The organism is Gordonia asplenii (assembly GCF_012933505.1).
In the GTDB taxonomy this organism is placed as follows: Bacteria; Actinomycetota; Actinomycetes; order Mycobacteriales; family Mycobacteriaceae; genus Gordonia; species Gordonia asplenii.
In genome coordinates, this window is record NZ_JABBNB010000004.1 from 57,672 (window position 1) to 114,407 (window position 56,736).

At 66.2% G+C, this 56,736-nt stretch carries 55 protein-coding genes and 1 tRNA gene (2 of these 56 running past the window's edge); 38 read left to right on the forward strand and 18 right to left on the reverse strand.

All coding sequences use genetic code 11. The annotated features are described in order from the left end of the window. From HH308_RS04750 to HH308_RS04790, 9 genes are all read left to right on the forward strand, one after another. On the forward strand, window positions 1-1,589 hold the 3' portion of the coding sequence (locus HH308_RS04750) for an acetoacetate--CoA ligase (RefSeq protein WP_170193037.1). 358 nt of this gene lie to the left of the window's left edge; the window shows 1,589 of its 1,947 coding nt (coding positions 359-1,947); the start codon falls outside the window, past its left edge; its stop codon occupies window positions 1,587-1,589. Window positions 1,590-1,715: 126 nt separating this feature from the next. Then, window positions 1,716-2,807 (forward strand): hypothetical protein, encoded by a 1,092-nt coding sequence (locus HH308_RS04755; RefSeq protein WP_246284236.1) that lies wholly within the window; start codon window positions 1,716-1,718, stop codon window positions 2,805-2,807. A gap of 164 nt (window positions 2,808-2,971) precedes the next feature. Then, window positions 2,972-4,561: a cell division protein PerM gene (locus HH308_RS04760; protein WP_170193039.1), complete on the forward strand. Its 1,590-nt coding sequence runs from the start codon at window positions 2,972-2,974 to the stop codon at window positions 4,559-4,561. 78 nt (window positions 4,562-4,639) lie between these two features. Then, window positions 4,640-5,221 (forward strand): phosphoribosylglycinamide formyltransferase, encoded by a 582-nt coding sequence (gene purN / locus HH308_RS04765; protein WP_246284254.1) that lies wholly within the window; start codon window positions 4,640-4,642, stop codon window positions 5,219-5,221. Continuing rightward, on the forward strand, window positions 5,218-6,792 hold the full coding sequence (gene purH, locus HH308_RS04770) for a bifunctional phosphoribosylaminoimidazolecarboxamide formyltransferase/IMP cyclohydrolase (protein WP_170193041.1): 1,575 nt from the start codon (window positions 5,218-5,220) through the stop codon (window positions 6,790-6,792). The genes purN and purH overlap by 4 nt, the downstream gene beginning before the upstream one ends. A gap of 179 nt (window positions 6,793-6,971) precedes the next feature. Continuing rightward, on the forward strand, window positions 6,972-7,832 hold the full coding sequence (locus tag HH308_RS04775) for an ABC transporter permease (protein WP_170193042.1): 861 nt from the start codon (window positions 6,972-6,974) through the stop codon (window positions 7,830-7,832). Window positions 7,833-7,839: 7 nt separating this feature from the next. After that, on the forward strand, window positions 7,840-8,874 hold the full coding sequence (locus HH308_RS04780) for a taurine ABC transporter substrate-binding protein (protein WP_170193043.1): 1,035 nt from the start codon (window positions 7,840-7,842) through the stop codon (window positions 8,872-8,874). Next, a complete protein-coding gene (locus HH308_RS04785) occupies window positions 8,858-9,682 on the forward strand; it encodes an ABC transporter ATP-binding protein (protein ID WP_170193044.1) in 825 nt (274 codons plus the stop codon). The genes HH308_RS04780 and HH308_RS04785 overlap by 17 nt, the downstream gene beginning before the upstream one ends. Next, window positions 9,679-10,587, forward strand: coding sequence for a TauD/TfdA dioxygenase family protein (locus tag HH308_RS04790; RefSeq protein ID WP_170193045.1), 909 nt, complete (start codon window positions 9,679-9,681; stop codon window positions 10,585-10,587). The genes HH308_RS04785 and HH308_RS04790 overlap by 4 nt, the downstream gene beginning before the upstream one ends. Window positions 10,588-10,779: 192 nt before the next feature. Here the strand turns inward: HH308_RS04790 and HH308_RS04795 are convergent, their stop codons facing one another. The 3 genes from HH308_RS04795 to HH308_RS04805 are packed head-to-tail and all read right to left on the reverse strand — an operon-like array spanning window position 10,780 to window position 13,152. Then, on the reverse strand, window positions 10,780-11,430 hold the full coding sequence (locus HH308_RS04795) for a response regulator transcription factor (protein WP_170193046.1): 651 nt from the start codon (window positions 11,428-11,430) through the stop codon (window positions 10,780-10,782). Beyond that, window positions 11,427-12,605 (reverse strand): sensor histidine kinase, encoded by a 1,179-nt coding sequence (locus HH308_RS04800; RefSeq protein ID WP_211188186.1) that lies wholly within the window; start codon window positions 12,603-12,605, stop codon window positions 11,427-11,429. Before HH308_RS04800 ends, HH308_RS04795 begins: the two co-directional genes overlap by 4 nt. 7 nt (window positions 12,606-12,612) lie before the next feature. Beyond that, on the reverse strand, window positions 12,613-13,152 hold the full coding sequence (locus HH308_RS04805; RefSeq protein ID WP_170193048.1) for a hypothetical protein: 540 nt from the start codon (window positions 13,150-13,152) through the stop codon (window positions 12,613-12,615). A 221-nt stretch (window positions 13,153-13,373) separates the two neighbouring features. On the opposite strand from HH308_RS04805, the gene HH308_RS04810 reads away from it, so the two are divergent. The 5 genes from HH308_RS04810 to HH308_RS04830 all read left to right on the forward strand — a co-directional run bounded on the left by HH308_RS04810 (window position 13,374) and on the right by HH308_RS04830 (window position 18,355). Continuing rightward, a complete protein-coding gene (locus HH308_RS04810; RefSeq protein WP_170193049.1) occupies window positions 13,374-13,745 on the forward strand; it encodes an ArsR/SmtB family transcription factor in 372 nt (123 codons plus the stop codon). Continuing rightward, window positions 13,742-14,254, forward strand: coding sequence for an SRPBCC domain-containing protein (locus HH308_RS04815; protein WP_170193050.1), 513 nt, complete (start codon window positions 13,742-13,744; stop codon window positions 14,252-14,254). Before HH308_RS04810 ends, HH308_RS04815 begins: the two co-directional genes overlap by 4 nt. Beyond that, window positions 14,251-14,814: a maleylpyruvate isomerase family mycothiol-dependent enzyme gene (locus tag HH308_RS04820; protein ID WP_170193051.1), complete on the forward strand. Its 564-nt coding sequence runs from the start codon at window positions 14,251-14,253 to the stop codon at window positions 14,812-14,814. The genes HH308_RS04815 and HH308_RS04820 overlap by 4 nt, the downstream gene beginning before the upstream one ends. 104 nt (window positions 14,815-14,918) lie before the next feature. After that, a complete protein-coding gene (locus tag HH308_RS04825; protein ID WP_170193052.1) occupies window positions 14,919-16,370 on the forward strand; it encodes a sigma 54-interacting transcriptional regulator in 1,452 nt (483 codons plus the stop codon). Between the two features lie 17 nt (window positions 16,371-16,387). Beyond that, window positions 16,388-18,355, forward strand: coding sequence for a vWA domain-containing protein (locus HH308_RS04830; RefSeq protein ID WP_170193053.1), 1,968 nt, complete (start codon window positions 16,388-16,390; stop codon window positions 18,353-18,355). Between the two features lie 90 nt (window positions 18,356-18,445). Here HH308_RS04830 and HH308_RS04835 read toward each other — a convergent pair whose 3' ends face one another. Continuing rightward, a complete protein-coding gene (locus tag HH308_RS04835; protein WP_170193054.1) occupies window positions 18,446-19,381 on the reverse strand; it encodes an AEC family transporter in 936 nt (311 codons plus the stop codon). A gap of 134 nt (window positions 19,382-19,515) precedes the next feature. On the opposite strand from HH308_RS04835, the gene HH308_RS30355 reads away from it, so the two are divergent. The 5 genes from HH308_RS30355 (at window position 19,516) to HH308_RS04860 (ending at window position 23,223) form a co-directional block, all read left to right on the forward strand. After that, window positions 19,516-20,211, forward strand: coding sequence for a DUF4190 domain-containing protein (locus tag HH308_RS30355; RefSeq protein ID WP_170193055.1), 696 nt, complete (start codon window positions 19,516-19,518; stop codon window positions 20,209-20,211). Between the two features lie 36 nt (window positions 20,212-20,247). Next, complete coding sequence (locus HH308_RS04845; RefSeq protein ID WP_170193056.1) at window positions 20,248-20,985, forward strand: DUF4190 domain-containing protein; 738 nt, start codon at window positions 20,248-20,250, stop codon at window positions 20,983-20,985. A gap of 144 nt (window positions 20,986-21,129) precedes the next feature. Then, entirely contained in the window at window positions 21,130-21,303 is a 174-nt protein-coding gene (gene rpmF / locus HH308_RS04850; RefSeq protein WP_007316437.1) for a 50S ribosomal protein L32, read from the forward strand. Window positions 21,304-21,431: 128 nt separating this feature from the next. Then, complete coding sequence (locus tag HH308_RS04855; protein WP_170193057.1) at window positions 21,432-22,808, forward strand: MFS transporter; 1,377 nt, start codon at window positions 21,432-21,434, stop codon at window positions 22,806-22,808. Then, window positions 22,801-23,223: a MarR family winged helix-turn-helix transcriptional regulator gene (locus tag HH308_RS04860; protein ID WP_170193058.1), complete on the forward strand. Its 423-nt coding sequence runs from the start codon at window positions 22,801-22,803 to the stop codon at window positions 23,221-23,223. Before HH308_RS04855 ends, HH308_RS04860 begins: the two co-directional genes overlap by 8 nt. A 111-nt stretch (window positions 23,224-23,334) precedes the next feature. Here the strand turns inward: HH308_RS04860 and HH308_RS04865 are convergent, their stop codons facing one another. The 5 genes from HH308_RS04865 to HH308_RS04885 are packed head-to-tail and all read right to left on the reverse strand — an operon-like array spanning window position 23,335 to window position 27,417. Continuing rightward, window positions 23,335-24,138 carry an alpha/beta fold hydrolase gene (locus tag HH308_RS04865; RefSeq protein WP_170193059.1) on the reverse strand — a complete coding sequence of 268 codons (804 nt, stop codon included), beginning with the start codon at window positions 24,136-24,138 and terminating at the stop codon, window positions 23,335-23,337. Continuing rightward, window positions 24,135-25,418 carry an LLM class flavin-dependent oxidoreductase gene (locus HH308_RS04870; RefSeq protein ID WP_170193060.1) on the reverse strand — a complete coding sequence of 428 codons (1,284 nt, stop codon included), beginning with the start codon at window positions 25,416-25,418 and terminating at the stop codon, window positions 24,135-24,137. The genes HH308_RS04865 and HH308_RS04870 overlap by 4 nt, the downstream gene beginning before the upstream one ends. A gap of 34 nt (window positions 25,419-25,452) precedes the next feature. Beyond that, window positions 25,453-26,094: a flavin reductase family protein gene (locus HH308_RS04875; RefSeq protein WP_170193061.1), complete on the reverse strand. Its 642-nt coding sequence runs from the start codon at window positions 26,092-26,094 to the stop codon at window positions 25,453-25,455. Between the two features lie 19 nt (window positions 26,095-26,113). Next, entirely contained in the window at window positions 26,114-27,028 is a 915-nt protein-coding gene (locus HH308_RS04880; protein WP_170193062.1) for a catechol 2,3-dioxygenase, read from the reverse strand. Further along, complete coding sequence (locus HH308_RS04885) at window positions 27,025-27,417, reverse strand: 2Fe-2S iron-sulfur cluster-binding protein (protein ID WP_170193063.1); 393 nt, start codon at window positions 27,415-27,417, stop codon at window positions 27,025-27,027. Before HH308_RS04885 ends, HH308_RS04880 begins: the two co-directional genes overlap by 4 nt. A 246-nt stretch (window positions 27,418-27,663) precedes the next feature. Between HH308_RS04885 and HH308_RS04890 the strand changes: the two genes are divergently transcribed. After that, on the forward strand, window positions 27,664-28,497 hold the full coding sequence (locus HH308_RS04890) for an alpha/beta fold hydrolase (RefSeq protein ID WP_170193064.1): 834 nt from the start codon (window positions 27,664-27,666) through the stop codon (window positions 28,495-28,497). Window positions 28,498-28,519: 22 nt separating this feature from the next. Continuing rightward, a complete protein-coding gene (locus HH308_RS04895) occupies window positions 28,520-29,497 on the forward strand; it encodes an AraC family transcriptional regulator (RefSeq protein ID WP_170193065.1) in 978 nt (325 codons plus the stop codon). Between the two features lie 5 nt (window positions 29,498-29,502). Here HH308_RS04895 and HH308_RS04900 read toward each other — a convergent pair whose 3' ends face one another. Then, window positions 29,503-30,273, reverse strand: a complete 771-nt coding sequence (locus tag HH308_RS04900; protein ID WP_170193066.1) for an SDR family oxidoreductase — start codon at window positions 30,271-30,273, stop codon at window positions 29,503-29,505. A gap of 168 nt (window positions 30,274-30,441) precedes the next feature. Here HH308_RS04900 and HH308_RS04905 point away from each other — a divergent pair, with 168 nt between their 5' ends. The 10 genes from HH308_RS04905 to HH308_RS04950 all read left to right on the forward strand — a co-directional run bounded on the left by HH308_RS04905 (window position 30,442) and on the right by HH308_RS04950 (window position 43,277). Next, window positions 30,442-31,386 (forward strand): AurF N-oxygenase family protein, encoded by a 945-nt coding sequence (locus HH308_RS04905; protein WP_170193067.1) that lies wholly within the window; start codon window positions 30,442-30,444, stop codon window positions 31,384-31,386. Beyond that, complete coding sequence (locus HH308_RS04910; protein ID WP_170193068.1) at window positions 31,386-33,101, forward strand: FAD-dependent oxidoreductase; 1,716 nt, start codon at window positions 31,386-31,388, stop codon at window positions 33,099-33,101. Before HH308_RS04905 ends, HH308_RS04910 begins: the two co-directional genes overlap by 1 nt. Before the next feature lie 153 nt (window positions 33,102-33,254). Next, the gene (locus HH308_RS04915; protein ID WP_170193069.1) at window positions 33,255-34,352 is read left to right on the forward strand and encodes a proline-rich domain-containing protein; all 1,098 of its coding nucleotides are present in this window, start codon (window positions 33,255-33,257) and stop codon (window positions 34,350-34,352) included. A gap of 136 nt (window positions 34,353-34,488) precedes the next feature. Then, window positions 34,489-35,175, forward strand: a complete 687-nt coding sequence (locus tag HH308_RS04920) for a response regulator transcription factor (protein ID WP_170193070.1) — start codon at window positions 34,489-34,491, stop codon at window positions 35,173-35,175. 133 nt (window positions 35,176-35,308) lie between these two features. Continuing rightward, on the forward strand, window positions 35,309-36,727 hold the full coding sequence (locus HH308_RS04925) for a HAMP domain-containing sensor histidine kinase (protein WP_170193204.1): 1,419 nt from the start codon (window positions 35,309-35,311) through the stop codon (window positions 36,725-36,727). Window positions 36,728-36,833: 106 nt separating this feature from the next. After that, window positions 36,834-38,480, forward strand: a complete 1,647-nt coding sequence (locus tag HH308_RS04930) for a trypsin-like peptidase domain-containing protein (RefSeq protein WP_170193071.1) — start codon at window positions 36,834-36,836, stop codon at window positions 38,478-38,480. Between the two features lie 35 nt (window positions 38,481-38,515). Continuing rightward, entirely contained in the window at window positions 38,516-39,103 is a 588-nt protein-coding gene (locus HH308_RS04935; RefSeq protein ID WP_170193072.1) for a MogA/MoaB family molybdenum cofactor biosynthesis protein, read from the forward strand. A gap of 531 nt (window positions 39,104-39,634) precedes the next feature. After that, window positions 39,635-40,273: an MspA family porin gene (locus HH308_RS04940; protein WP_170193073.1), complete on the forward strand. Its 639-nt coding sequence runs from the start codon at window positions 39,635-39,637 to the stop codon at window positions 40,271-40,273. Between the two features lie 49 nt (window positions 40,274-40,322). Continuing rightward, window positions 40,323-40,979, forward strand: a complete 657-nt coding sequence (locus tag HH308_RS04945) for an MspA family porin (protein WP_170193074.1) — start codon at window positions 40,323-40,325, stop codon at window positions 40,977-40,979. Window positions 40,980-41,504: 525 nt separating this feature from the next. After that, window positions 41,505-43,277: an ABC transporter ATP-binding protein gene (locus HH308_RS04950; RefSeq protein ID WP_170193075.1), complete on the forward strand. Its 1,773-nt coding sequence runs from the start codon at window positions 41,505-41,507 to the stop codon at window positions 43,275-43,277. Window positions 43,278-43,336: 59 nt separating this feature from the next. On the opposite strand, the gene mscL is transcribed toward HH308_RS04950, so the two are convergent. After that, window positions 43,337-44,290, reverse strand: a complete 954-nt coding sequence (gene mscL, locus HH308_RS04955; protein ID WP_170193076.1) for a large conductance mechanosensitive channel protein MscL — start codon at window positions 44,288-44,290, stop codon at window positions 43,337-43,339. 163 nt (window positions 44,291-44,453) lie between these two features. Beyond that, the gene (locus HH308_RS04960; RefSeq protein WP_170193077.1) at window positions 44,454-45,113 is read right to left on the reverse strand and encodes an SAF domain-containing protein; all 660 of its coding nucleotides are present in this window, start codon (window positions 45,111-45,113) and stop codon (window positions 44,454-44,456) included. 286 nt (window positions 45,114-45,399) lie between these two features. On the opposite strand from HH308_RS04960, the gene HH308_RS04965 reads away from it, so the two are divergent. Continuing rightward, on the forward strand, window positions 45,400-45,711 hold the full coding sequence (locus tag HH308_RS04965; RefSeq protein ID WP_170193078.1) for an FmdB family zinc ribbon protein: 312 nt from the start codon (window positions 45,400-45,402) through the stop codon (window positions 45,709-45,711). A gap of 6 nt (window positions 45,712-45,717) precedes the next feature. Here the strand turns inward: HH308_RS04965 and HH308_RS04970 are convergent, their stop codons facing one another. After that, window positions 45,718-46,341, reverse strand: a complete 624-nt coding sequence (locus HH308_RS04970; protein WP_170193079.1) for a 5-formyltetrahydrofolate cyclo-ligase — start codon at window positions 46,339-46,341, stop codon at window positions 45,718-45,720. 13 nt (window positions 46,342-46,354) lie between these two features. On the opposite strand from HH308_RS04970, the gene HH308_RS04975 reads away from it, so the two are divergent. The 4 genes from HH308_RS04975 to HH308_RS04990 all read left to right on the forward strand — a co-directional run bounded on the left by HH308_RS04975 (window position 46,355) and on the right by HH308_RS04990 (window position 51,434). After that, a complete protein-coding gene (locus tag HH308_RS04975; protein ID WP_170193080.1) occupies window positions 46,355-47,287 on the forward strand; it encodes a UTP--glucose-1-phosphate uridylyltransferase in 933 nt (310 codons plus the stop codon). Between the two features lie 105 nt (window positions 47,288-47,392). After that, complete coding sequence (gene glp / locus HH308_RS04980; protein WP_170193081.1) at window positions 47,393-48,697, forward strand: molybdotransferase-like divisome protein Glp; 1,305 nt, start codon at window positions 47,393-47,395, stop codon at window positions 48,695-48,697. 1,406 nt (window positions 48,698-50,103) lie between these two features. Beyond that, window positions 50,104-50,757 carry a GNAT family N-acetyltransferase gene (locus tag HH308_RS04985; protein WP_170193082.1) on the forward strand — a complete coding sequence of 218 codons (654 nt, stop codon included), beginning with the start codon at window positions 50,104-50,106 and terminating at the stop codon, window positions 50,755-50,757. A gap of 20 nt (window positions 50,758-50,777) precedes the next feature. After that, window positions 50,778-51,434 carry an SIMPL domain-containing protein gene (locus HH308_RS04990; protein WP_170193083.1) on the forward strand — a complete coding sequence of 219 codons (657 nt, stop codon included), beginning with the start codon at window positions 50,778-50,780 and terminating at the stop codon, window positions 51,432-51,434. Window positions 51,435-51,501: 67 nt separating this feature from the next. On the opposite strand, the gene HH308_RS04995 is transcribed toward HH308_RS04990, so the two are convergent. Genes HH308_RS04995 through HH308_RS05005 form a run of 3 tightly spaced genes read right to left on the reverse strand, consistent with a single transcriptional unit; the run spans window position 51,502 to window position 53,612 of the window. Further along, on the reverse strand, window positions 51,502-52,083 hold the full coding sequence (locus HH308_RS04995; protein WP_170193084.1) for a TetR/AcrR family transcriptional regulator: 582 nt from the start codon (window positions 52,081-52,083) through the stop codon (window positions 51,502-51,504). 15 nt (window positions 52,084-52,098) lie between these two features. After that, window positions 52,099-52,896, reverse strand: coding sequence for an ABC transporter permease (locus HH308_RS05000; RefSeq protein ID WP_170193085.1), 798 nt, complete (start codon window positions 52,894-52,896; stop codon window positions 52,099-52,101). Continuing rightward, window positions 52,893-53,612, reverse strand: a complete 720-nt coding sequence (locus HH308_RS05005; protein WP_170193086.1) for an ABC transporter ATP-binding protein — start codon at window positions 53,610-53,612, stop codon at window positions 52,893-52,895. The genes HH308_RS05000 and HH308_RS05005 overlap by 4 nt, the downstream gene beginning before the upstream one ends. Before the next feature lie 201 nt (window positions 53,613-53,813). Between HH308_RS05005 and sepX the strand changes: the two genes are divergently transcribed. Continuing rightward, the gene (gene sepX / locus HH308_RS05010; RefSeq protein ID WP_170193087.1) at window positions 53,814-54,896 is read left to right on the forward strand and encodes a divisome protein SepX/GlpR; all 1,083 of its coding nucleotides are present in this window, start codon (window positions 53,814-53,816) and stop codon (window positions 54,894-54,896) included. Between the two features lie 70 nt (window positions 54,897-54,966). On the opposite strand, the gene HH308_RS05015 is transcribed toward sepX, so the two are convergent. Continuing rightward, window positions 54,967-55,698: a hypothetical protein gene (locus HH308_RS05015; protein WP_170193088.1), complete on the reverse strand. Its 732-nt coding sequence runs from the start codon at window positions 55,696-55,698 to the stop codon at window positions 54,967-54,969. Window positions 55,699-55,780: 82 nt separating this feature from the next. On the opposite strand from HH308_RS05015, the gene HH308_RS05020 reads away from it, so the two are divergent. Next, window positions 55,781-55,856: transfer RNA gene (locus HH308_RS05020), tRNA-Ala, on the forward strand. 31 nt (window positions 55,857-55,887) lie between these two features. Here HH308_RS05020 and HH308_RS05025 read toward each other — a convergent pair. Beyond that, on the reverse strand, window positions 55,888-56,736 hold the 3' portion of the coding sequence (locus tag HH308_RS05025) for a tyrosine-type recombinase/integrase (protein WP_312870385.1). The gene runs 231 nt beyond the window's last position; only the last 849 of its 1,080 coding nucleotides appear in the window; its start codon lies beyond the right edge, outside the window — the gene reads right to left on this strand; its stop codon occupies window positions 55,888-55,890.

The window sequence follows — 56,736 nt, forward strand, 5'->3', positions numbered from 1 at the left end:
CCGCGGCGCTGCGGGCGATGGGGGTCGGCGCCGCGGACGTGGTCGCGGCATATCTGCCCGACGTCCCCGAAGCGGTGATCTGCTTTCTCGCCGCGGCGTCGATCGGGGCGATCTTCTCCGGATGCGGCGCCGACTACGCGCCCGACGGTGCGGCCGGGCGGATGGCCCAGCTCGCCCCCAAAGTCCTCGTCACCGCCGACGGCTACCGATACAACGGCAAGCCGATCGACAAGGTCGCCGACAACTCAGCCCTCGCCGAGCTGCTGGACACGGTGACCACGGTGATCAACGTCGGTGCGGCACATGATGATTGGCGAGTTCCAGCACTTTCGTACCAGTCGTTGCTCGAGGCGAATGCCGGTGCGGAACTCGCTGTCGAGAAGGTCGCCTTCGATCATCCGCTGTGGGTGCTGTTCAGTTCTGGCACCACCGGCAAACCCAAGGGCATCGTGCACGGCCACGGCGGCGTCGTCGTCGAACATCTGAAATCGGCTGGGCTGCACAGTGATCTGGCACCGGGGGACGTGTTCTTCTGGCAGACCGCACTGAGCTGGATGATGTGGAACTTCCAAGTCGCCGGGTTGCTGTGCGGCGCGCGGATCATCACATACAGCGGCTCACCGCTGTATCCCGACGCCGACCGCATGTGGTCGCTCGTCGCCGACGAACACGTCACCTACTTCGGTACCAGCCCCGGGCAGTTGCAGGCATCGCGCAAAGCGGGTCTGCACCCCGGCGTCGAGCATGACCTCTCCGCGCTGCGGTGTCTGGGCAGTACCGGATCGACGTTGGCCGCAGACCTCTTCGAGTGGGTCGATGAACGCGTCCGGCCCGGTCTTCCGGTGTCGTCGATCAGCGGCGGTACCGATGTGGTGAGTGCGTTCGCCGGTGGGTCCACCGGTGTACCGGTCGTCGCCGGCGAGTTGTCGGTGCGGTATCTCGGTGTGGCACTTGACAGTTGGGCTCCCGATACCAGCAGCCTGCGCGGCGGGGTGGGAGAGATGGTGATCACGGCGCCGATGCCGTCGATGCCCGTGTTCTTCTGGAACGACCCCGACGGCGAGCGGTACCGCAACGCCTATTTCGCCCACGAGTGGGACAGTCCACCGCCGAATCCGGTCTGGCGCCACGGTGACTGGGTCACCGTCACCGACCACGGGTCGCTGATCATCCACGGCCGCAGCGATGCGACGCTCAACCGACACGGAATTCGGATGGGATCGGCCGACATCTACGAGGTTGTCGAGGGAATCGAGCAGATCGCCGAGGCATTCGTGCTCGGTGTCGACGGCCCGGACAGCAAGTACTGGATGCCGCTGTTCGTCACCTTGGTTCCCGGTGCCGAACTCGACGACGCGCTGCGGTCGACGATCGCGTCGGCGGTCGCGAGCAAACTGTCTCGGCGGCACGTGCCCGACGAGGTGATCGAGGCCCCCGGAATTCCGCACACCAAGACCGGCAAGAAACTCGAAGTGCCGGTTACCGCGGTTCTCGCCGGACGCGACGCGGTGAACATCGACCCGCGTGCCGTCGACGACTACTCGCTGATCGACTGGTACACGCAGGTCGGCGCTGCTCACCGGTGGTAGTCGCCCGGTCATTCGATCGCACGACGGCGTCGATTCGGCGAAGGCAACCGAAGATGTATTAGCGTGGTCAACGATGTCCCGACAGTAGGTCGGCAAGCAACTGTCTACAGGAAGATGTCTTCAATCATGAGTTACCAGCAGGGTGGGGCGGGCTACGGCCAGCAGCAGTACGGGCAGCAAGGCTACGGCCAGCAGCCCCAGCAGGGCTACGGTCAGCCTCAGCAGGGCTATGGTCAGCAGGGATACGGACAGCAGCAGGGACAGCCGAGTTACGGCCAGGGCTACGGCCAGCAGCCGCAGCAGGGATACGGACAGCAGGGCTACGGTCAGCAGCAGTACGGACAGCAGGGCTATGGGCCGGGCTACAACCCGCCGAAGCCGCCGAGCCAGGGGCTTCCGGCCAACATCGGTCAGATCCTCGCCATCACGATCGCCGGCGTCAGCGCACTGACCCTGCTGCTCGGACTCTTCCACTACGGATTCTTCATCTTCTGGGGTGTAGCCCTGGTAGTTCTCGCGGGCGTCACCCTGATCAGCGACAAGGTCGACACCAAGGTCATCGCGACGCTTGTGGCAGCGGTCAGCATCGCGGCGTTCGTCGAGAAGATCTACAGCATCATCTACGCCGCGGTGAAGTCGTCGGACACCTACGGATATGGAATTCCCGGACTGGGAATCACATTCTGGGACTACATCTATCTCTTCCTGACGCTGGTCCTCGCGGGTGCCTCCATCCTCTGGTTGCTCGTCGTGCTGGAAAAGGTCAAGGTCGCTCCCGCAGCGGGCTCCGACGCCGCGTCGGCCGGGCCGGCGACCCCGGGTACCGTCGCCACCCCGGCACAGCAGCCGCAGCCGGCCGAGCAGAACTCCGGTCAGCAGGCGCAAAGCTACGGCCAGCCGCAGGGCTACGGGCAGTCGCAGTCGCCGTCGCCGTCGCAGACCTACGGCCAGTCGCAGTCGCCGTCGTACGGGCAGTCGTCGGGCTATGGACAGTCGGCAAGCCCGTCCGGTGATCAGCAGCAGTCGTACGCGCCGACGTCGTTCGCCCAGTCCAGCTCGTCGTCGCAGCCACAGCCGACTACCGCTTTCGGCGCCTCGGACGCGTTGTCGAGCAGTTCGTCGACGTCCTCGTCGTCGGCCACCGCGGCCGACCGCTCGGCGTCGGACTCCGATTCGGACAACTCGGGTTCGGCGACGACGGTGTTCAAGAAGGACTGACTTCTCGCGCTAGATCCCGACACGGGCCGCACCTGATCTCCGTCGGGTGCGGCCCGTGTTGTCGCAGTTGCCGTCAGTCGGCATCGACTGCGTGGGTCACAAACTGGTTCCGCGCGGCGCGCCCCCTTCGCCGGCGCCGGGCAGACGTGCCACCCTCGATGGTGATGGCCTCGAAATCTTCCGAATCCGAATCCGAAAGCCTGGCTACGCGGCTGCGTCAGCACCGGCAGAATCGTCGTGCGCAGGCGATGGGCTCCGAGAGTTCCGCGCGGGAACTCGTCATGGTCGCCTTCGGGCTGCCGATCATCGTCATGGTGGCGTTGACCTTGATCGTCGCGGTGACGATTCTCGCCGCCGGCGGTGGGTTCGGCGGCATCGGTGCTGCGGTCGGGTCGGCGTGGCTGGTGGTCCACCAGGTGCCGTTGACGATTGCCGGGGTCACGCTGGGAGCGCTGCCCGCGTTGCCGACGATCGTCCTCGTCGTGTTGGCGGCCAAGTCGATCGCTCCTGCGATCGGTGAGCGTCGCTCGATATACGAACTCGGCGCGCTGTTCGCCGCGGCGATCGGCGGGCCGCTGTTGATCACGGCGCTGGCGATGGCCGTGGTGATGGACGGCGAATCGGTGTTGCCGGTGCAGAGTCCAACGCCGCTGGCCGCATTCGGTGCGACCGCGCTGGTCCACGGGCTGGCGACGGTGATCGCGGTGGCGGGCGCGCGATGGCGGGACTGGGCCGCCGCGCGTGGACTCGGCGCGCGACGCACCGACGACATAGCGCGTGGCGCACGACTCGGCGCCACGGCGGTGCTGGGTCTGCTCGGGGCGGTATCGGCGGTGATCGTCGTGATGCTCCTCGTGCGATTCTCGGCGGTCGCCAACCTCATCGGCGAAGCCCACAGCGCCGACGGCTACCTCGGGCTGGTCATCCTGTCGGTCTTCTACCTCCCGAATCTCGCCGTCGCGGGAGCGTCGGCGCTCGTCGGCGCCGACGTCACCGTCGGCATGGCGTCGTTGAATCTGCTCCACGCCCACGGCGGAGCGATTCCCCCACTGCCGCTGCTCGCGGTACTGCCCGACGGCGAACTGGGCGGCGCCGGTGCGGTCGGATTCGTCGTCACCGCGGTGGTCGCCGGGTACGTCGGAATGAAATGTCGGGACACCGACCTGCGGCGCAATCTGCGTCTCGTCGCCATCGCCGGGGTGAGCGCGGCGTCGATCATGGTTCTCGCCGTGTGGATCTCCAGCGGCAGTCTCGGCGAGCTCGGTTCGTTCGGTGCCCCCATCCCGGTGGCGGGAATGCTCACCTTCGCCGTGATCACCATCCCCGGAGTGCTGATCGCCCTGGTCAACACACTGCTGCCGGCGTCGAAGGCGGCCCGGGCGTCGGCGCTGAGCGACGCGGGCGTCGATGACGAGGAGTACGGCGAGGAGGAGTACGACGAGGAGGCGTACGGCGAGGACGAACCGACCGACGCGTACGAATACGACGACGCCGCTGAGTACGACGTCGCCGCTGAACCAGGCGACGCCGAATACAACGAGTACTACGTCGACGACTTCGACCCGGACGACTTCGACCCAGATGGCTACCGCCCCGGATACGACGACGCCGAGGTGACGGCGCGGATCGTCGACGACGACGGGACGGCGAACAGTCGACGTCGGGTGGGCGGTCGTGGGATGACCCGCGAGGACTACGAGGATGCCGAGTACCTCGACGAGGACGAAACCGAGGTCACGGGAAGATGGTCTTAGCCCAGGTTCTAAGCTGAACGGGTGACCGAAGCGCTTACCCCAGATCTGCCCACGGGTCCGCGCACACCCATCGTCGTGATGGCTTCGGGTACCGGATCACTGATGTCGGCGCTGCTCGACGTCGCGGCGGGCGACGATTCACCGTTCGACGTAGTGGCCGTCGTCGTCGACCGCGATTGTCGTGCAGCAGAACTCGCCGCAGCGCGGGGAGTCGACGTGGTGACCCTGCGGCTGCGCGACTTCGCCGACCGTGCGGCCTGGGATCAGGCGCTCACCGAGCGCGTCGCCGACTACGGCCCCGGCTACATCGTCACCGCGGGATTCATGAAAATCCTTGGTGAGCAATTCCTTTCGCGTTTCACCGCGCGAATCATCAACTCCCACCCCGCATTGCTGCCGGCGTTCCCCGGCGCCCACGGGGTGGCCGACGCGCTGGCGTACGGCGCAAAGGTGACCGGAACCACGGTGCACCTCGTCGACGCCGGGGTCGACACCGGCCCCATCCTGGCGCAGGCCCCGGTGGTCATCAGCCCCGACGACACCGAGACGACCCTCCATGAACGCATCAAAGCCGTTGAGCGCGTTCTGCTCACCGACGTGGTGGCGGCGGTCGCCGCGCGCGGCGTCGTCACCGACGGACGAAAGGCCTACATTCCGTGACCGCTCCCACCGCAGCAGATTCCACTCGGCGCCCGGTGCGCCGCGCACTGATCAGCGTCTACGACAAGACCGGACTGGCTGACCTCGCAACCGCGCTGCACGCCGCGGGCGTCGAACTGGTCTCCACCGGCTCGACGGCGAAAACCATTGCGGCCGCCGGTGTTCCGGTCACCGAGGTATCGGAGATCACCGGCTTCCCGGAGTGCCTGGAGGGACGCGTCAAGACGCTGCACCCCAATGTGCACGCCGGCATCCTGGCCGACACCCGTAAAGACGATCACCTCAATCAGCTCAGCGAGCTGGGCATTGCCGCCTTCGAACTCGTCGTCGTCAACCTGTACCCCTTCACCGCGACCGTCGCGTCGGGCGCGACACCCGATGAATGCATCGAGCAGATCGACATCGGCGGGCCGTCGATGGTCCGCGGTGCGGCGAAGAATCATCCGTCGGTCGCCGTCGTGGTGGATCCGTCCGCCTACGGCGACGTCATCGATGCCGTAGTGGCGGGCGGGTTCACCCTCGCGCAGCGGCAACAGTTGGCGGCCAAGGCATTTCGGCATACCGCCGACTACGACGTCGCGGTGGCGTCGTGGATGGGATCGGTCGTGGCGCCCGACGAGGAGACGAATTTTCCGGCGTGGGTCGGCGGCACGTGGGAGCGCTCGGCGGTGCTGCGCTACGGCGAGAACCCGCACCAGGGGGCGGCCCTCTACGTCGGCGCGCAAGGTGGTGGACTCGCCTCCGCCGAGCAGCTGCACGGCAAGGAGATGAGCTTCAACAACTACACCGACTCCGACGCCGCATGGCGCAGCTGTTTCGACTTCGACCGTCCCGCGGTCGCAATCATCAAGCACGCCAACCCCTGTGGCATCGCGGTGGCCGACACCATCGCCGTGGCCCACCGCAAGGCACACGAATGTGACCCGGTCAGCGCCTATGGCGGCGTGATCGCCTCCAACAGCGAGGTGAGTGTCGAGATGGCCGAGCAGGTCGCGGAGATCTTCACCGAGGTGATCATCGCCCCGTCCTACGCCGACGGCGCACTGTCGGTGCTGACGCGTAAGAAGAACATACGAGTACTGCGTGCCGATCCGCCGCAGCGGGCCGGCGCCGAGATGCGCCCGGTCTCGGGTGGTCTGCTGCTTCAGCAGCGCGACATCCTCGACGCCGATGGCGACGATCCGGCCAACTGGACCCTGGCGACAGGCGAAGCGGTCGACGCCGCCACCCTCGTCGATCTCGAATTCGCTTGGCGCGCTTGCCGTTCGGTGAAGTCGAACGCGATTCTGCTCGCCAGCGACGGCGCGTCGGTCGGCGTCGGCATGGGGCAGGTCAACCGGGTCGACTCGGCGCACCTCGCCGTGCAGCGCGCCGGCGACCGGGCCGCCGGAAGTGTCGCGGCGTCGGACGCCTTCTTCCCGTTCCCGGACGGGCTGCAAGTGCTGACCGCGGGCGGGGTGAAGGCCATCGTGCAGCCGGGTGGATCGATCCGGGACAAGGAAGTCATCGAGGCGGCCGCGGAGGCGGGCATCACGCTGTACCTCACCGGAGCACGCCACTTCGCGCACTGAGGTACCGGCGGGGCTCCTCCCCGTGCGAAAATCGTCCGATAGTCCGCTGACCTGGGGCAATGTGCCCCTGCTGCCGCAATATTCGGACGATTTTCGCGGGCCCGACGACGTCGGCCGACTTTCCACCGCAGCGATTCAAACCATGTTCGCGCTGGTGATCACCCGGTACCTATTGGCGGGTGAGCGTTTTCGTTGATATCTCCGAAGAAGCGTCGGGCAGTCCCGGTGCCGCGGGCCCCGCTCGTGCGAAGAAGCGCGACTGGCTGACGAAGTTCGGACTTCCGCTGCTGTCGGTCGTCGTCTTCCTGGTCGTCTGGGAGCTCGTCGCACTGAGTGGGATCTGGAGTGAGACCTTCGTCCCGTATCCGTCCACCGTGTGGCGTGCGTTCATCGACTTGTCGACGACGCACAACGGTGTGCGCGGCTACCAGGGCTACCTGCTCTGGGAGCACCTGTACATGACGCTGCGGCGAGTATTCGCCGGCGTGCTGATCGGGGTGACTCTCGGTGTGCTGCTTGGACTTACGATGGGCACCTTCACCTGGGTGCGCCGGCTCCTCGAGCCGTGGCTGACCTTCCTGCGCGCACTGCCGCCGCTGGCCTATTTCTTCCTGCTGGTCATCTGGCTCGGCATCGACGAGGCTCCCAAGGTGACCCTGCTGGCCCTGGCCGCACTGCCACCGGCCGCCGTCGCGACGACGGCCGCCGTCGTCGCCGCACCGGTCGGACTCATCGAAGCGGCGCGGGCGCTGGGCGCATCGCCGCGGGAAGTGGTGCGCGACGTCGTGATTCCGTCGGCTCTGCCCGAAACCTTCACCGGCATAAGGCTTTCCGTCGGAATGGCGTACTCGGCCGTGGTGGCCGCGGAACTCTTCAACGGAATCCCCGGAATCGGCGGCGTCGTCAAAGACGCGAGCAACTACAACAACACCCCCGTGGTGCTGGTCGGCATCTTCGCCATCGGCATCTCCGGTCTCATCATCGACGCCGTGCTGCGCGCCATCGAAGTGCGTGCCGTCCCGTGGCGCGGAAAGGTCTAGTCCCACAATGAAATCCCCGATCAAACTGCTTCTGGCGGTGCTCGCGGTCGTCGTGGCCTCGGTGTCCGGCTGCGCGATCGACCACTCCGGTCAGGACAGCTCCAAACCGACCATTCGCATTGCCTACCAGTCGTTCCCGAGCGGCGACCTCATCGTCAAGAACAAGCACTGGCTCGAAGACGCACTGCCGAACTACAACATCAAGTGGACCAAGTTCGACTCCGGCGCCGACGTCAACACCGCCTTCATCGCTCGGCAGATCGACTTCGGAGCCATCGGTTCGGCTCCCGTCGCCCGCGGGCTGTCCGCACCGCTGGACATCCCCTACCAGGTGGCCTTCGTGCTCGACGTCGCCGGCGACAACGAAGCGCTCGTCGCTCGCAACGGAACCGGAATCAACTCGGTCGCCGAGCTGCGCGGCAAGCGGGTCGCGACGGCATTCGCCTCGACCGCGCACTACAGCCTGCTCGCCGCCCTCGCACAGGCGGATGTGCCGGCAAAGGACGTCAACATCATCGATCTACAACCGCAGGCATCGCTGGCGGCGTGGGATCGTGGCGACGTCGACGCCGTGTACACCTGGCTGCCGACCCTGGACAAGTTGCGTGCCACCGGCAAGACGCTCATCGCCAGCAAGCAGTTGGCCACCGCGGGCAAACCGACCCTCGACTTGGGTGTCGTCGCAACGAGTTTCGCCGCCGCGCACCCCGACGTCGTCGACACCTGGCGCAAGATCGAGGCGCGCGCGTTGACCACCATCAAGAACGACCCGAACAGCGCTGCGTCGGCGATCGCCGCCGAGATGGGAATCACCGACGCCGACGCCAAGAATCAGCTGAGCCAGGGAACCTACCTGACGACCGCCGATCTGACGACACCGACGTGGCTGGGCGTCGACGGTAAGCCGGGCAACCTGGCCGTCAATCTGGCGTCAGCGGCGCAGTTCCTCGCCGACCAGCAGCAGATTCCGTCGGCTCCGGCGTTGGACGTACTCCAGAAAGCCATCTACACGAAGGGACTCCCCGGTGTCTTCAGTCAATAGCAGCAGTGCCGGATCGGACGTGGTGACCGCGCTGCGCGGTCCGGGATCCATCAGTATTCGCAACGTGTCTCAGACCTACGGCAACGGCGCCGAGGCGGTGACCGCACTCGGTCCGGTGGACCTCGACGTTCCGCCGGGAGAGTTCCTGGTGCTCGTCGGGGCGTCGGGCTGCGGAAAGTCGACGTTGCTGCGCCTCATCGCGGGTTTCGAGCAGGCGAGTGTCGGAGACGTCGCGGTGTCCGGTGGTTCGCCGGTGCCGGGTGTCACCTCGGGCGTCGTCTTTCAGCAGCCGCGGCTGTTTCCCTGGCAGACCGTCGGCGGCAACATCGACCTCGCGCTGAAGTATGCGAAAGTGCCGAAAACGCAACGGGCGCAACGTCGCAACGAGCTGCTCGACCGAGTGGGCCTCGCCGATACCGGCGATCGCCGGATCTGGGAGATCTCCGGCGGACAGCAGCAGCGCGTCGCGATCGCGCGGGCACTGGCCGCGGAGACGTCGTTGTTGCTGCTCGACGAGCCGTTCGCGGCGCTCGACGCACTGACCCGCGAACGCCTTCAGGAGGATCTGCGCACGGTGAGTGCGCAGTCGGGGCGGACCAGTGTGTTCGTCACCCACAGCGCCGACGAAGCAGCCTTCCTCGGCTCGCGGATCGTCGTGCTGACGAAGCGCCCCGGCCGGGTGGCACTTGATATCTCGTCTGCGCTGCCGCGCGACGGGGTGACCCCCGAGGAACTGCGCGGCTCACCCGAATACGCCGCGCTGCGGGCCGAAGTCGGTCACGCGGTCAGAGAAGCGGCAGCGGCATGAGCGTGACAACCCGGGCGTCGGCGAGCGGTGCCACCCTGCGTAGTGGGGTCGAGCTGGACGTCGACCCGTTCGGACCGCACTTCGGCGCGCAGATCTCCGGCGTCGACGTCGCGTCGGCCACCGACGACGAGGTGCGCGCGATCCGCGCGGCGCTGGTGGAGTTCAAGGTGATCGTGTTTCGCGGACAACCGCTCGACGACGCGCAGCACGTCGAGTTCGCCAATCGCCTCGGTGAGCTCACCACCGGACACCCCGTCCACGACAGCGGAGCCGACGTACCCACGCAGATGTACTCGCTCGACAGCGCCGACAACGGTTTCGCCGACGTGTGGCATACCGATGTCACCTTCATGCAGCGGCCGCCCCTCGGGTCGATCCTGCGGCCGATCGTTCTGCCACAGACCGGCGGTGACACCAATTGGGCCGACGGCGAATTGGCGTACGGGTCGCTGTCGGAGCCGGTGCGCGCATTGGTCGATCAGCTGACCGCGGTGCACGACGGAAACCGCGAATTCGGCTACTACCTCAAGCACAAGCGCGGTGGCAAGGGCAACACCTGGGAGGGTAAGGAGGTCACCGAGCTGACCCCGGTCCGCCATCCGGTTGTTCGGGTCCATCCGGAGACGGGGCGTCGGGCGATCTTCGTCAACCCCGGCTTCACATCGCACATCGACGGCGTATCCGACGCCGAGAGCCGGGCCATCCTCGACCTGCTCTACGCACACCTGACCAAGCCCGAACACATTGTGCGCCACCGCTGGCGGCTCGGCGATCTGGTGTTGTGGGACAACCGGAACACCGTTCACTACGCCAACCGCGACTACGCCGACGTCAACGGCGGCCAACGGCGCATCATGCACCGCGTGACGCTGCGCGGCGACGTCCCGGTGGGTGTGGCGGGCTAGATTGCATTCTGTCGGGTGAGGTTCGGCGGGGTGGATGTTCCCTCGGCGCCGGTGGTGGGGCTGATTGCATTCTGCCCGGCGCGCGGGTGTCGACGTCGGGGCAGATTGCATTCTGTCTGGTGAGGTTCGGCGCGGTGGATGTTCCCTCGGCGCCGGTGGTGGGGCTGATTGCATTCTGCCCGCGCCGGATCCTCACCCCCGGATCAGTGCGATCGCCTGCGCCCGATCTCGCACGCCGAGCTTCGCGAACAACGAATTGATGTGCGTCTTCACCGTCGACACGCCGACGAACAGATGTTCGGCGATCTCGGCGTTGCTCAGCCCGTCGCCGATCAATTCGGCGACCTCCGCTTCACGCGCGGTCAGCTGTGGAAAGCGTTGCGGCAGTGGAGAAACAGGCACGACGACGTCGGGCGACGCCGCTTTGGCCACGATCCTGGCTCCCACCGATGCGTCGAACGTGGCCTGACCGCGCGCCACCGACCGTACCGCGGCCACGAGTTCGGCGCGGCCCGCGTCCTTCGTCAGATAGCCCCGTGCTCCCGCGCGTAGGGCAGAGAAGATCGACTCGTCGTCGGCATAGGTGGTGAGCACCAGCACCGCGACGTCGGGCTGGTCGCCGACGATCCGCCGGGTCGCCTCCACACCGTCGACGCCGGGCATCCGCAGATCCATCAGCACGACGTCGGGCCTGCCCGACGCCGCGGTCGTCACCGCCTGTTCGCCGTCGGCGACCGATCCGATCACGTCGATGTCGTCGTGCAGCGACAAGACGGTGACCAGTCCGTCGCGGACGATCGCCTGGTCGTCGACGACGAGGACGCGGATCGCCTGCTCGGTCATGCTCGACGCCCCGTCAGCATCACCGTCGCGTCCACCCGGAACTGGCTCGGCGTCGAATCAGCTTCTACGACAAGGGAACTGCCGTTGTCGAGTGCCGCGAGGCGTTCGCGCATGCCGGGCAGGCCGTATCCGCCGCCCGATCGAGACAGTGCGCAGGCGGCTGGGGCGATCGGATTGGTCACCGTGATCGTCACCCGGTCATCATGCCAGCCGATGTGCAGCGCGACCGGCTCACCGGGCGCGTGCTTGCGCGCATTGCTCAGCGACTCCTGAATGGTGCGCCGCAGGACGTCGGCGTAAACCGCTGCAACACCGGGTGTTTCGTCGACGACGATCGGCTCGACAGTGCCGCCGAGACTGCGATGCACGGCAAGCAGGTCGTCGATGTCACCGCGCAGGTCTGCCGCGTCGACGTCGGGACCGTCGGCGACGGGCATGCGCAGGGCGGCCACGGCACGTCGGGCGTCACTCAGCCCGGCCGCCGCCAAAGCCCGTGCGGCACTGACCCGCTGCGCCGCGGAATCGGTCTTGTTCGCCTCCAGCAGCGCCTCGGCGGCGTCGAGCTGAATCACCAATCCACCCAGACTGTGTGCGAGGAGGTCGTGCAGATCACGGGCCAGCGCGACGCGTCGCGCCTCGTCACGGGCGGCGAACTCCTTCTCGCGCAACAACTTCGACTGCGTCTCGGCGACCCGCGCCTGACGTCGGGACATGCCGACCAAGCCGGCGATCGCGATGCCGCCGATCATGGCGAGCACCGCGAGAACTCCGGTGTCGGCGAGAACGGCTCCGACGGCCACGGCGACGACCCCGAGGCATCCCAGCCCGACGCCCCGTATCAACGGTCGCTGCGGATCACTGATTGCGTCGCCGACGGCGAGCACCACCGGCACCAGCCCCACGCCCGACGTACTCGCCGACGCGAGGCCGCCCAACACCATCGCGACGAGCGCAGACGCGACGTGCGCGGCGGCGATGACACGATGCCGAGCGGGCCACCGCGCGTCCGCATACGGCAGGCAGGCGCGTCCGACGATCCACCCCGCCACGGCGACATAGGCGGCGATGACGGCCCAGCGCGATTGGGGAGTCGACGCCAACGACCAGAGGACGACGCCGGCGCCGAGCAGATTGAGTGCGAGACTCAATCTGCTCGGCGGGGTCAATGCGGTCACTGATCCATCATGACCGCAGCGTGTCATGAAGTTGCGGCATCGGGCTCGCGGCGTGGCGAGTGAGTCGTCCGGCGAAGACGAACGTCCGTCCCGCTCGGTTGGCGGCGAACGCGAGGAGAATCAACCCGGTCGACGCCGCCAGTTGTGCGCCGGTGAGATGCGCTACGACCGCGAGGCCGATCCGGGTCGCGATCATCAGCAGCCACAGCGCCGAACCCCACGCAGAGGTGCGCGATTCGTATTCGGCGAGGTAGCGGTCGTCTTTGCCGAAGGCGACCGGCTCGGGCAGCCTGCGGAAGTGGGCGATGGCACCCATCCACGCACCGATGGCAAGCGAGACGACCAACTCGATCGCGATGAGCGCAACGTCGAGCGTGCCGACGCGGCCGCTCGTCTGGCTCACCATCACGAGCCCGACGATGCCGAGAATTATTGGCATGCGCCACATCTGGGAGACCTCGACCGGTCGCCACGTGGTCTGGCGGTAGCACATCACGCCGAGAACGGCGACGACGAGCACGGCGTCGAACAGGTAGTGCACAGGCATGTGATTTTCCTTCCGGGGGTGGGTGAAGGTGGTGACAATCAGCATGCTGCGTGGCGGCGTCGAACAGATCCCCCCGCGGGTGGAGCCGCGGGTGGAGATTCGGTGGGGGATGGGCCGTCGCCGTCGAACGGAGTTTATTCAACCCATAGGTTGACAACAACGTCGACGGAGCGTCTACTTGTATTCAACCGATTGATTGAATAAGGAGGTGATGGGCAACGATGACCGACCAATTGTCGCGGGTGTTCGCCGCACTGGCCGATCCCACGCGGCGTGACATGGTCGCCCGGCTGACCACTGCCGATGCCACCGTCGGCGAGCTCGCCGAACCCTACGACGTGAGCCTGCAGGCGGTGTCCAAACATCTGAAAGTACTGGCCGACGCCGGGCTCGTGACGCGGACTCGTGACGCCCAACGTCGACCGGTGCATCTGGAAGCGGAGGTGTTCGACCTCATGACCAAATGGATCGAGCGGTACCGGCGCCAAGCCGAGGCGCGCTACCAGCGACTCGATGCGCTGCTCGCCGACCTGAACACCGGCCCACAGGCCGACTCCGAAACGTCGAAACCGAAGAAAGGCAAGGCATCATGAACACCCAACTGGCACAAGCCGCCATCGAAGCGGACCCCGATCTGCCGATCATCCGCATCACCCGCGATTTCCACGCGACGCCCGCGCAGCTGGTCAAGGCGCACACCGACCCCGACCTCGCCCTGCGTTGGATCGGCCCGGACGGGATGGAGAATCGCATCATCACCTGGGATGCGCGCAACGGCGGGGAGTGGCGCTACGTTGCCTCCCGCGCCGCGAGCGGGCCTGATCTCAACCGCGAGGAGTACGTCTTCCGCGGTTGTTTCCACACCGTCGGCGACGACGTCATCGTGCAGACCTTCACCTGGGAGGGGCAGCCCGACGGCGTGTCCCTGGAGACGCTGCGTTTCGAGGATCTGGGCGACGGCCGGACGCGGCTGCACGCGCAGTCGCTCGTCGACTCGTTCGAGTCGCGGGACGCCTGGCTGCGCTCGGGCATGGAAGTCGGCGTCAACGACGGCTATGCCAAACTCGACGCGCTCATCGCTGCGGGTACGGTGGCTCCGTGACCACCGGACTCGCCGCCCTCGCGCCCGCCGACCGTCATCGAGCCATCGCCGGTGACTTCGCGAAATACGTTGCCGCAACGACAGATTGGGATGCACAGTCGCCGGTCGGCGACTGGCGGGCGCGTGATGTCGTACGCCACCTCGTCGACTGGTTCCCCGCTTTCCTCGCCGCCGGTGGCGTGACTCTGGCGTCGACGCCGTCGGTCGACGACGACCCCGCCGCGGCCTGGGCGGCGCACAGCGCGGCGGTTCAGCAACTCCTCGACGGCGCCGGTGCGGCCGAGGATTTCACTCACCCGCAGATCGGTACGTTCCCGCTCCCGATCGCCGTCGACATGTTCTACACCGCCGATGTCTTCATGCACACCTGGGACCTCGCGCGATCGAGCGGCGTCACGCCCGATCTCGACGACGAGTTCGCCGCCAACCTGCTCGCCGGGATGACGCCGATCGAGGAGATGTTGCGTTCATCGGGACAGTACGGCCCGGCCAAACCGGTGGCCGCCGACGCCGGAGCCGTCGCGAAGCTGGCGGCGTTCATCGGGCGCGACCCAGCCTGAACTGGGGATATTCGACGACGCCGGGTCAAGTGGGCGCGAGCCCGCACCCGGCGTCGCCGGGTTTGCGCGGCGCCCGTCACATTTCGCGGAGTAGCGTTGAACAGGTGGCAGATCATGACACCCCCACCACCAACACTCCGCTCACCGAATCCCACCCCACCGAGTCGCGCCCGCCGTCGGCCCGAACCCTCGGCGAGCTGCGCGCCAGCGGACATGTTCAGCGCGACGTGCGCGACGAGATCCGCAACAACCTGCTCAATGCCCTACGCGCGGGCGTCGATCCGTGGCCGGGGATCGTCGGCTTCGAGGCGACCGTCATTCCGCAGCTCGAACGCGCCCTGCTCGCCGGTCACGACGTCGTGATGCTCGGTGAACGCGGCCAGGGCAAGACCCGCATCCTGCGGACCATGGTCGGGCTGCTCGACGAGTGGACACCCGTCATCGCCGGATCCGAACTGGGCGAACACCCCTACGAGCCGATCACCCCGGCGTCGATCCGCAAGGCCGCCGATCTGCTCGACGGTCTGCCGATCGAATGGCGGCACCGCAGCGAGCGCTACAGCGAGAAGCTGGCCACCCCGGACACGTCGGTCGCCGACCTCGTCGGCGACATCGACCCGATGAAGGTCGCCGAAGGTCGCAGCCTCGGTGATCCGGAGACCATTCACTTCGGTCTGATCCCACGCGCGCATCGCGGCATCATCGCGATCAACGAGCTGCCCGACCTCGCCGAGCGCATCCAGGTGTCGATGCTCAATGTCATGGAGGAGCGCGACATTCAGGTTCGCGGCTACTCGTTGCGCCTGCCGCTCGACGTCCTGGTGCTCGCCAGCGCGAACCCCGAGGACTACACCAACCGCGGCCGGATCATCACGCCGCTCAAGGACCGGTTCGGCGCAGAGATCCGCACCCACTACCCCCTCGACCTCGACGACGAGGTGGAGGTCATCGAGCAGGAAGCCGACCTCACGGCGACCGTCCCGACGTTCATCATCGAGATCCTCGCTCGCTTCACCCGCTACGTCCGCGATCATCCATCGGTGGACCAGCGATCCGGAGTGTCGGCGCGATTCTCCATCGCCGGAGCGGAAACCGTTGCGGCAGCGGCACTTCACCGCGCGGCGCTTCTCGGCGAGGACGTACCGGTGGCGCGTGTCGTCGACCTGGAGTCGGTGATCGAGGTGCTGCGCGGCAAGATCGAGTTCGAGTCCGGGGAACAGGGACGCGAACTGGAGATCCTCGAACACCTGCTGCGCAAGTCGGTCGCCGACACCGTGCGTGCCCACCTCGGCGGCATCGACATGGCGCCGCTGGTCACCGCGCTGGAAAGCGGTGATCCGGTTGTCACCGGCGATCGAGTCACCGCGGTCGAATTGCTCGGCGCACTTCCCGATCCGGCCCGCACCCGGCCCGTCGTCGACGCGCTCGCCGAACGTTTCGAAGCGACGATCGACGGGGAACGTGCCAGTGCCCTCGAACTCGCCCTGGAAGGTCTGTACCTGGCGCGGCGGATCAGCAAAGAAGCTGACGACGCCGGGCAGACCGTCTACGGCTGACATCTATCGGAGAAGCCATGGCCGACAAGAACTTTCACCGTTCCCGCTATCGTCCCTACGTCGACGGGCCGGATCCGCTGGCCCCGCCCGTCGATCTGCGTGAGGCGCTCGCGGAGATCGGCGAGGACGTGATGAGCGGAGTGTCGCCGCAGCGGGCGATGCGAGAACTGCTCCGCCGCGGATCGCAGAACATGCGCGGCCTCGACCAGCTGCGCGAGCAGATCAACCGTCGACGCAATCAACTGCTGCGCGAACGGAATCTGGACGGGACGTTCGCCGAGATCCGGGAGCTGCTCGACCGAGCGGTCCTCGAGGAACGCAAACAGCTCGCCCGCGATCTCGACGACGACGCGCGCTTCGCCGAGATGCAGATCGGCAACCTGCCGTCGTCGACGGCGCAGGCCGTCGAAGAGCTGTCGTCGTACGACTGGCGCAGTCCTCAGGCCCGCGCCGACTACGACAAGATCAAAGATCTGCTGGGCCGGGAGCTGCTCGATCAGCGGTTCGCCGGCATGAAGCAGGCGATGGAAGGCGCGAGCGAGCAAGACCGTCAACAGATTACGGAGATGTTGTCGGACCTCAACAAGTTGCTAGACGCGCACAACCGCGGCGAGGACACCACCGAGCAGTTCGCCGAGTTCATGGACAAACACGGCGACTTCTTCCCCGATAATCCGCGCAACACCGAGGAGCTGATCGACTCCCTGGCACAGCGGGCCGCCGCGGCACAACAGTTCTACAATTCGCTCTCGCCCGAGCAACGCGCCGAACTGGACCAGTTGGCGCAGCAGGCGTTCGGCTCACCGGAGCTGATGAGTCAACTGGCGCAAATGGATTCGCTGTTGCGCGACGCCCGTCCCGGGTTGGATTGGGACAATGCGCAGTCGTTTTCCGGTGATCGCCCGATGGGACTCGGCGAAGGCGCCGCGGCGATCCGCGACATCTCCGAACTCGAAGCGCTCAGCGAGCAACTGTCGCAGCAGTACGCGGGTGCCGAACTCGCCGACCTCGACCTCGACGCTCTGGAACGTCAACTCGGCCCCGAGGCGGTAGCCGACGCCCGGATGCTCGCCGAGTTGGAGAAGGCGTTGTCGGACCAGGGATTCTTCGAGCGCACCGCCGACGGCGAGTTGCGGCTGAGTCCGAAAGCCATGCGGCAGTTGGGGCAAACCATCTTCAAGGATGTGGCGCAGCAACTGTCGGGCCGGTCCGGTGATCGTCGTACTCGCCAGACCGGGCTGCTCGGCGAGCCGACCGGGGCGTCGCGCGAATGGGAATTCGGCGACACCGATCCGTGGGATGTGACCCGCACGGTCACAAATGCGTTGGTACGCACCGCGAGTGAGCCGGGCGGGGCGTCGAACGGCGTGCGACTCGATGTGCGCGACGTCGAGGTGATCGACACCGAGGCACGGACTCAGGCCGCCGTCGTGCTGTTGGTCGACACGTCGTTCTCGATGGAGATGGAGGGCCGCTGGACGCCGATGAAGCGAACGGCCATCGCGTTGAATCACTTGATATCCACGCGATTCCGCACCGACGAACTGCATCTGATCGCATTCGGTCGGTATGCGCGGTCCATCGACGTCGCCGAGTTGACCGGATTGTCGCCGCGGATGGAGCAGGGCACCAACCTGCATCACGCGCTGCTGCTCGCGCAGCGGCACCTGCGTCGATTCCCGAACGCGCAGCCCGTTGTCCTGATCGTCACCGACGGTGAACCGACGGCACACCTCGATCCGTCCGGCGAACCGTTCTTCTTCTACCCGCCACATCCGCAGACGATCGCGCTGACAATTCGCGAACTCGACCACATCGCCCGGATGGGTTCGCAGATAACGATTTTCCGGCTCGGCGAAGACCCCGGACTGGCCGAATTCATCGACCACATCGCTCGGCGGGTCGGGGGACGCGTGGTCGCCCCCGACATCGACGGTCTGGGCGCGGCCGTCGTCGGGGACTACCTGCGGGCGCGGCGAGGCTAGGAGAGCCGGGCTGATTGCAGTCTGTCTCGTGGTCGGCGTCGAGGGAGCATTTCCCTCGCCGAGCCTGACGAGGCAGTTTCCACTCGGCCGCTAGGTGAGCAATGCCGCCGTCACCGCGATCACCGGGATCGACACCAGCGTCGTCACGAGGGCGCAGTCGCGGGCCAGGACTTCGCCGCGCCGGTAGCGGGTCGCGTACACGAAGACGTTCTGTGCGGTGGGCAACGCTGCGATGACCACCTGGGCGAAGAGTGCGTGTCCGCTCATGCCGAAGCCCCAGCGGGCGATCGCGTAGGCCAGCAACGGCATCCCCACCATCTTCAGCACGGTCGCCAGGGCGACGTCGCGTCGGGGACTCTCGCCTTTGCGGAGCACCTTGACTCCGGTCAGCGACAGCCCGAATGCCAACAGCGCCAACGGAACCGACGCGTCGCCGAGCATCTTCATGGGTTCGGACACCGCCGCCGGAGGATGCCAATGCAGGAACGAAAAGGCAAGGCCGGCAACGCCTCCCAGCATGATGGGATTCGTCAGCGGTGCGGTCACGGCGTTGCGTACCGACGAGCGGCTCGGGGAACCGGTGAGCGCGGTGACGTCGAGCGTGACCAGCGCGATCGGCGTGTAGATCAAGATTTGAAACAGCAGCAACGGCGCCAGGAACGACGCGTCGTGCAGGACGAAGATCGCGATGGGCAGGCCCAGGTTGACGCTGTTGACGAACGACGACGACAGCGCGCCGATCATCGCCTCCGGCACGTCACGGTGCAGGAGCAGGCGTGCGAGAAGTGCGTAGACCGCACCGGTGGTCAGCGCGCTCACGGCCGCGACGACCAGGGTGGAGGAGAACACCACCGAGAGGTCCGTGGTCAGCAGCGAATGAAACAGCAACGCCGGAGTGCAGACGAAAAACACCAGACGCGAGAGGACCTGGGTGGCGGACGGTCCCAGCGCCTTGGTCCGACCGAGCACAAAACCCACTGCCACCACGATGAAGATGACGGTGAAGCCTGAGATGACGCCGGACACGACAGGCCACTCTAGTGTCTCGTGTCGGCGATTGTCGTACGGTCGGGCGACCGAAGCCGGGCCTGTCACCGTCGATCCGTAAGGTGGAGTGAGCAATCGTAGATTCGCGACATTCGCGAGAGAGGGGAGCGATCGTGACTGCGCCGTCTGGGCCACCGGCACGCGATCAGGAGGACTCGACGCCACCGGAGAGAATCGACCTCGTCAAGGGCGACGACGGTTCGACGTCGCAGACCGAGCTGGTGCAACTGCCGACCACCGGCGACGCGGCCGCCGTCGCGACACCGGTGGTCGATGACTTCCTCCCAGCCGATCCGCCGATTCCTGATTATCAGCCCTATCCGCCGGGCGGGCCGGTCGCGCCCGCAGCGTTCGGCGCGGCACCGCAGAACTACGCACAGCCCCTGCCGAGCTACCCGCAACCACCGCAGCACTCGCAACCGCAGCAGAACTACGGTCAACCGCAGCAGAACTACGGCCCGCAGTTCGTCACCCCACCGCCGGCGTACGGCCCGGGCTACGGTGCGGCGCCGTACAACCCGTACGGCGCCCAATATCCGATGCTGCCGCCGACGAAGCACACCGATGCGAAGGCCGTCATCTCGCTCATCCTGGGTGTCCTCAGCGTCCCGTTGGCGTTCTTGTGCGGAGTCTTCGGAATCATCGGTGCCGTCGCGGGGATCATCCTCGGTGGCGTTGCCATCAACGAGGCCGGCAAGACGGGCAACAAGACCAATCGCGGGATGGCGATCGGCGGTCTGGTGTTGTCTATCCTGGACATCCTGCTCGCCATCGCGGTCTTCGCGGTGATCATCGCAACCGGCAGATGAGATGCCAAGCCCCCGATCTAGTGAAAGTATGAGGCCATGACCGGTCCAGATATGTCCAAACCGGGTCCTTCGGCAGAACCTGGCGCCTATGACCAGACGCAACTGCGTGACGTCTCGAAGCTGGACCTGAACAAGCAGCCGGCGGCCGACGACTTCAGCCCGGTGCAATCCAACCCCGGCTACCAGCCCTCCAACCCCGGCTACCAGCCCTCCAACCCGGGGTATCAGCCCTCCAACCCGGGGTATCAAGCGCCGACGCCGGGTTACGAAGCGCAGTCCAATCCCGGCTACCAGCAGTCCAATCCCGGCTACCAGGCCCAGCCCAACCCGGGCTACCAGCCGTCGAATCCGGGCTACCAGCCCCCGTCGACGCCATATGTCGCGCCGGGCGCGAGCAGCCAGCCGAACTATTCGGGCTATCCGGCACCGTCGTATCCGCAGCAGCCCTATGCCGCGGGCTACCCGGCCGCGCAGCCGTACGGCGCGCAGTATCCCGGCGCCTACCCGGGCGGCTACGGCTACACCGCCACGACGACGAACACCAAGGCCATCGTGTCGCTGATCCTGGGCATCGCCGGGCTCACCGCGACCTGCGGTCTGCTCGGCATCGGCGGATTGATCCTCGGCTACCTGGCCAAGCGGGAGATCGACGAGTCCGGCGGCACCCAGGACGGCTCCGGACTGGCGCTGGCCGGGATAATCCTGGGCTGGATCTGTGTCGCTGTCATCGTGTTGTTCGTGGCGTTCATCATCATCTCGATCGCGACGTCCTGACCGCTCGTTTTGGACGTAGCAGCAACCTTCGGTAGTCTTGAGAGGTTGTATGCCGCTCCCGACCGGGCTCAGTTGGTGTACGCACACCAACGACTCGCACGGTATACCTGCACGGAACCTGCATGAAATGAGAAGGGCTTAATCATGGCTGTACCCAAGCGCCGTATGTCGCGGGCCAACTCCCGCAGCCGTCGTTCGCAGTGGAAGGCGGACAACCCGGCGTTGCAAGAGACCAAGGTCAACGGCGTTGCGCAGCGCATCCCGCGTCGCCTCGTCAAGGCTGCACAGCTCGGCCTGGTCGACCTCGACCGCCGCTAGTCGCACCCGAGCGAACCCCCGCCTCCCAGTAGGAGGCGGGGGTTTCGTCGTTGATGGGCCGAGTCGACGATGAGTCGAGTCGAGGAGACCACTTGCCGAATCATTAGTTGTGTTTCTACAATCCTTGTATGGCCACAATCATTTCCGAGCTCAGCTCTCGGCGCAAGACGCTGGTGCTGGTCACCTGCAGCTTGAGCCTGCTGATCTCCTCGATGGATATCACCATCGTCAACGTCGCGCTGCCCGACATCCGCGTCGACCTCGGCGCCTCGGTGTCCAGCCTGCAATGGGTGGTCGACGTCTACACGCTCACCCTGGCGACGTTGCTGATGGTGTCGGGGGCGGCGGCCGACCGGTTCGGTCGACGCCGCGTCTTCCGCATCGGCCTGATCACCTTCGCGGTCGGCTCGCTGATGTGCAGCCTGGCCCCGACGATCGGCGTCCTCATCGCCGCACGATTCCTGCAGGCGGTCGGTGGCTCGATGCTCAACCCGGTGGCGATGTCCATCATCACCGCAACCTTCACCGACCGCGTCGAACGCGCCCGCGCGATCGGTGTGTGGGGCGCCGTCGTCGGTGTGTCGACGGCCATCGGCCCGATGATCGGCGGACTGCTGATCCATTCGCTCGGTTGGCAGTCGGTGTTCTGGATCAACCTGCCCATCATCGCCGTCGCACTGCTCGGCACCGTCCTCGTGGTTCCCGAGTCCAAGGCGTCGAAGGCGCGTCGATTCGACCCGCTCGGGCAGTTGCTCGCGGCGATCGCACTCTTCACGCTCGTGTTCGCGCTGATCGAGAAGATGCCGCTGCTGTTGATCGTCAGCGGGGTGGCCGGCGTCGCGTTCGTGGTTCACGAGCGTCGCCACGCCTCGCCGTTCCTCAATCTGCGCTTCTTCCGGAGTGTGCCGTTCTCCGCTGCGACGATCACCGCGGTCTGTGCGTTCGCCGGTTTCGGTGCGTTCCTGTTCACCATGTCGATCTACCTGCAGGACACGCGCGCGCTCTCGCCGGTGCAGACCGGCGCGATGTTCCTGCCGATGGCACTGGCGGTGTTGGTCTGTTCGCCGCTGTCGGGACGGTTGGTCGGGAACTTCGGGGCCCGTCCGTCACTCGCGGGCGGCGGAGCGCTGATGACCATCGCCGCGGTACTGCTGACTACCGTCACGCCGACGACGTCGCTGACCGCTCTGGCCGGGATCTTCGCGGTCTTCGGAGTGGGCTTCGGTTTGCTGAACGCCCCCATCACCAACTCCGCGGTCAGCGGCATGCCGGTGGATCAGGCGGGCGCGGCCGCCGCGGTGGCGACGACGAGTCGCCAGGTGGGCATCACCATCGGCGTCGCGCTGTGCGGACAATTGGCCGGCGCGGGCCTGTGGTGGACGGTCACGGCGCTGGCCGCGATCATCGTCGTGCTGGGCTTCGCGGCTACCGGTGCGGTAGCCGAACGGACCCGGCGACAGGTCGCCGAACTATTCGACGACGCTAAGGAGCCGGCCGATGCCTGACCCGACACCCACCCCGGAGGAAGTGTGGAACCTGTTGGTGCACATCGCATTCGACGACCGCGATGGCTGGCGACGGGCAGTCGCCGAGCACACCGGCGTGGCATTCAGCCGGATTCGCGTGCTCAAACGACTTGCGCGTAGCGGCCCGACGACGCTGAAGGATCTCGCGCACGCCAGTGCGATGGACCAACCGGCCACGACGGTGGCGATCAACGAGTTGGAGGCGCGCGGCATGGTGATCCGCGACGTCGACGCAGCCGATCGGCGTCGAAAACTGGTGTCTATCACCGACGTCGGGCGCGAGGTGATCGCCAAGGCGCACGCGGTACCCGACCCGGCGCCCGCCGCACTGCGGGAGTTCGACGTCGACGACTTGGCGGCGCTGCGAAAGTTGTTGCGGCGCTTGGAGAAGTAGCCTTCTCGACGCCGGCGGCCGGTTGCGAAGTTCGTCCGAATACGAGGTCGCCGAGGGCAGGTTGCCCTCGGCGACCGGACTATCGGACGAATCTCGTCGGATGCGACGACGTCAGTCGGCCAAGAAGCCCGCGACCGCGGCGCTGGTCGCCTCGGTCTGCTCCACCTGCGGAATGTGTCCGGCGCCGGGGATGACTGCCACGCGACTGTCGCCGATCCCGGCGGCGAAGTCGTCGGCGTAGGCCACCGACACCAGTCGGTCCTGCTCGCCCCAGACGATCAGCGTGGGCGCGCTGATGCGATGCAGGCGACCCCGTAGCCCCTTGTCCGGGATCGGCCAGACGAATTTGCCGGTGCACCCCAAGGCCCACACCATCCCGGCGCCCGCGGCGACGGCCTCGTCGGGATCGTCGGGGAGTGCCAGCATCGCCGCGGCGGCCCGGCCGGCTGGGTCGGCGAACAGCAGTTCGGGCAGTCGATCCGGCGCCGCGGTGATCCAGTTCGCCACCGGATGGTCGTCGCGCCACAATCCGACCGGATCGAGGAGCACGACCTTGCTGAACTGACGGGGAAACGACGCCGCGAGTTCGGCCGCGAGCATCCCGCCGAACGATTGGCCGACCAGTATCGGACGATCGAGCTCGAGTTTGCGCAACGCTTCCTCGTACATCAACACGACCTGCCACAGGTCGTCGACCCGATGAATCGCATAGGGGTCCGACGGCGACGTCCCGGGAAACTCGGGCGCGTAGACGGTGTAACGCTGCGCGAGATCCTCCAGGAATCCGTCCCAGGCCAATCCCGCCGACGGATGCAGGTACACGAGGGCGGGCCCGGATCCCACGACTTTGAACCGGAGCCGCAGGCTCTCGTTCCATACGTCGACGACGCGCTCGCCGATGATCGAGGTGGTCATGCTCGTGCTCCCGTCAGAGTGGCCGTGCTCTGCAGATCGGCCGATGAAAGTGGTATCCCGCCGAGCCGTTGCGGCCACCAGTGGTGCTCATAGCCCTCGTCGGACCACAGCGCCTGCAGCCGAGGCAGGACGGCGGTTGAGAAGAGGTCGATGTTCTCTTCGGCGAGGTCGTGCGGCATCGAGCCGAATTGCAGCATGGCGTGCAGATTGCCGATCCGGTATTCGCGCGCATGCGACAGCAGTGTCTCGGCGACCGTGTCCGGCGATCCGCAGACGATCGAGCCGGCCTCCATCAGCTCGCTGAACGAGGCGGTCTTCATCTTGGAGTAGATGCCGAAGTCGCCGGGATCGCGCATGATCGCCTCGACGCCGCGGATATCGATGCCTCCCGGCAGCGCGAGGCGCTCCATCGGGATCGAGCCGATGCCCTTCTGGAAGAAGTACTCGGCGTGCTCGGCGAACAGCGCCTCGGCTTTCGCGTCGGTGTCGGCGACGCAGATCGTCTGCATGAAGCCCATCCGGTACGGGTTGGCATCCTTGCCCAGACGGTCGGCGGTCTCCCAGAACCGGTCGAAGATGCGGCGACCGGCCACCTTGAGGCCGAACCAGCCGAAGTAGTTGAATCCGAACTCCCGATCCAGGGTGAACTCCATCGTCCGCGGGTTGCCGATGCCGGTGATCCACACCGGCGGAAGGGGATCCTGCTGGATCGGCTTGGGCCAGATGTTGACCGCGGCGTGCTGCGCCGTTCGACCGTTCCAGGCGAACGGTTCTCTGGCGCTCCACGCCTTGAGCACCAGCTCGAGGCTCTCGTCGAACCGCTGGCGGGTCTGGGCGGGCGGCACGCTGTTGTTGATGTTCGCGTCGTAGGCGAGACCCACCGGGAAGCCGCTGACCAGCCGGCCGTTCGAGATGCAGTCGATCATCGCCAGTTCCTCGGCGACCCGCAGCGGTTCGCGGGACTTGCCCAGCGAGCGGCCGACCGGATAGATGGCGGTGTCGATGCCCTCGATTTCGGTGGCGTAGGCGAGCACGGCCTCGATGATGTCCGGATTGGGCACCATGTCGTAGGAACTCTGCCCGTGCTCGGTGACGGTCAGCCCGTCGAACCCGCGGCGCGCGGCGAACATCAGTTCGTCGAGTGCGGACCGAAACGCGCCGGCCACTCTGTTCGGGGTGGTGACGTCGAAATACGGTGTCGTGATGACGGATTCATGCTTCTGTTCGAAGTCGTCCGGCAGCTCCCGATACGGAACCTGTTGGAAATAGGTGACTTTCATCGGTTTCTCCTAGTGGTTGATGGGCTGGTGTAGGTCAGATGTCGAGGGGGTCGTCGGTGATACCGGCGTCGGCGATGGCGTGCAGCCGATGCACTCGGTCGACCCATTCGGCCGCCGGTCTGCCGTCGAATGCGACGGTGCGCGGCAATTGCAGAAGTTTGAGGCCGGGCCGGCGGAACTCGCCGCGGTGGAATGTCAGCGGATCCAGCCGGCGGGCGTCGTAACGACGGATCTGCCCGACGATGAGGACGTGATCGCCGCCGTCGTAGGTCTGCCAGGGATCGCAGTGCAGCCAGGCCGTCGAACCGAGGATGCGCGGCGGCGCCGACGCCGTGTCGTGCCAGGGCACCGACAGACCGTCGATCGGCTTGCCCGCGAAGGCGAGTGCGATGTCGAGCTGGTTGGCGGAGAGGATGTTGACGGTGAACGGTCGGGACTGCAGGCCGGCGCACGCCCGGGCCGAGCGGGCGACCGAGATCAGCGCGAGCGGCGGATCCATCGACACCGAGGTGAACGAGTTCATGGTCGCGCCGCGGGGGTTGCCGTCGTCGTCGCGGTAGGTGACGACGGTGACTCCGGTCGAGAACTCGCCGAAGGCGCGGCGCAGTTGCGTGACGTCGAGCGCCGGGGGAGTGCCCGATTCGGTCGAGGTTTGATGAGATCTGTTGGTACTCATGGTGATTCCTCGCATGAGGCTAGGTGACGACGTTGAGGAAGTCGGGGTCGAGTTCCCGATGCGTGTAGTTGATGCCGCGCGCGGCGCTGTCCATCGTCCAGGTGACGGTGCGGAAATCCGGTCCGGTGCGGTAGCCACCGGCGAACACTTCGTTGCGGTTGCCCGCCGGATCGAAGAAGTAGATCGTCTCGCCGCGCGTGATGCCGTGGCGGGCTGGACCGAAGTCGATCGGGACGTCGTGCATCGAGAAGATGTCGCCGGCCCGCAACAGGGAACTCCAGTCGTCGACGTGGTAGGCGAAGTGGTGGAGTTTGCCCTGCTCGCCCTTGACGAACGCGATGTCGTGCGGCTGCTCGCCGCAGAACATCCACGAGCCCACGAGTTCGTCGTTGTCGGGGCCGCCGACGAGGTGTTCGGCGGCCCGGAAACCGAGCACCTCGGCGAAGAAGCGTTCCAGGAGAACAGGATCCTCGGTGGTGATCAGCGTGTGGTCGAGCCGGGGAACGCCGATTCCGCGCAGTCCTTCGCGCGGCCACGGATCGGGGTTCCAGTTGCCGGTCGAGTTTCCGAGGTACTCGACGTCGTGATAGAGCTCCAAGGTGTGTTCGGAGGGCAGGGTGATGCGCAGCCCGTCGCCGACACCGATGTTGTCGCCCTTGCTCATTCGCTCCACCCGGGCGCCGAATGCCGAGGCTTTGGTCTCGTACTCGTCGAGGTCGGCGGACTCGGCGACCTTGTATCCGAGTTTCACCAGCCCGACGCCGCCCTCTTCCAGGACGACCGAGTGGTGGTCGTGCTCGTCCCACGACTTCAGATACAGTCGGCCGTCCTCGTCGGCGACGGTGTCCATGCCGAGGGTGTCGCGGTAGTGATCGGCGGATGCGGCCAGGTCGGTCACCCGCACGTGCACATAGCCCAGTCTGATTACGCTCATTTCTTCTCTCCGTTGTCCCCGGCGTGTGCGCCGGTGGTGGGAATGGAACCGAAAACCGCGCGCAGGCAGTCCTTTTCGGATAGCCGGATCGTCGCCTCGCCCACCGGACGTGCGCGGCACGGCAGACATTTGCCGTCGGTGACCTCGGCGTCGGACAGCACCGTGCCGGCAATCGCGCAGGTGTAGGCGACGGCGCCGTCGACGAGGTCGGCCTTGCATGCTCCGCACCCGCCGCGCCGGCAGAGGTAGCGCGTTCGCAGGCCGTTGCGGCGCACCGCCTCGACGATCGATTCGCCGGGCAGTACGGCGAGTGTCACGTCGTCGGGCAGGATCCGCACCGACGTCGCCTCGTCAGGGTGATCACCTTGTTGCACAAGGATTTTCGTCATCGTCACACCTTCGTTTCGGTGTCGACGTGCCGCGGTTCGGCGACGTCGTAGCGATGACTGTAGGAGCCCGCATCCCCCGGTTCGATCCGCTACGCGCGGACATCAGCCGTTGTGCGCAAGCAATTGTGACCGATCCGACAGATGGCATTGATCACCCGATCCGGTGCGTGCCACATTCAGAACTGCGAACAGCGGCGCACCGTCCGCACGCGCGGAATCGAATGCCCGGACCACCGAGGAGTAACAATGACTACCACCGTCTCGCCCGAGATCGGAAAGACGATCGACGTGAACGGCCTGATGACCAATTACCACGACGAAGGCACGGGCGCACCGGTCCTGCTGATCCACGGATCTGGGCCCGGAGTGTCGGCGTGGGCGAACTGGCGTCTGACCATCCCCGAACTGGCCAAGCGGCATCGGGTGATAGCTCCCGACATCGCCGGGTTCGGCTACACCGAGCGTCCCGACGGCGCGCGGTACGACGCCGACGCGTGGCTGGCGCATCTGGTCGGATTCCTCGACGCACTCGCACTGGAGCGGGTCAGCGTCGTCGGCAACAGTTTCGGCGGGGCGCTCGCATTGCGGCTGGCCACCACCTGTCCCGAGCGCGTCGATCGGCTGGTGCTGATGGGCAGTGTCGGTGTGCTGTTTCCGATCACACCCGGACTGGAGGCGGTGTGGGGTTACGAGCCGTCGGTGCCGAACATGCGACGGCTGCTCGACGTATTCGCCTACGATCCGCGCTATGCCACCGATGAACTCGCCGAATTGCGTTATCGAGCCTCGACGCGCTCGGGCGTGCAGGAGTCGTACGCGGCGATGTTTCCGGCGCCCCGACAGGCGAAAGTGACAGAGATGGCCGTCGCCGAGTCGGCCATCGCCGCGTTGCCGAACGAGACTCTCATCGTCCACGGCCGCGACGATCAGGTGATTCCGTTGGCGAACAGCAGGCGCCTGCTCGATTTGATTCCGCGCTCGCAGTTGCATGTGTTCGCGGAGTGCGGACACTGGGTGCAGATCGAACACACCGATCGCTTCAACATGCTCGTCGACGCATTCCTGCGTGGCCTGCTGTGATCCACGGACCGGGTGATAGGCCATGACCGACGGATCGTCGTCGACGTCGCGGTGGACGCACATCACGATCGCGTCCACCGACCGCGACGATGCGGTGGAACAGATCTCCGCCGTCTTCAGTCCGCACCGGCTCGACGTCGTCGGCGCCGCCGACGATCTCGACGTGCGGTTGCGTGCTCGGCACAGCGACGAACTGACGGTCGCCGAACTCAGCCATGGCGCCGAGGTAGTGGTCCATCCCGGCCTGCTGAGCACGTATTACGAGATCAACGTGCCGCTCGTCGGCACCACCGTGACCCGCAACGGCACCATCGAGGTCGAGACCTCGCCGACGCGGGCCGCCATTCTCGCGCCGATCGCGGAGTCGCACATGCTGTGGAGCCCCGGCTGTGTGCAGCTGGCCGTGAAGGTGCGGCGCAGCGTCGTCGATCGTGCTCTGGAAGCGCATCTGGGCGCACCGCCGGACGAGGTCGTGGACTTCGAGGTCGGCTTCGACGTCGGGTCCGGGGCCGGGCGGGACTGGGTTCGGGCGGTCGGACTGCTTCGCAACGCGATCGACGCGGGCGCCCCTGAACTGGTCGTGCGCCCGCTCGAGGAGTTGGTCGTCGGTCAACTGCTGATCGCGCAGCGAAACAACTACAGTCTGCGGTTGACCGGCGCCCCCAGGCCGGTGCGCCCTCGTTCGATCAGCCGGGTCATCGACCTGATCGACGCCGACTACGCCACACCGTTGACCGTGGCGCAGATGGCCCGGACCGCCGGGATGAGCGTCCGATCACTGCAGGCCGCGTTCGCCGAACATCTGCAGACGACGCCGATGGAATACGTCCGCAGGGTGCGGCTGGGCCGCGCCCACCAGGAGTTGTTGAGCGCGAGCCCCGGTGACGGCATCTCCGTCGCCGACGTCGCCTTCGCGCACGGATTCGGTCATCTGTCGAGATTCGCGGCCGCCTATCGCGCGCAATACGGCGAGAGTCCGTCGGAGACCCTGCGCAGGTGAGCCGCCTACTGCGCGATCACTTTATTGACTTGCCGTGACACGAAATTCGGCACGAACTTGCTGGCATTGCTCAGCAGCGTCGTCTGCAGTCCCACCGAGTAGTGCGTGCGGTGCAGCAGCTTGTCACTGGCGTCGGGGTGTACCGAGGTCCAGATGCGATCCGCGACCTGCTCGGGCGTGATCCGCACACCGAGCGTCTTGGTCGACTTCGCGTCGGTCTCGGCCAGCGCGGTCTTCGCCCACAGCGGCCAGATCCCGACGACGCGGATGTCGTAGGGTTCCCACTCCAATTCCAGCGCCTCGGTGAGTCCGGCGACGTAGAACTTCGACGCGCTGTAGGTGGCGATGTCGGGCTGGCCGTAGATCGCTGACGCCGAGGAGATGTTCACCAGATGTGAGCCCTCGGTGTCGCGCAGGTAAGGAAAGGCCGCCTGGGCGCCCAGGGTCACGCCGAGAACGTCGATCTCGATCTGCCGCTTGACGGCATCGGGCGAGATCTCGTGCAGTGCACCACCGACGAGGATGCCCGCGTTATTGTCGAGGACGTCGAGCTTTCCGCCGGTGTGCGACGTGAAATCGGCCAGCGCCTGCTCCCATTGCTTCTCGTCGCGCACGTCGAGCGTGCCGACGATGAACTCGGGGTTGGCGGTCTGCACGGCGTCGAGTGCCTTCCGGTCGACGTCGTAGACGCCGACGGTCCAGCCTTCGCGGGCGAAACGCTGCGCGGTGGCCAGGCCGATGCCGGCGGCGCCGCCGGAGATGAAGATCGATGGCATGTGGTGTCCTTCGTTCGGGCGTCTGAAACGGGTGTCAGAGCAATTGTCCGGAATCGTTTACCTGGCGGTAACTCGATGCTATCGTGACAACAATCATTGTCATACCATCGAGCGTTGTCACATAGCTTAGCCCGAACTTAGGGCAGCATAACCAGGAGGTCGATTCGAGTGACTGCCACCGTATCTCCCGCAGGTTCCGCAGCAGGCGAGACCGCACCCGACGTGAGTTCCCGCGACGTCGGCGCCAACGAGGTATCGCAACGACTGCTCGCGTCCGCGGCGCGGTTGTCGCGCAATGCCATGACCGAGGTCGACTGGGATGCGCCGATGGATCCGGCACAGTACGGGTGCAGCCCGGAGTGGTCGACGCTGTACGGCACGGACTACTGGGCCGAATTGACGGTCGAGCAACAGGTCACGCTGACCCGGCACGAGTTCGCGTCGATCATGAACGTCGGCATCTGGTTCGAGATGATCTTGCAAGAGATGGTCATCCGCGATCAGTATCTCGGCAACTACCACGATCCGGAATTCCAGTTCGCGCTCACCGAGGTCGCCGACGAGTGTCGCCACTCGATCATGTTCGCCAAGGCGTCGGCCAAGATGGTCGGAAAGTCCTATCACCCGTCGAAGAAGGTCGGCCGGCTGGGCAAGATGTTCATGCGTACCTCGAAGGACGAGGTCGCCTATGCCGGCATCCTGGTCGCCGAGGAGATTCTCGACGTCTTCCAGCGCGGCTGCATGCGGGATGAGCGCGTGCTTCCGTTCATCCGGGAAATCAACGAGATTCACGTCCTCGAAGAGTCGCGGCACATGAAATTCGCGCGGGAAGAAGTACGTGAGGCGATGAAGAAGGTCGGTCCGGTTCGTCGGCAGTGCAGCGCGTTCTACATCGCCGCGGCCGCCGGATTCATCTTCACCAGCCTGGTCCGTCCGCAGGCCTATGCCGACGCCGGCCTCGACGTCGAGCGTGCCGTGCGAGAAGCCAAGAGCAACGAGCATTTCGCGTCGATGGTCCGCGCGGGTTGTGCGCATCTAATGGAATTCCTCGACGAGGCCGGCCTGCTCACCAAGCCGGCAGCCCGGATCTACCGCAAAGTGAACATGCTCTGATGTTCGTCATCACCCAGTCGTGTTGCAGCGACGCGGCGTGCGTCGCGGTGTGTCCGGTCAACTGCATTCATCCGACGCCGGAGGAACGCGGGTTCGGCACCTCCGACATCCTGCACATCGACCCGCAGGCGTGCATCGACTGCGGCGCCTGTGCCGATGCCTGCCCGGTCGACGCCATCTATCCGGCCGACCGGCTCGGCACCCGCGACAAGGTCTTCATCGACATCAACGCGTCCTATTACAAGGACAACGCCGACGTGCGCTCCGGCTGGGGTCCCGTCGCTGGGAGCATGCCGGATACCTACGGCGTCGGGAGCGTAGCGAGCGGGCCGAGTGGTTACGGCGCCGGGAGCGCAGCGAGCGGGCCGAGTGGGCACGGCGCCGGGAGCGCAGCGAGCGGGCCGAGTGGGCACGGCGTCGTCTATCCGACGATTCCCAAGTTGCGCGAGGGAATGCGGGTGGCCGTCGTCGGGACCGGGCCGTCGGGCGGGTATGCGCTGCGGACGATCCTCGATCGCACCCAGGCGCGGGTCACCGTCATCGACAAACTTCCCACGCCCGGCGGACTCGTGCGCGCGGGCGTCGCACCCGACCACCCGAGCACCAAGAATGTCATGAAGGCGTTCGACATCCTGTACCGCGACCCGCGCGTCACCATGGTCACCAATGTCGAGATCGGGCCCGACGTCGCCGCGGGACAGATCACCCCGGCGGAGTTGGCGGCGCACTTCGACGCGGTGTTCTACTGCGTCGGCGCGAGTGAATCACGCAGACTCGGCATTGCGGGCGAAGACCTGCCGGGCTCGACGTCGGCCACCGACCTCGTCGCCTGGTACAACGCCGTGCCGGGTGCGCCGGCACCCCCGATCCGGCGCGACGGGTCCGGCCGGGCGGTGATCGTGGGGACCGGCAACGTCGCGCTCGACGTCGCCCGGATCCTCGTCTCGCCGCCGGAGTTGTTGTCCACCACCGACATCGCCGACCGCGCGTTGCGCATCCTCGCCGACCAGAACGTGCACGAGGTGGTCGTGCTGGGCCGTCGGGGACAAGCTGAGGCGGCCTACACCGACGCGGAATACCGTGCGCTGCAATCGATTCCGGGTGTCGAGATAGTGGTCTGCGACGATCCGTCGGCCGACGTCGAGTTGGCCGCACCCGCCGACCCCGCCAATCGCCGGATCGTCTTCCTCTTCCACTCCACGCCCACTCGGATCACCGGAGACGGTGTGGTGCAACAGATTTCGGTCACCACCGGCGAACGCTCGCACGACATCGCCGCCGACCTCGTCGTCCGATCCATCGGCTACCGATCGGTTCCGATCGACGGACTGCCCTTCGACGCCGCGAATGGGATCTTCCCCAATGAGCGCGGACGCCTGCTCGACGACGCGGGGACCGTGCTACCGGGCCAATATGTGATCGGGTGGGCCAAACGCGGCCCCAGCGGCGGCATCGGCACCAACAAACTCGATGCCATCACGACGGTCGAGGAATTCCTCGACGACGCCGTGGCGGGCAAAGTGCCTGCGCCGCAAGCACCGTCGAGTGTGTTCGCCGCTCTGCTGAAGGCGCGGACGTCGAAGGTCATCGGCTACCGTGGAATGCGATCCATCGACCGCGCCGAGCGTGCGCGAGGTGCCCGGCAGGGCCGTCCACGCGTCAAATTCGTCGAAGTCGGGGAGATGGTGAAGGCCGCCGGCCGGCGTAAACGATAGCTGGGGCGTGTCATATTCGCGTCGATATGCACATTTGCTGAAATCGTGTGGGGCAGTCGGCGAAATGGATGACCCAGAACCTCCCCATTAGTCCGTTCTATTGATAAGTTTGGGCGCGATAGTGACCGATTCAAGACATGAATGAGGAGTCCGATGACGCAGCCACCCAACCCAGGTGACTACCCCCAACAGGGGCAGCCCGGCGGGTACCAGCCACCGCAGCAGGGCGGCTACCGGCCACCGCAGCAACCTCCCCAGCAGGGCGGTTATCAACCTCCGCAGCAAGGCGGGTACGGACCCGGGCAGCAAGGCGGCTACGGCCAGCCGCAACAGGGCGGGTACGGCCAGCAGCAGGGTGGTTATCAGCCGCCGCAGCAGGGCGGCTACGACCAGCAGGGGCAACAGCAGCCGAACTACGGTCAGCAGCAACCGGCCGCCGACTTCACCAAGCAGCCGCCGGGGGGCTACCAGCCGCCGCAGCAGGGCGGCTATCAGCCGTCGCAGCCGGGTGGCTACCAGCCGCAGGGCGGACAGCCGGGTTACCCGCAGGCCGGTCCGGCCGACTTCAACGTCGGTGAGGCGTTCAGCTGGGCGTGGAACAAATTCACCAAGAATGCGGTGCCGTTGATCGTGGCGACGCTGGTGTGGTTCATCATCCTGGGCGCCGTGCTCGGCATCACCTACGCGTTGGCATTCGCCGTCGGCACGACGACCACCACCACCTCGTTTGGGGAATACTCGGCGACCACCTCCTCGGTCGGCGCGATGTTCTGGGTGATTTTCGTCGTCGGATACCTGATCGTTCTCGTCCTCAGCGGCGTCGCGGCGTCGGCGTTCACCAACAGCGTGCTCAAGATCGCCAATGGCGAGCAGGTCGACATGGGCTCGTTCTTCAAGCCGCGCAACCTGACCCAGGTGATCATCGCCACGCTCATCGTGGGCATCGCCGCGGGCATCGGCAGCATCGTGTTCATCGGTGGCATCATCGTGGCGCTGTTCGCCTTCTACACCACGTGGGCCGTCGTCGAACGTGACCTGCCCGCCATCGAAGGCATCAAGACCAGCTTCAACCTGGTCAAGGACAACTTCGTGACGACCCTGATCACCTATGTCCTGGCCGGTATCGTCGCGTCGGTCGGTCTGTTCATCTGCGGTGTGGGCGGCCTGGTCAGCATCCCGCTGGCGCTGCTGTTCACCGCATACTCGTGGCGCGTGGTCACTCGCGGCCAGATCGCTCCGGCTACTCCGTAATACCAAGCGGCACAACGATATTCGACGCCCGGTACCGCCTCGCGGTGCCGGGCGTCGGCGTGTGCGACAGTCGACGCCGGGAAAACTTCGCGACTACTTACACCTCTCTCAGCCGGACTGCGATAAGACTGTAGGCATGCGGATACTTGTGGTCGACGACGATCGAGCGGTGCGCGAGTCACTTCGACGATCCCTCGCCTTCAACGGCTACACCGTCGAAACGGCGTCGGACGGACTCGAGGCACTCGAGAAGGTCGTCGGCAACCGTCCCGACCTGCTCATCCTCGATGTCATGATGCCGCGCCTGGACGGCCTCGAAGTGTGCAGGCGCCTGCGCTCGGCGGGCGACGACCTCCCGATCCTCGTGCTCACCGCGCGTGACTCGGTGTCCGAGCGGGTCGCCGGGCTCGACGCCGGGGCCGACGACTACCTGCCCAAGCCCTTCGCCCTGGAAGAACTGCTGGCGCGGCTGCGCGCGTTGCTGCGCCGGGCCACCCCCGACGGCGGGGAGGACTCCGAGGCGATGGAGTTCTCCGATCTCAAACTCGACCCGGTGACTCGCGATGTCTCGCGCGGCGACCGGCAGATCAGCCTCACGCGCACCGAATTCGCGTTGCTGGAGATGTTGATGGCCAACCCGCGCCGAGTGCTCTCGCGCAGCCGGATCCTCGAGGAGGTGTGGGGCTACGACTTCCCGACGTCGGGCAATGCGCTCGAGGTGTACGTCGGCTACCTGCGCCGCAAGACCGAAGCCGACGACGAGCCGCGGCTGATCCACACGGTGCGCGGCGTCGGATATGTTCTTCGGGAGACTCCGCCGTGAGCCGAGTGCACGCCGTCGGCGCCCGCCGAGGTCGCTTCGCGTCGTGAGCGGTTCGGATTCGTCTCGGTGGAAGACCTTGCGCCGCAACCATTCTGTCGGCAATCGACGCAACAACGGGAACGTGGGCAAGGAGATGCGTGCCCCGTGGGCGCTGACCCGCTCGGCATCGTTGACGACGCGCGTGACGCTGCTGTCGGCGACGGTGGTGCTGGTGTCGGTCGGATTGATGGCTGCCGCAGCGTATTTCGTGGTCTACCGCGCCATGTACAACGAGGTGGACCGGCAGCTGGAGTCACGCGCGGACGGCATGACGGCCCTCGCCAAGACCGGCATGCTCAACGAACGACCGCAGGCCCTCGCGACGGGAACGGTGTTCTCCACCAACATCTCGCTGGCATTGGTGCGGCCCGACGGTGCGACCTATCTGATCGGCGAGGTGCCCTTCGAGGACGCCGAGAAGGCCATCGCCCGGTCGGTCAATCCGCCCGGGCAGCACAATCAGAGCCTGCGGACGGTGGCCAATCAGCGGGTGCTGGCCCGCAAACTCGACGACGGCAACACACTCGTGCTCGCGCAGAGCCTGCTGCAGACCGACCGGGTGCTCAAACGTCTCGCCTGGGTGCTGCTGGTGGTCGGCGGCGGCGGCGTCGCCTTCGCGGCGCTGGCCGGAACCACTGTCGCGCGGGCCGGACTGCGGCCGGTGACGAGGCTGACGCGGGCCGCCGAACGCATCGCGAAAACCGAGGACCTCGCACCGCTACAGGTCTCCGGAAACGACGAATTAGCAAGGCTCACAGAGTCTTTCAACACGATGTTGCGGGCATTGGGTGAGTCGCGCGATCAGCAGGCGCGGCTCGTCGCCGACGCCGGACACGAACTGCGGACGCCGCTGACGTCGTTGCGCACCAATCTGGAACTACTGATGGCGTCCACCGCGCCGGGCGCACCGCCCGTCCCGGCGTCGGACATGGTGGAGTTGCGGTCCGACGTTCTCGCCCAGATCGAGGAACTGTCGACCCTCGTCGGCGACCTCGTGGACCTCGCGCGGGAAGACGCGCCCGAGGTGGTGCACGAGGAAGTGGACCTCGCCGAGGTCATCGAACGCTCGCTGGAGCGGGTCCGACGCAGGCGCAGCGATGTCGACTTCACCGTCGACGTCGCGCCCTGGTACGTCTTCGGCGAGCCGGCGGGATTGTCGCGAGCGATCCTCAACGTGCTCGACAACGCAGCCAAATGGAGTCCGCGCGGTCGTGCCATCGAAGTGACTTTGCGTCAGACCGATTTGAAGACAGCCGAATTCACCGTCGCCGACGCCGGTCCGGGTATTCCGGCAGAGGATCGCGAGCTGGTCTTCGAGCGGTTCTACCGTGCCACGCAGTCGCGGTCGATGCCCGGATCCGGGCTGGGGCTGGCGATCGTCCGGCAGGTCGTGGTCAAGCACGGCGGTACCATTTCGGCGTCGCAGAGTCACCTGGGGGGCGCACTGATCCGGATGACGCTGCCCGGTCACACGGTTCCCGTGGAACCATCTCCGGTAGTAGTTCGTCAGTAATGATGAATCGGCACAAGTGCTTCGGTCATGAGGGAGTCGAATCCCCGGGTGGTCATGATGCACACAACTCGTCGACGAACCTTGAGCACAACGAAAGAAGGCGCACATGACCGGCGATGATCGCGACAACGGTGATCAGACCCCGAACCCGTTCGGCAGCGGCGGTGAACAGCCGTCGGAGAACCCGGGATCTGGACAACCGACCTTCGACCAATCGGGCCACGGTGGGGCACACCGATCTTCCGGTGAGCAGCCGACATCGTCGGCGGGCGATCAATTAGGTTCGGGGACATCGCCTTTCAGTTCCCCGCAGCCGACTCAGCCGGGCTACTCCGATCAGCAGTTCGGGTCGGGCCAGTTCGGGTCGGGCCAGTTCCCCGCGCAGCCCGGCAGCGGCCAGTTCGGCGCGCAACCGAGCGGTTTCGGCCAGCCGGGCGACCCGGCGTCGAATCCGGTCCAGTCGGGGGCGGGTTTCGGCCACCCGCCGACCACGCCGGGCAACTTCGCCTACGGCCAAGGCGACTACCCGCCGGGAACCTACGGCCAGGGCGCTTACGGCCAGGGCGGATTCGGCCAGGGCGATCCGGCGCAGCAGTATGGCGCTGCCCCGCAGTTCCAGCAGGCTCCGGCGGCACCGAAACGTCGAGGCGCGGGCACCAAGGCCGCAATCGGCGTCGGCGTGGTGGCGCTGGCCCTCGTAGCGGGCGGCGCGGGTGCGGCGACGTACTCGGCACTCGACAACGACACCGCGACGACTGCCATCACCGGTCCGCTCGGCGGCGACCCCAACGAATCCAACACGCCGGTGGAGGCGCCCGCCGGTTCGGTGCAGGCCGTCGCGGCCAGCGTGTTGCCCACGGTGGTGTCGATCATCGTGCAGGAGGGCAACGCCGAAGGTGAGGGATCGGGTGTCGTGCTCAAGTCCGACGGCACCATCATGACCAACAATCACGTCGTGAGCGTCGGCGGAGATCGGCCGGCGAGCAAGGTGACGGTCGCCTTCGAGGACGGCTCACGTGCGAGCGCAACCGTCGTCGGCGCCGACGCGGTCTCCGACATCGCGGTCATCAAGGTCAACAAGTCCGGGTTGAAGCCGATCACCATCGGGACGTCGAAGAATCTCGTCGTCGGGCAGGACGTGATCGCCATCGGATCGCCGCTCGGCCTGGCGGGTACCGTCACCACCGGCATCATCTCGTCGCTGAACCGACCGGTGTCGACGTCGCGGACCGGGAGCACGACGTCGGTGATCGACGCCATCCAGACCGACGCGGCGATCAACCCGGGCAACTCCGGCGGCGCGCTGGTCAACGCCCGCGGCGCGCTGATCGGCGTCAACACCGCCATTGCGACCACCGGCGGCAGCGACTCGAGTGGCAGCGCACGGTCGGGCAGTATCGGTCTGGGCTTCGCGATTCCCGTCGATCAGGCGATCGCCGTGGCCAATCAGCTGATCGAGTCGGGTAAGGCGCAGCACTCCAGCCTCGGGGTGTCGGTGCGCGACGATTCGACCGATCCGCTGCAGGCCGGGGCCCCGGTATCGGATGTGACGCCGAACGGGCCCGCGGCCCGGGCCGGGATTCCGAAGGGGGCGATCATCACCAAACTCGGTGATCGCACCATCGCCTCGGGAGACGCGTTGGTGGCAGCGGTACGGTCATACCAACCCGGTGCCGTGGTACCGGTGACCTACACCGCGGGCGGCCAGACCAAGACGGTTCAGGTGACCCTGGGGACACTTCCCACCAGCTAGGCATCAGCCCCCGCATTCGACGAAAGGTTCTGCAGATGAGTGACCTGGTTCCCGACATCTCCTCGGTCGTCGACGCCGACGACGCCGCGGATGCGGCCGCCCGCGAGTTCACCCGCCGGGGTGGCTCCGCGACCGCGCCCGACGGCAGCGAGATCGGCCGCGCGCTGGTGGTCGTCGTCGGCGATCTGGCCGCGCACGGTGACGGTGATGCGTCCTTGGGGCCGCTGTTGGTGGAGCTGCTGGAGGAGGCGGAGTTCCACGTCGACGCGACGATCGTCGTCTCCGGCGACGAGGTGGAGATCCGCAACGCCCTCAACACCGCGGTGATCGGCGGCGTCGACCTGGTGATCTCGGTCGGCGGCGTCGGCGTCGGTGCGCGCGACGTCACCCCGGAGGCGACCGAGTCGTTGCTGGATCGTCGGTTGCCCGGCATCGAAGAGGCGGTGCGCAGTTCTGGTTTGGCGGCAGGCGCCACCGACGCCGGGTTGTCGCGGGGCCTGGCCGGGATCTCCGGTCAGACGCTGGTGGTCAACCTCGCCGATTCACGAGCGGCGGTCCGTGACGGAATGGCGACGGTCACCATGCTGGCGCGGCACGTCATCGAGTCGATCAGCGACTTCTGACGGCGATTGTGAAGCAAATGGGGGAGCCGACGCGTCCGGAGGGTCAGGGCGCGTCGGACGGGGCGCAGGGGAGCGCTCAGCCCGACGATTCGGGGGATCCGGGGGCAGTCGGCGAAACCTCACAGCGGCACGAGGCGCTTCGTGAGAAGTCGCGTCGGCGCACGAAGCTGGCCGAGGTGTTCGGTGACGACCTGCCGACACAGACACGAGACGATCGTGACCAAGGTCACAGTCTGGTAACGGCCGACTGGTATCGGGAGAATCGGCCGCCACATTACGAATAGCGCATGTACCTGCAAACATGCTGTGTGCTGTGAGTTTTCATCAAGTTAACGCGCCTCCTGCCGTAAATCCGAACGTCATCTTTACGATGCCGAAGAATCAAAGTCGGACTTCTTGCGCGTTCGTGTTGCTCAGGGTTCTCTTAACCAGATAACGTTTCGGCCAAGCTCGCAGTCACGGCTGCGGGCGAACGTGTGAAAATTGGCTTCGGACAAGTTGGGGTCGCGGCCTACCGGTGAGAGGGAACGAATGAAGATCAGCAAGCTTGGTTTGCGCCGCGCATTCGCGGCCACCGCTGTCGCTGCAGTCGCCGCAGTTGGGCTGTCCAGCTTGAGCGCAGGCGGGGCTGCGGCCGAAGCGCTGCCCAACGGCTTCAAGAAAGTGACGGGTGTCGACGGTCAGGTCGTCCAGATCTGGCGCACCGGCGAATACGCCTTCGCCCAGCCGTCGACCGCCAACAACGGCGCAGGACGCTCGGTGCGCGTGTCGGGCACCTACACCGCCACGGTCAACAAGGGCGGCGGCGACGTGGAGGTCGGCTACCTGGTCGGCTGCCAGGTCTCGGTCACCGGTCTGGATGCAGGCGTGAGCGGCTCGTTGAGTGCCTCTTCGGCGTCCGTCGGCGGATCGATCTCCTTCCCGCTGGCTCCCGGTGAGATCAAGAAGGTCTACGTCGATGACAACACCTTCACCAAGGACAAGCACGTCATGAGCATTCAGCTCTCCGGCACCGAGATCGACGTGCAGGGTTGCGCGGGGTACGCACAGGCGCGCTCGTACGTGAAGGTTCTGGCGGCCAACGGTTACAACACCGACGCGGGTGCGGTCAACGGTTCGTCGGGCGCGGTCCAGGCCACTCTGTACGGCAAGCCGTTCAGCCTCGGCTGATCACCCCTGACCTCCTGACACTTTTCAACATTTCACCCGAAGGGGAATCATGCGCAAGACCTTTACCCGCCGCATCGCTGCGGCCGCCGGCGTCCTCGGTGCCGCACTCATGGGCCTGACCGCGGTCGGTGCGGGCGCGGCCACCGCTGGCCCGCTGCCCGGTGGCTTCGTCAACAAGAAGCTCGTCGACGGCACCACTGTCCAGGCTCGCCTCTACGACGAGTTCGTCAACTACAACGCGGGCAACGTCGCCAACATCCCGACCAGCCGTGCGGTGTGGGTCTCCGGCAAGATCGGCGTCAACATCGGCGGCGGCGCCAAGGGTGCCTCGGTCAACGGCGGCTACGTCGTGGGCTGCCAGATCAGCCTGAGCGGCATCGACAACAACGGCGGCGCGAGCACTGACGGAACTCAGGCCGGCACGTCGGCGACTGCCGGCGCCACCCTGCACCTCGGCCCCGGCCAGGCCGGTTACGTCCCGATCATCCAGACCACGTCGGGCGACTACACCACCTACAAGAACTACAACGTCAACAAGTTCACCTTCACGGGTAACCACGGTGGCGTGGCGTTCAGCCAGGAACAGTTCCAGGTGAACGGCTGCGCGGGCTACGCCGAGGCACGTGCTCGCTTCGACGTCGTCGTCGTCACCGACACGATGCTCGCGCACGTCGTCGTGTGGGGCAAGCCCTTCAGCATCGGCTGACAACCCTCGCGATAACTGAACTACTTCGGCGCGGCACCCACTCGGGTGCCGCGCCGAAGTGTCGTTTGCGGCGTCGAACATCGTGCGACGACGCCGGGAGAGCCGAAATTGACAGGAATTCGGCAGGAAAGTCCAAGGTGACCCCGAATCGGCCAGGAGGCTGGCAGGTACCTGCAATAAGTAACGTTTCCACTTGTCAGTGGGTGCACAGTGAGTTTCCAGATAGGGTGGCTAAGGTATTTTCTGGCGCTACGGTCGAGGTCATAGCCGAAATTTAGGTCTACCGTTGCGGGTGTTCGTCACGATTCGATGACGATCGCCGAACTCGCGGTCATCACCGCGGGAACGTTAGGAGATCGCAATGCCTTATGGTCCTCGTCTTCCGCGCCTGGAGCCCTTCGGTCGTCGCAGGCACCGAGACTGCCGGCATGACGGCTGGCGACGCCGTCGCCCACGCACCGGCCTGCTCCCGCTGCCGCCGCTGTGAGGGGTGGTCGCGCAATCTGAGTACTAGAAGGAGAGTCTGTGGCCCCGCATGTAGACGCGTTCGGAGTCACCGACGCATCCTCGTTCGATGCACAACCTGACGACCTGATCGACGCCGATGCGCCGCACGCGGAATCGGTGGGGCAGCGCACGCTGACCGTTCTTTCCGCGATGCGGCGATTCGCGCCGTACATGTCGGGACTGTGGAGCAGACTCGCACTCGCGGTGAGCCTGCAGTTCCTTGACGTGCTGGCCAGTGTCGCGGTGGTCTACCTGTTCGCACACATCGTCGACGACGTCCTCGCCACCGGCGACCTGCATGCCCTCGTCTCGCCGATGCTGTGGTGGATCGCGGTGACCCTCGCCGGCGCGGTCGCGTCGTATTTCGGAAATCTGCTCGCCGAGATCGTGACCGAGCGGATGTTGCTGCGCCTGCGCACCGACCTCTACGCGCACACACAGCGCATGGCGCCACATACGCGGCGGCAATTCCAGACCGGCGATCTGATCGCCCGGCACAGCAGCGACGTCGACGAGACCGAGCAATTGGTGTCCTCGGGGGTGGTGTCCGGTGTAATCGCGGTGGCGTCGGTGATCGCGTATGCCGTTGCGGCAGTATGGGTTCGGTGGGATCTGGCGCTGATCGCGTTCGTCCTCGCGCCGCTGCTGTGGCTGGTGGCCCGACGTTTCGGCGCAATTCTCAAGCGCGCCTCGCGAACTGAGCGCGCGGCCAACGGCGAGATCTCCGCGCTCATCGCCGAGGGCCTCGACAACGGCCATGCCATCGCCGCCGACAATCAATCGGCCGCGGATCAGGCGCGCGTCCGGAGCCAGAGTCATCGCTGGATGCGTGCCCGGATCTCCGAAACCAAGGCGGGCGAGGCGTTCCAGCAGTCCGTGGTCGTCGTCGAATTGCTGTGCATGCTGGGCGTTTTGGCGCTCGGCGCGTGGCAGATCTCCGAAGGCCGCACCACCATCGGCGGCCTCATCGCGCTGACCGGTTACCTCGGGTATCTGTACCCGCAGATTCAGGCGCTCGGCGGTCTCGCCGTAGCGGTGACGTCGGCGACGGCGAGCGCCGAACGTGTCGCCGAACTGCTCGACGCGCCGGTCGGTCTGTCCGACGACGCGGACGGCGGTGAGGGACATACGGTTTCTCGCGAAGGCGGCGCCCGGATCGATTTCCGCAGCGTCGACTTCACCTATCCCGGCGCGGAAACTCCCGTGCTGAAAGACTTTTCGCTCACCGTGCAGCCAGGCGAGTGCATCGCGCTCACCGGCTCGAGCGGCGCGGGAAAGACCACGTTGACGCACCTGCTGCTGCGGTTCTACGACCCCGACGCCGGCACCGTCGAAATCGACGGCGCGGACCTGCGTGCGCAGCGCCTGACCGACGCGCGTGCCGGAACTACCCTGCTTCCGCAGCGCATCGCGATCTTCCACGGCTCCATCGCAGACAACATCGCCTTCGGCCGCCCCGACGCCGACCGGGACGCCGTCATCGCAGCGGCGCGCGCGGCCGACGCCGACGGCTTCATCGCCGACCTGCCTGACGGCTACGACACCCAGTTGCGTGATTCCGGCGCGAATCTGTCCGGCGGGCAACGCCAACGTATCGCGTTGGCTCGTGCGTTCCTGCGTGACACACCGGTCCTGGTACTCGACGAGCCGACGACGGGCCTGGACCGGGCCACCGCGGACCGCATCCTCGGACCCCTGCGCAAGCTCGCATCGGGCCGTACAACGATCATCATCACCCACGACCCCTTCGTTGCGGCGATGGCGGACCGGACCGTCGTGTTGGGGAACTGAGGCCCTTCTGACGCGAAAAGCCGCTCCCGGCGAATGCGGGGAGCGGCTTTTCGCAGTTGCTAGCGGGAGTGGCGGCCCGGTGCATCCGGGTCGCCCGGCTGCGCCGGGAATCCGCCGGACGGCGGGAAATTCGGCGGTGCGTTGTTGCCCTGCCCCTGTGGTGGGTAATTGCCCTGCGGCGGCGGGTAGTTGCCCTGACCGGGACCGGGAGCCGGACTCGGCGGCGAATAGCCCCCGCCGGGTGGCGCCGCGGGCGGCGGGCCCTGCGGTTGGGAGGGCTGGACCGAGGGACCCGACTGGAAACGCTCGGTCGGCAACGGGATGGCGCCCGACGGCGGGCCGCCGAAATCGCGCGACGGCTGCACGGACGGACCGTCGGGCCGCGGTGCGTAGGCCGGTGGGCCACCCGCCTGGAACGGGCCGGACTGCGGCGGGCCGACGGGCGGTATCGGTCCCGACTGCGGCGGCGGCCCCACGGGGCCGCGACCCAATGGGCTGGGATTCGCCGGACTGGGATTCGCCGGGCCGCTGCCGAAGTCTGGGCCCCTCTCGAATACCGAGGTGGCGACCGGCGGTGTCAGCACCTCGCCCGCTGCCCGGGCCGCCACATCTGCGTCGACGCCTCCGGCGGACTTCGGGTCGAGAATGTTGCGGATCTCCGTGAGAAGTACGACTTCTTTCGCCACCGCCGAGTCCGTGTCGAAACCAGCGAGTGCGGCAAGCTTGTTGTAGGGCAGCACGATGATGAAGTAGACGACGGCGGCGACGATCAAGAAGTTGAGTGCCGCGGTGATCACCGCGCCGATGTTGACGAACGTGTTCGCGTTGTCGGTGATCTTGAAGCCCAGGCCCTCGGCCTTATCGGTGCCGATCGGGATGGCATTGATCAGCGGCTGAATGACCTTTTCGGTGAAGGCGGTGACGATGGCGGTGAAAGCCGCGCCGATGATGACCGCGGTGGCCAACTCAACGACATTGCCCTTGAGTATGAATTCCTTGAATCCCTTGAGCACGTTGTGCGGTCCTCTCGTGTAGTTTCCGCTTCGTTTGCAGTGATCGGGTCGCTCCCGGTTCATCCCTTCGCGAGGCTAAACCTGAAGTTGATAGTAAACCAATGAGATGGCGGTTCATCGGATGTGATGCACATTCGACACCTCTGACTCAATTGCCGGTTAGTCAATGCAGGACGACGGTCAATGCCGATTTGAGCCCGGCGGTGGCCACCCGCTGAGCCTCCGAACTGCGCATCGCCAGCAGAATCGGGCGTGCCGATGCGTTGGTCGCGGCGATGCCGCCGGCGCGCCGACCCGCACCGAGCGCGACAACGGCGTTGCGCGCCAACACTTCTGACGTCTCGCTGAGCACGTCTACGACATCGCCCTCACGCAGCAGGTCGGCGACGGCGTCGTCGGACAGTCGTACCGGAACCAGCCGCGAGTCCCGTTCTCCGCGCAGGGCCGACGGCAACCGGGAGGACAGCAGGCGCAGGTCGGTCACTATTTCGCCCGGTCGCATCGCGGCGGTCACGGTGCGTCCGACACCGTCGGCGGACAGTCGCAGCGCGCCGTCGGGCAGGGCGGTGCCGGGGACGCGAACGATGGCGAGGTCGGTGCCGGTCAGTGTCTGCCCAGGCGTGAGATCGTGTGCCGCGACGACGACCGACTGTTCCTGCGTCGCGCGATGGTCGGAGACGGTGAACGCCGCGGCCGCGATGATCAGGGCGATGGCAGCGGTGCGTCGGATGATCACCGCCCGTATCCAGCCAGGCCGTAGCCACGAGGACAGGCGGTCGCCCCACCGGGGCGAGAGCCGATTGGCCAGGGCGTCGAATCGCATGAGCGCAACGTAACGCGTCGCGCACCGTCCGAGAGGGCGCTGCGGCTGGTTGTCCACATGACTGGGCGTGCGATGGAGACTGTGGATAACCGCGTTTTCCGACGTCGACGCCGAGTGCAGATGTTGAGCTGATCATGTCTCAAATATGCTGGTCAGCTGATGTTTCGGGATGGATCGGCGGCGTCGTGCGGGCCTACGTTCCTGGTCTCGATTAGCACTCGGAATGTTCGAGTGCCACTTTCGGTTAGACTAAGGGACGCAAACATTGATTCTGGCGGAGGTTCCGGTGCCCACTTACTCGTATGCCTGTACGGAGTGCGACAACAAGTTCGACATCGTCCAGTCGTTCTCCGACGACTCGTTGACGGTGTGCCCCGAGTGTTCGGGCAAGCTGCGCAAGCTGTTCAGCCAGGTCGGGATCGTCTTCAAGGGCAGCGGTTTCTACCGCACCGACAACCGGTCGTCCGGCTCGAAGGCCGGCTCGTCGGCATCGTCGACCACGTCCGCCTCGTCGAGCGACTCCTCGTCGAGTTCGTCGTCGAGCAGCTCGGATTCCTCGTCGACCAGTTCGACGTCGACCGCTGCGGCCGCGTCCTAGGTCACTTCACTCCAACTCCACAAACCCTCGCCCGGGCGTCAACGCCCAGCCGACGCGGACGTCCGTCGGCTCCCGCGGCAATTCGTCGACCAGCTCGTCGTCGTAGACCACGGCGACGAATTCGGCACGCACTCCGGTGAGGCTGCGGTCGTAGTAACCCGCTCCGCGGCCCAGGCGGGTACCGCGCCGGTCGACGCCGAGCGCGGGCACGAAGACCACGTCGACGGCGTCCAGGGCGTCGGGGCCCAACAAGGTGCCGGTCGGCTCCAGTAGCCCGAATCTCCTTGTCTCCAAAGAACTTTCGCCACTATATCGGGCCCAGTCGAGTGGCGCGGGAGCGCCGTCGGGGACGACCGGGAGAAGTACTCGGACGTCGCGGTCGGACAGTGCGTCGAGAAAGCTCAACGATCCGGGCTCGGTTCCGATCGGTATGTAGGCGGCGACGGTGACGTCGTATTCGAGTCGAAACGGCGCCGAATAGATCCACTCGGAGAGGTCGGCCGCGGCCTGTTCGCGCTCATACATCGACATCGCCGCACGGCGCGCCGAAAACTCCGCCCGACGCTGTGTCTTCGCTGCGTTCCCAGTCACTTCGCACCCACTCACCCGAGGTCGGCCAGCCGTCGGCATTAGGCTGACGGCTATGGCAAGCACCGAGAGTACCGACCTGGACGACGAACGGCCCAGCGCACCGTCGATTCCCCGGACCGCCGTCGTCCCCGCAGCAGGCCTGGGCACCCGATTCCTTCCCGCGACGAAGACGGTCCCGAAAGAGCTGCTTCCGGTGGTCGACACACCGGGCATCGAACTGGTCGCCGAGGAAGCGAAGTCCGCGGGCGCCGAGCGCCTGCTGATCATCACCTCGCCCGGCAAGGACGGCGTGGTCGCCCACTTCGTCGAAGACCTCGTCCTGGAGAGCACCCTCGCCAAGCGCGGGAAGCAGGCGATGCTGGCGAAGGTGCGTAACGCGCCGTCGCTGCTCGAGGTGGCCTCGGTGGTGCAGGAGAAGCCCCTGGGGCTGGGCCACGCGGTCGGCTGCGTCGAGCAGTACCTGAGCGACGACGAGGACGCCATCGCGGTGCTCCTGCCCGACGACCTCGTCCTGCCCGGCGGCGTACTCGAGGTGATGGCGCGCACGCGTCAACGGCGCGGCGGATCGGTCCTGTGCGCCATCGAGGTCCCCGACGACCAGATCAGTGCCTACGGCGTCTTCGACGTCGAGCCGCTCCCGGATGCCAAGAACCCCAATGTGATGCGGCTGCGCGGCATGGTCGAGAAACCGAAACGTGAAGACGCGCCGTCGAACTTCGCCGCCGCCGGGCGATACATCCTGGATCGTAAGATCTTCGACGCGCTGCGTCGCATCACGCCCGGCGCAGGCGGCGAACTGCAGCTGACCGACGCCATCGCGCTGCTCATCGACGAGGGCGAGCCCGTGCACGTCGTCGTGCATCGCGGCACCCGCCACGACCTCGGCAACCCCGGCGGATATCTCAAGGCCGCAGTCGATTTCGCACTCGACCGCGACGATTACGGACCCGAACTGAGAGAATGGCTGGTCGAACGCCTCAAGTAGCGCTTGAAGCGGCTCACGCCCGCGTGCCTCCCCGACTCACGTCCTCGTCACGTATAACGTTTCAGGCTGAACAAGTCTGACCCGGGACTGCAGCGAGGAGGCGAAATGCGTTCTGTCGAGGACCACTTGGCGTTGATCACGTCCGCCGCGGTGATGCCCCGACCGGTGAAAGTCGCCATCTCCGAAGCGCAGGGCCTGCTGTGCGCCGAGGAAGTGGTGACGCAACGTCCGCTGCCCGGATTCGATCAGGCCGCCGTCGACGGTTATGCAGTCCGGGCCGTCGACGTCATCGCCGCGGGTGAGAAAGCACCCGACGATCTCAATGACCTCGACGTCGGGGATGCCGACGTCGACGTCGACGCCGCGGGTGAACCGATGATGGTGAAGCTGCCCGTCGTCGGCGAGGTGGAACCCGGATCACGCACCCCGACGCGGCTTCAGCCGCGTCAGGCCGTCCGTGTCGAAACAGGTGCGCCGTTGCCCACTCTCGCCGACGCCGTCGTGCCGCTGCGCTGGACCGACGGCGGCGTCCAGACGGTCCGCGTGGGCCAGGCGGTCGACTCGGGTTCCTATGTGCGACGCATCGGCGACGACGTCCAGCCCGGTGACGTCGCGGTACGCGAAGGCATGATCATCGGGCCCGCGCAGGTCGGGCTGCTCGCCGCTGTCGGGCAGGCGCGGGTGCTGGTGCATCCGCGTCCGCGGCTGTCGGTGATCGCGATCGGCAACGAGCTCGTCGACGTCGACCGCGTTCCCGGCCCCGGCCAGGTCTACGACGTCAACAGTTACGCGCTCGCCGCGGCCGGCCGCGACGCCGGCGCCGACGTCAACCGCGTCGGCATCGCCGAACGTGAGCTGTCCCGACTGCGCGAGGTGGTCGAAGCGCAGATGATCCGCTCCGAGATCGTCGTGCTGTGCGGCGCCGTCGGCGGAGCCGCGTCGCGCGCTGTCGCCGACGCGCTGACCGAACTCGGCGAACTCGAAATCGTCCGTGTGGCAATGCATCCCGGCTCCGTGCAGGGCTTCGGGCGGCTGGGCCGCGACGACGTTCCCACCTTCCTGCTGCCCGCCAACCCGGTCAGCGCACTGGTCAGTTTCGAGGTGATGGTCCGGCCGCTGATCCGCCTGACCCTCGGCAAACGGCAGCCGATGCGTCGAATGATCAAGGCGCGCACCATCGGCCCCATCGTCTCCGTCGAAGGTCGCACCGGGTACCTGCGCGGACAGTTGATGCGTGACGAACGCACCGGCGAATACCTCGTGCAGGTCATCGGGGCGTCACCGACCGGAACATCGCACCTGCTCGCCGAGCTAGCCGAAGCCAACTGCCTCATCGTCGTGAAACCCGACGTCGAGGAACTGCGCACCGGCGACGAAGTAGACGTGATGTTCCTCGCGCAGCGCGGATAACTCGGACGCGCTCGCGGCGGTCCGTCGGGCTGTGGCGTCCCCTGCTCTGCGTGTGCCGAAGCGGGGGTCCCCGCTCCCCGAGTGCCGAAGCGCGGGGCTGTGCGGTGCTTCACCCCGCTCCCCGAGTGCCGACGCGCGGGGCTGTGCGGTGCGTCACCCCGCTCCGCGTGTGCCGACGCGCGGGGCTGTGCGGTGCGTCACCCCGCTCCGCGTGTGCCGACGCGCGGGGCTGTGCGGTGCGTCACCCCGCTCCGCGTGTGCCGACGCGCGGGGCTGTGCAGTGCGTCACCCCGCTCCCCGAGTGCCGACGCGCGGGGCTGTGCGGTGCGTCACCCCGCTCCCCGAGTGCCGAAGCGAGGAACGAGCTTCGGTGTAACGAGGGGTCGGCGAGACGAAGAACCCAACCCAACCAACCCGAACAGCCTGCATACGTGCCGGCTCTCACCGCGAGGCGTAGTCACCACCAGTCGAGTTCAGCTCACCGGCGTCTCGAAAATTCGGTCTGCACCTACTTCGACGCGCAAGGTTGCTCAGCAGGGTGTGGATGGCGGCCTTGATGAGGGAGGGGATGCGTCCGATCACCACAGCCGTGTCTGTGTTGAGCACGGGACTGTTCTGTAGGTATGCGACCGCATGGTGTTTGATCGCGTTGGGTTCGTCGTCTCGCCGACCCCTCGTTACACCGAAGCTCGTTCCTCGCTTCGGCACTCGGGGAGCGGTGTCTGTTCAGCTCACGGCGTCTCGAAAATTGGTCTGCACCTGCTCCGACGCGCAAGCTTGCCCAGAACGGTGTGAACGGCGGCCTCGATGAGGGAGGGGATGCGTCCGATCACCACGACCGTGTCTGCGCTGAGCACGGGACTGTCCTGTAGGTATGCGCCCGCATGGTGTTTGGTCGCGCTGGGTTCGTCGTCTCGCCGACCCCTCGTTACACCGAAGCTCGTTCCTCGCTTCGGCACTCGGGGAGCGGTGTCTGTTCAGCTCACGGCGTCTCGACATTCGGTCTGCACTTACTTCGACGCGCAAGGTTGCTCAGCAGGGTGTGGATGGCGGCCTCGGTGAGCGAGGGGATGCGTCCGATCACCACGACCGTGTCTGCGCTGTGCACGGGACTGTGCTGTAGGTATGCGCCCGCATGGTGTTTGGTCGCGTTGGGTTCGTCGTCTGGCCGACCCCTCGTTACACCGAAGCTCGTTCCTCGCTTCGGCACTCGGGGAGTGGGTGGTTGTGCGTTTGCGTCGTCGCTTACGCGCGGGCGAACTCGGGGCGGGTGGTTGTGCGTTTGCGTCGTCGCTTACGCGCGGGCGAACTCGGAGCGGGTCGGTTGCGTCGCTCGCTGTCTGTCTGTCTCTCTGCCCGTCGACAGCCGAGAGCCGGTGGTTGTGCGCCGACGGTAAACTCAGCTCATGTTCGCGTGGGCTAAATCGCACGTTCACCCGGGGTGGCCTGCCACCCTGGGCCCCTTGCGCTGTGCTGGGGGATTGGTGACGGTGCGTCCGGTCAAGCTGCGCGATGCCGCGATGTGGAGCGAACTTCGACTGCGGAATCAGAACGCCCTGCTGCCATGGGAGCCGACCGCTCCCGGCTCGTGGGTGCAGCGCCACCAGCGCAGCAATTGGGGTCCGCTGTTCTCTGTGCTGCGTTCGGAGGCCAAACGCGGCACTCTGCTGCCGTTCGTTATCGAGGTCGATGGCGAGTACGTCGGGCAGCTGACCATCGGCAACATTCAGCGCGGGGCGGTACGTAACGCGTGGATCGGCTACTGGATCGACTCGAACCACTATGGGAACGGAATCGCAACGGCCGCAGTCGCGCTCGGCGTCGACCACGCCTTCGGTCCGGTCGGACTCCATCGGCTGGAGGCGACCGTGCAGCCGACGAACGACGCCTCGCAGGCGGTGTTGACCAAGGTGGGTTTCCGGCGTGAGGGCCTCCTCGAACGGTACATGGACGTCAATTCCCGCTGGCGCGATCACATTCTGTTCGGCTTGACGGTCGAAGAGGTCGTCGGGAGCGCAACCGAGAGTCTGGTGCGGCTCGGGCGGGCGAGTTACGCCTGATTCGTCGCTAATCTGTGGGCATGACTGAATTCGTTGTCCGGGGAACGGCGTCGCACATCTTCGCCGCCGAGAGTGTCACCGTGCCGCTGGCCGCGGAGTTTGAGGACTCGAAAAGTGTTGTCGCGCATGAGAAAGCAGTCGCACTGCAGTCGGAGTTGATTGCAGCCGTGCGGGACCTGGAGGCGGCCGGTGGTGTCGCCAGATGGACCTCCGACCGCGTGCACAGCCACAGCTATCACCCAACCGACCGTGACGGACGAGTCCAGCCAGCTGTACATCACACGTCTATCGGACTGTCGGTCGAGTTCACCGACTTCGATGTGCTCGCGCCGTTCATGGATGCGTGGGGCGCCCGCGACGGTGTGCAACTCGGTACATTGCACTGGGATGTGCTGCGGGACAATCGTATCGACTACGAGGATGAGCTGCGTATTGCGGCCGTTCACGATGCGATGCGCAAAGCGCAGGCGTACGCGGACGCCGTCGGTGCCGGCGCGGTGCGGGCGCTGGTGATCGCTGATTCCGGCATGATGTCGGCGGGCGCTGAGCCGAGCCACGGCCCGGTGCCCCGGTTCGCGCTGGCCGCTTCAGCCGGCGCGCCGGCGTTGGAGATTCAGTCGTCCGGTGTCGAGATCCGGGTCAGCGTCGACGGACGGTTCGAAGCCGGGACGAGGTGAACAGGCGTCCCCCTCGTACATGTCGAAGGGCAATGCGCCCTCCACCACCTGTGGCGGGGACGCGAACTCACAGCTCCCCGGTCAGATACCGCTGCAGGGTCGGCCCGACCTTCGCGACGACGTCGTCGACGGACATCGATGCGATGGGTTCGAGCCGGATGACGTACCGCGTCACCAACACGCCCAGCATCTGGCTGGCCAGCAGGGACGTCCGGACATCGGTGTCGTCGTCGATCCGGGTGGCGATATTCGTCAGGATGATCTCGGCGATGAACGAGCGGATCATTGCCGAGTCGGGCGCCGCCAAGTTGGTTTTCAGCAAAGCTACTCCGGCGCTTTGTAATTCACCGTCCCAAATGCCGAGCACCGTGCGCAGCAGATGAGCTCCGAGGTCGTGGACATCGACGGAGTTCAACTGTCCGAGAATCACTGTCGGATCAATGGGAATCGCTACCGCGTCGAGGAACAGTTTGTGTTTCGTTCCGAAATAGTGGTGTACCAGGGCCGCGTCGACGCCGGCGTCCGCGGCGATCGCTCGCACCGAGGTCTTGTCGAATCCGTCGCGCGCGAACAACTCTCGCGCGCTGTCGAGGATGGCGCCTTTGGTGTCGGGGTCGCCGGGGCGACGGCCGCTGCGTCGTGAAGTCATGGCCTCGTCAGCGTATTACGGTGTCCGACGCCGCAGCGTCGCGGCCGCCAAGGCCAGCGCGACGACGATGCATGCGGCGACGATCGCGATGTCGCGCCACATGATGGCGGTCGGGTCGACGTTGCCCGCGACCTCCTGCAGCGCCTGCACGGCGTAGGTCAGCGGCATCACCGTCGACAGCGCGTCCATCCATCCGGGCAGCTGATCGCGGGCCACGAACAGCCCGCACAGGAACAACTGCGGAATGACGACCACCGGCAAGAACTGCACCGCTTGGAACTCCGTCTGGGCGAATGCGCTGCACAGCAGGCCCAGTCCGACGCCCAGCATGGCGTCGAGCATCGCGATGACGATCACCCACACCACCGACCCCTGCGTCTGCATGCCCAGAAGCCAGAACGAGACGCCGGAGGCCAGGATTGCCTGGACCGCGGCCACCACGGAAAATGCGATGCCGTAGCCGCCGAGCAGGTCGAGACGGCTGATCGGAGTGGTCAGCAGGCGTTCCAGCGTGCCCGACCTGCGTTCGCGCAGCATCGCTATCGAGGTGATCAGGAACATCGTGATGAACGGCACGATGCCGAGCATGGTGATGCCGATGATGTCGAATCGTGTTGTGCCATCAGGCAATGCGGGCTGCTCGGAGAACATGAAGTACAGCAGCGTCATCAGCAGAATCGGTATCACGAGAATCAGGGCGATGGTGCGGGGATCCGCGCGAAGCTGTCGGAGGACGCGGATTGCGGTGGCGCCCAACAGTTTCGGATGGATAGGCGTGGCCCGAACGGCGTCAGATGAGGTGATGGTGGTCATGCCGCGGTTTCCTTGATCAATGCGAGGAAGGCATCTTCCAGATTGGATTGTCCGGTGCGCGAACGCAGTTCGTCGGGAGTCAGCTGGGCGACGAGATGCCCGCCGCGCATCAGCAGCAGGTTGTCGCAGTGGGCGGCCTCGTCCATCACGTGACTCGACACCAGCAGCGTCACGCCGGACCGGGCGAGTGCGTCGAAACGTGCCCACAGGTCGGCGCGCAGTACCGGATCGAGCCCGACGGTCGGCTCGTCGAGGATCAGCAGGGTGGGTTGCGTAACCAGCGCGCATGCGATCGACACGCGGTTGACCTGACCGCCGGAGAGCCCCGACGTCGGGCGGTCGGCGAAGTCGGTGAGTCCGACGGCGGCGAGTGCGTCGTCGACGTTGGACTCGGCGTCGAACAGAGTCGCGAAGTAGCGGACGTTCTGGACGACGGTGAGGTCGGTGTAGACCGACGCCGACTGCGTCACATAACCGACGTGTCTACGCAGGATGGGCGAGCCGGCCGGGTAGCCGAGAACGTTGACGGTGCCTTCGGCATTGCGCTGAGTGCCGACGATGGCTCTCATCAGGGTGGTCTTTCCGCACCCCGACGGTCCCAGGAGTCCGGTGATGGAGCCCTGCGGAATGGTCATCGAGAGGTCGTCGACCGCGGTGGTCTGGCCGCGGCGCACGGTCACACGATCACAGGAAATGGCTGGAGGTGGGGAACTCATCGGATACCTCAATTCACCGAGTGTTGAATTCATCTGTTGGTGAATTTACTCCTGCTGGTTGCCGCGGGTCAACGCCTTTCTTGGCAAGTCCTGAGAATGTGGCGCGGCGTCGGCGCGCCGCCGCCGCTGTGAGCTGTCGGCGCCCTAGATTGTTGGATGGTCTGGTGTGACTCGGGTTAACCAATGTGAGAGGAGAGTCGAATGCCGAACTCAGTGTTGTGGGTAGGGCTGGTGGCGATCTGGCTCTTCGTCTTGGTCCCGATGTTCCTCAAGGGACGTCCGGAGGTGGCCAAAACCACCGACGCTGTCCGCAAGACTCGGCTGGTCACGCGCGGTGGATCGACGCGGTCGTCGTCGCGTGGGCGGGTTGCGGCGGGAGCTCACCCGAGCGACGCCTCGTACAAGCGCACCGTGAAGGCCGCGACTGTGGCCGCACAAGCCGCTGACGCCGGTGATGCCGCTAAGGAGACGGAGGCCGACGAGGACAACGTCGACGCCGTCGCCTACGACGAAGAGACCGTCGAGATGAAGAAGGTTGTCACCGTCGACGCCGAACTGGTCGACACCGACGACGCGGAAGAGACTGCCGACGGAGACGATTCGATCGTCGATGCCGAGTTCGCCGACGGCGCTGAGGACGTCACCGAGGTGATCGAGGTGGTCGACGACGATCTCGATGAGGACGCCGAATACGACGACGGGGATGATCTCGACGAAGACGCCGAGTACGCCGACGCGGATGACGACGACTACGACGATGAATTGGAAACCGTTGCTGCGCAAGGTGACTCCGATGACGTCGAGGCGGAGAAGGAGAAGCCCGCGCGCCCCCGCGGTCGTGGTGGGTATAACCCCGAAATCGATCAGACCCGCGGCGACGTGCGCTACCGTGAGCGGCAACGGGTTCTGTTTGGCCTTCTCGCGCTCACGTTGCTCGCCGTCGGTGCGGGTGTGTTGCTCGGTGTAATCGGTTGGGTGGCAACGGGTGTCGCGGCCATCGCGTTGATCGCCTACCTCGTTTATCTGCGCCGGGCGGTGCGGACCGAGGTTCAGATCCGCAAGCAGCGCATGGCGCGACTGGAGAAGTCACGCCGGGAGGCCGACGCGCGCCGACGCCGGGAGATCGCCGAACCCGAACTCGCCGAACGTATTCCGCGTCGCCTGCGGCGGCCTGGGTCGGTCGTGTTGGAGATCGACGACGAAGACCCGGTCTTTGAACACCTGCCGCCGTTCCAGCGTCGCCGGGTGATGCGCGAAGACGAAGACTTCCGCCGCGTCGGATAGCTCAAGAGCGTTTCCCCCAGCACATGCCCCACCCGACTACGGGTGGGGCATGTCCGCTTTATCGAACCCTCTACGTGAGCGGCGAGATCGAGTCGGGGTGGTCGATGATCCAGCGTCGGCCCAGTGCGGCCGCACGGCTCAGTGCCAGTCGCTCGCCGAGATAGGTGAACGGGCCGCCCATGAGCGGGATGAGGCGCAGTGTCGCAAAAGGTTTCGACGGTCCGGGGCGTCGATCCAGCTCATCGGACAGCCCACGCAGAAGTTGCGCGACGGTCCACACCGTAGCGATCAGATTGCGTCGGCCGCGCGGAAGGATCGCCGTTTCGGCGGCGCCGGCTGAGTCGGCGTCGACGCTGCGATTGCACAGGACCTCGGCGAGCAATTCCACCTGGTAGCGGCGTTCGACGACCTGGTATTCGCGGGCGATCGCGACCAACACGATGGCCTGATTGGCGAAACCTAGCAGCGATGCGACGGGCAAGAACTTCGTCCAGAACCCGAAGACGTTGGGGAACGCCACCGCAATGGTGTTGAGCGAACCGATCCGATTGATCCACCAGTCGGCGCGCTTCTTCATCGGCAGCTCATTCCAACCCGCCGTGCCGGGCCAGTCGGCGAAATCGAGCGGCGTCGATACGAGGTGGATGGCCTGATGGCTGCGCGGACCGTCGGGCCAGGGGTGGTAGGTGTGCTTCTTGATGCCCAGAACGTCGCGTTCGGCGAGGACGTCGAGGACAGGATTGATCGCCGCCACAGCTTTGTCGAGGATGGCGACTGCTTGGTCGTTCGAGAGTTCGGCCACGTCACCACGGTAGGGGAGTGTCGATTGTGATGTAGGTCGGGTGTGCTGCTAGAGTTGCTGCGGTTGGTCTTGACGGCCACCCGGGGCTATGGCGCAGTTGGTAGCGCGACTCGTTCGCATCGAGTAGGTCGGGAGTTCGATTCTCCCTAGCTCCACCAGGATAACCGCAGGTCAGAGCGGTTTTCGAGACTAGGCGTTCATCGAATTGACGCCTCCGTCCCGCAGTGGTCCCGCAGTAGTTTCACGGGACGCTGCAATCTTGGCGTCGAGAGCGCCCGCAACGTGGTCGAGATCGCCATCGAACAGGTCGCTGTAGGTGTCCAGAGTCATCGACGCCTTGGCGTGGCCAAGCATTCGTTGAAGTGCCAGCACGTTCGCCCCGGCCGAGATCGCCAGCGACGCCGCAGTGTGACGAAGATCATGTGGTGAGACGGTCGGGAACTCCGGGTCATCGGCTTGCACTGCGGCAAGCGCCCTGTTCCAGACGCGGGGGCGCCAGTTGGTGTTTCGCAGTACGCCGTTGTCGTCGGAGCTGAACACCAGGTCATCCCGAGACTTGCCGACCATGAGTCGAGACAGGTCACCCGCCAGAGCGGCCGGGAACGGCACCGATCGGCGCTCGTGCGTCTTCGGCGTCCCCCACACGAGCGCGCCCCTGACTTCGGTCACCGACCGCGAAATGTCGATCCGACGTCGCAGCATGTCGAAGTCGCGTACCCGTAGTGCGGCCATCTCGCCCCACCTGAGCCCGGTGAACGCGAGGAATCGCACCACTTCCGGCCGGAATGACACAGCTTCGGCGAGTCGGTCCACCTGCTCGACCGAGAGGTAGTTGCGGTCCGCGTGTTCACGACGGGGGAGCTTCACGTTCACGACCGGGTTCGCCGCGACGCGCTTGTCATCCACCGCGAGCTCGCAGATCCCGCGCAGCACGCCGACGGCCCGCTCAATGGTCGGGACTCCGACGCCGTCGTTCGCCATCTGGGTAACCCAGCTCCGCACCGCGGTGACCTTGACGTCACCGACCTGAACGGCGAC

What these genes read in the sequence shown, in the direction of transcription:
- HH308_RS04755 (WP_246284236.1), top strand. Translation starts at nt 1,716, where the DNA reads ATGAGTTACCAGCAGGGTGGGGCGGGCTACGGCCAGCAGCAGTACGGG.
- HH308_RS04760 (WP_170193039.1), top strand. Translation starts at nt 2,972, where the DNA reads ATGGCCTCGAAATCTTCCGAATCCGAATCCGAAAGCCTGGCTACGCGG.
- purN (WP_246284254.1), top strand. Translation starts at nt 4,640, where the DNA reads ATGGCTTCGGGTACCGGATCACTGATGTCGGCGCTGCTCGACGTCGCG.
- HH308_RS04780 (WP_170193043.1), top strand. Translation starts at nt 7,840, where the DNA reads ATGAAATCCCCGATCAAACTGCTTCTGGCGGTGCTCGCGGTCGTCGTG.
- HH308_RS04790 (WP_170193045.1), top strand. Translation starts at nt 9,679, where the DNA reads ATGAGCGTGACAACCCGGGCGTCGGCGAGCGGTGCCACCCTGCGTAGT.
- HH308_RS04795 (WP_170193046.1), bottom strand. Translation starts at nt 11,430, where the DNA reads ATGACCGAGCAGGCGATCCGCGTCCTCGTCGTCGACGACCAGGCGATC.
- HH308_RS04805 (WP_170193048.1), bottom strand. Translation starts at nt 13,152, where the DNA reads ATGCCTGTGCACTACCTGTTCGACGCCGTGCTCGTCGTCGCCGTTCTC.
- HH308_RS04810 (WP_170193049.1), top strand. Translation starts at nt 13,374, where the DNA reads ATGACCGACCAATTGTCGCGGGTGTTCGCCGCACTGGCCGATCCCACG.
- HH308_RS04815 (WP_170193050.1), top strand. Translation starts at nt 13,742, where the DNA reads ATGAACACCCAACTGGCACAAGCCGCCATCGAAGCGGACCCCGATCTG.
- HH308_RS04830 (WP_170193053.1), top strand. Translation starts at nt 16,388, where the DNA reads ATGGCCGACAAGAACTTTCACCGTTCCCGCTATCGTCCCTACGTCGAC.
- HH308_RS04845 (WP_170193056.1), top strand. Translation starts at nt 20,248, where the DNA reads ATGACCGGTCCAGATATGTCCAAACCGGGTCCTTCGGCAGAACCTGGC.
- rpmF (WP_007316437.1), top strand. Translation starts at nt 21,130, where the DNA reads ATGGCTGTACCCAAGCGCCGTATGTCGCGGGCCAACTCCCGCAGCCGT.
- HH308_RS04855 (WP_170193057.1), top strand. Translation starts at nt 21,432, where the DNA reads ATGGCCACAATCATTTCCGAGCTCAGCTCTCGGCGCAAGACGCTGGTG.
- HH308_RS04860 (WP_170193058.1), top strand. Translation starts at nt 22,801, where the DNA reads ATGCCTGACCCGACACCCACCCCGGAGGAAGTGTGGAACCTGTTGGTG.
- HH308_RS04865 (WP_170193059.1), bottom strand. Translation starts at nt 24,138, where the DNA reads ATGACCACCTCGATCATCGGCGAGCGCGTCGTCGACGTATGGAACGAG.
- HH308_RS04870 (WP_170193060.1), bottom strand. Translation starts at nt 25,418, where the DNA reads ATGAAAGTCACCTATTTCCAACAGGTTCCGTATCGGGAGCTGCCGGAC.
- HH308_RS04875 (WP_170193061.1), bottom strand. Translation starts at nt 26,094, where the DNA reads ATGAGTACCAACAGATCTCATCAAACCTCGACCGAATCGGGCACTCCC.
- HH308_RS04880 (WP_170193062.1), bottom strand. Translation starts at nt 27,028, where the DNA reads ATGAGCGTAATCAGACTGGGCTATGTGCACGTGCGGGTGACCGACCTG.
- HH308_RS04885 (WP_170193063.1), bottom strand. Translation starts at nt 27,417, where the DNA reads ATGACGAAAATCCTTGTGCAACAAGGTGATCACCCTGACGAGGCGACG.
- HH308_RS04890 (WP_170193064.1), top strand. Translation starts at nt 27,664, where the DNA reads ATGACTACCACCGTCTCGCCCGAGATCGGAAAGACGATCGACGTGAAC.
- HH308_RS04895 (WP_170193065.1), top strand. Translation starts at nt 28,520, where the DNA reads ATGACCGACGGATCGTCGTCGACGTCGCGGTGGACGCACATCACGATC.
- HH308_RS04900 (WP_170193066.1), bottom strand. Translation starts at nt 30,273, where the DNA reads ATGCCATCGATCTTCATCTCCGGCGGCGCCGCCGGCATCGGCCTGGCC.
- HH308_RS04910 (WP_170193068.1), top strand. Translation starts at nt 31,386, where the DNA reads ATGTTCGTCATCACCCAGTCGTGTTGCAGCGACGCGGCGTGCGTCGCG.
- HH308_RS04915 (WP_170193069.1), top strand. Translation starts at nt 33,255, where the DNA reads ATGACGCAGCCACCCAACCCAGGTGACTACCCCCAACAGGGGCAGCCC.
- HH308_RS04920 (WP_170193070.1), top strand. Translation starts at nt 34,489, where the DNA reads ATGCGGATACTTGTGGTCGACGACGATCGAGCGGTGCGCGAGTCACTT.
- HH308_RS04925 (WP_170193204.1), top strand. Translation starts at nt 35,309, where the DNA reads ATGCGTGCCCCGTGGGCGCTGACCCGCTCGGCATCGTTGACGACGCGC.
- HH308_RS04930 (WP_170193071.1), top strand. Translation starts at nt 36,834, where the DNA reads ATGACCGGCGATGATCGCGACAACGGTGATCAGACCCCGAACCCGTTC.
- HH308_RS04935 (WP_170193072.1), top strand. Translation starts at nt 38,516, where the DNA reads ATGAGTGACCTGGTTCCCGACATCTCCTCGGTCGTCGACGCCGACGAC.
- HH308_RS04940 (WP_170193073.1), top strand. Translation starts at nt 39,635, where the DNA reads ATGAAGATCAGCAAGCTTGGTTTGCGCCGCGCATTCGCGGCCACCGCT.
- HH308_RS04945 (WP_170193074.1), top strand. Translation starts at nt 40,323, where the DNA reads ATGCGCAAGACCTTTACCCGCCGCATCGCTGCGGCCGCCGGCGTCCTC.
- HH308_RS04960 (WP_170193077.1), bottom strand. Translation starts at nt 45,113, where the DNA reads ATGCGATTCGACGCCCTGGCCAATCGGCTCTCGCCCCGGTGGGGCGAC.
- HH308_RS04970 (WP_170193079.1), bottom strand. Translation starts at nt 46,341, where the DNA reads ATGCCGACGGCTGGCCGACCTCGGGTGAGTGGGTGCGAAGTGACTGGG.
- HH308_RS04975 (WP_170193080.1), top strand. Translation starts at nt 46,355, where the DNA reads ATGGCAAGCACCGAGAGTACCGACCTGGACGACGAACGGCCCAGCGCA.
- glp (WP_170193081.1), top strand. Translation starts at nt 47,393, where the DNA reads ATGCGTTCTGTCGAGGACCACTTGGCGTTGATCACGTCCGCCGCGGTG.
- HH308_RS04985 (WP_170193082.1), top strand. Translation starts at nt 50,104, where the DNA reads ATGTTCGCGTGGGCTAAATCGCACGTTCACCCGGGGTGGCCTGCCACC.
- HH308_RS04990 (WP_170193083.1), top strand. Translation starts at nt 50,778, where the DNA reads ATGACTGAATTCGTTGTCCGGGGAACGGCGTCGCACATCTTCGCCGCC.
- HH308_RS04995 (WP_170193084.1), bottom strand. Translation starts at nt 52,083, where the DNA reads ATGACTTCACGACGCAGCGGCCGTCGCCCCGGCGACCCCGACACCAAA.
- HH308_RS05000 (WP_170193085.1), bottom strand. Translation starts at nt 52,896, where the DNA reads ATGACCACCATCACCTCATCTGACGCCGTTCGGGCCACGCCTATCCAT.
- HH308_RS05005 (WP_170193086.1), bottom strand. Translation starts at nt 53,612, where the DNA reads ATGAGTTCCCCACCTCCAGCCATTTCCTGTGATCGTGTGACCGTGCGC.
- sepX (WP_170193087.1), top strand. Translation starts at nt 53,814, where the DNA reads ATGCCGAACTCAGTGTTGTGGGTAGGGCTGGTGGCGATCTGGCTCTTC.